Source organism: Embleya sp. NPDC005575, assembly GCF_040605455.1.
Lineage (GTDB): Bacteria > Actinomycetota > Actinomycetes > Streptomycetales > Streptomycetaceae > Embleya.
On the sequence record NZ_JBEXCV010000002.1, the window covers coordinates 1 to 56,807 of the forward strand.

Annotated in this window: 49 protein-coding genes and 3 pseudogenes (1 of these 52 running past the window's edge); 25 read left to right on the forward strand and 27 right to left on the reverse strand. The window is 69.5% G+C overall.

Going from position 1 to position 56,807, the window contains the following annotated elements:
- A partial coding sequence (locus ABZS54_RS00640; RefSeq protein ID WP_355529000.1) for an ATP-binding protein occupies positions 1-372 on the reverse strand: 372 nt, incomplete at its 3' end.
- A 237-nt stretch (positions 373-609) separates the two neighbouring features.
- Here ABZS54_RS00640 and ABZS54_RS00645 point away from each other — a divergent pair.
- A complete protein-coding gene (locus ABZS54_RS00645) occupies positions 610-1,473 on the forward strand; it encodes a helix-turn-helix transcriptional regulator (RefSeq protein ID WP_355529340.1) in 864 nt (287 codons plus the stop codon).
- The gene (locus tag ABZS54_RS00650) at positions 1,470-1,679 is read left to right on the forward strand and encodes a DUF397 domain-containing protein (protein ID WP_355529004.1); all 210 of its coding nucleotides are present in this window, start codon (positions 1,470-1,472) and stop codon (positions 1,677-1,679) included. The genes ABZS54_RS00645 and ABZS54_RS00650 overlap by 4 nt, the downstream gene beginning before the upstream one ends.
- Positions 1,680-1,747: 68 nt before the next feature.
- Here the strand turns inward: ABZS54_RS00650 and ABZS54_RS00655 are convergent, their stop codons facing one another.
- The 5 genes from ABZS54_RS00655 to ABZS54_RS00675 form a co-directional block, all read right to left on the reverse strand.
- Positions 1,748-2,056 carry an antibiotic biosynthesis monooxygenase family protein gene (locus ABZS54_RS00655; RefSeq protein WP_355529007.1) on the reverse strand — a complete coding sequence of 103 codons (309 nt, stop codon included), beginning with the start codon at positions 2,054-2,056 and terminating at the stop codon, positions 1,748-1,750.
- 121 nt (positions 2,057-2,177) lie between these two features.
- Entirely contained in the window at positions 2,178-2,978 is an 801-nt protein-coding gene (locus ABZS54_RS00660) for a peptidase (RefSeq protein ID WP_355529010.1), read from the reverse strand.
- Positions 2,975-4,249 carry a VWA domain-containing protein gene (locus tag ABZS54_RS00665; RefSeq protein ID WP_355529013.1) on the reverse strand — a complete coding sequence of 425 codons (1,275 nt, stop codon included), beginning with the start codon at positions 4,247-4,249 and terminating at the stop codon, positions 2,975-2,977. Before ABZS54_RS00665 ends, ABZS54_RS00660 begins: the two co-directional genes overlap by 4 nt.
- Before the next feature lie 67 nt (positions 4,250-4,316).
- Positions 4,317-6,488, reverse strand: a complete 2,172-nt coding sequence (locus ABZS54_RS00670) for a glycosyltransferase family 39 protein (RefSeq protein ID WP_355529343.1) — start codon at positions 6,486-6,488, stop codon at positions 4,317-4,319.
- 23 nt (positions 6,489-6,511) lie between these two features.
- On the reverse strand, positions 6,512-7,939 hold the full coding sequence (locus ABZS54_RS00675; protein ID WP_355529016.1) for a bifunctional glycosyltransferase family 2/GtrA family protein: 1,428 nt from the start codon (positions 7,937-7,939) through the stop codon (positions 6,512-6,514).
- Positions 7,940-8,153: 214 nt separating this feature from the next.
- Between ABZS54_RS00675 and ABZS54_RS00680 the strand changes: the two genes are divergently transcribed.
- Positions 8,154-9,044, forward strand: coding sequence for an alpha/beta hydrolase (locus tag ABZS54_RS00680; RefSeq protein ID WP_355529019.1), 891 nt, complete (start codon positions 8,154-8,156; stop codon positions 9,042-9,044).
- A gap of 92 nt (positions 9,045-9,136) precedes the next feature.
- On the opposite strand, the gene ABZS54_RS00685 is transcribed toward ABZS54_RS00680, so the two are convergent.
- Positions 9,137-11,296, reverse strand: coding sequence for an MMPL family transporter (locus ABZS54_RS00685; protein ID WP_355529346.1), 2,160 nt, complete (start codon positions 11,294-11,296; stop codon positions 9,137-9,139).
- A 184-nt stretch (positions 11,297-11,480) separates the two neighbouring features.
- Between ABZS54_RS00685 and ABZS54_RS00690 the strand changes: the two genes are divergently transcribed.
- On the forward strand, positions 11,481-11,822 hold the full coding sequence (locus ABZS54_RS00690; RefSeq protein ID WP_355529022.1) for a helix-turn-helix transcriptional regulator: 342 nt from the start codon (positions 11,481-11,483) through the stop codon (positions 11,820-11,822).
- Entirely contained in the window at positions 11,804-12,673 is an 870-nt protein-coding gene (locus tag ABZS54_RS00695; protein ID WP_355529025.1) for a hypothetical protein, read from the forward strand. Before ABZS54_RS00690 ends, ABZS54_RS00695 begins: the two co-directional genes overlap by 19 nt.
- 48 nt (positions 12,674-12,721) lie before the next feature.
- Here ABZS54_RS00695 and ABZS54_RS00700 read toward each other — a convergent pair whose 3' ends face one another.
- Together ABZS54_RS00700 and ABZS54_RS00705 are read right to left on the reverse strand one after the other, a co-directional pair.
- Complete coding sequence (locus ABZS54_RS00700; protein ID WP_355529028.1) at positions 12,722-13,231, reverse strand: hypothetical protein; 510 nt, start codon at positions 13,229-13,231, stop codon at positions 12,722-12,724.
- 67 nt (positions 13,232-13,298) lie between these two features.
- Positions 13,299-14,090, reverse strand: coding sequence for a class III extradiol ring-cleavage dioxygenase (locus ABZS54_RS00705; RefSeq protein ID WP_355529031.1), 792 nt, complete (start codon positions 14,088-14,090; stop codon positions 13,299-13,301).
- 127 nt (positions 14,091-14,217) lie between these two features.
- Between ABZS54_RS00705 and hrpA the strand changes: the two genes are divergently transcribed.
- On the forward strand, positions 14,218-18,171 hold the full coding sequence (gene hrpA / locus ABZS54_RS00710; protein WP_355529034.1) for an ATP-dependent RNA helicase HrpA: 3,954 nt from the start codon (positions 14,218-14,220) through the stop codon (positions 18,169-18,171).
- Positions 18,172-18,243: 72 nt separating this feature from the next.
- Here the strand turns inward: hrpA and ABZS54_RS00715 are convergent, their stop codons facing one another.
- A complete protein-coding gene (locus ABZS54_RS00715) occupies positions 18,244-18,570 on the reverse strand; it encodes a YiaA/YiaB family inner membrane protein (RefSeq protein WP_355529037.1) in 327 nt (108 codons plus the stop codon).
- Between the two features lie 184 nt (positions 18,571-18,754).
- The gene (gene lon, locus ABZS54_RS00720) at positions 18,755-21,172 is read right to left on the reverse strand and encodes an endopeptidase La (protein WP_355529040.1); all 2,418 of its coding nucleotides are present in this window, start codon (positions 21,170-21,172) and stop codon (positions 18,755-18,757) included.
- A gap of 156 nt (positions 21,173-21,328) precedes the next feature.
- Between lon and ABZS54_RS00725 the strand changes: the two are divergent.
- The 4 genes and pseudogenes from ABZS54_RS00725 to ABZS54_RS00740 all read left to right on the forward strand — a co-directional run.
- A pseudogene (locus tag ABZS54_RS00725) lies at positions 21,329-21,721 on the forward strand (TnsA-like heteromeric transposase endonuclease subunit); the annotation flags it as partial.
- Between the two features lie 105 nt (positions 21,722-21,826).
- Positions 21,827-22,330 carry a YfbM family protein gene (locus tag ABZS54_RS00730; RefSeq protein WP_355529349.1) on the forward strand — a complete coding sequence of 168 codons (504 nt, stop codon included), beginning with the start codon at positions 21,827-21,829 and terminating at the stop codon, positions 22,328-22,330.
- Between the two features lie 139 nt (positions 22,331-22,469).
- Positions 22,470-23,021, forward strand: coding sequence for a GNAT family protein (locus ABZS54_RS00735; RefSeq protein WP_355529043.1), 552 nt, complete (start codon positions 22,470-22,472; stop codon positions 23,019-23,021).
- Between the two features lie 684 nt (positions 23,022-23,705).
- The gene (locus ABZS54_RS00740) at positions 23,706-24,362 is read left to right on the forward strand and encodes an MFS transporter (protein WP_355529045.1); all 657 of its coding nucleotides are present in this window, start codon (positions 23,706-23,708) and stop codon (positions 24,360-24,362) included.
- A gap of 104 nt (positions 24,363-24,466) precedes the next feature.
- Here the strand turns inward: ABZS54_RS00740 and ABZS54_RS00745 are convergent, their stop codons facing one another.
- Together ABZS54_RS00745 and ABZS54_RS00750 are read right to left on the reverse strand one after the other, a co-directional pair.
- Positions 24,467-25,729 carry a type II toxin-antitoxin system HipA family toxin gene (locus ABZS54_RS00745; RefSeq protein ID WP_355529048.1) on the reverse strand — a complete coding sequence of 421 codons (1,263 nt, stop codon included), beginning with the start codon at positions 25,727-25,729 and terminating at the stop codon, positions 24,467-24,469.
- Positions 25,726-27,432, reverse strand: coding sequence for a DUF262 domain-containing protein (locus ABZS54_RS00750; protein WP_355529051.1), 1,707 nt, complete (start codon positions 27,430-27,432; stop codon positions 25,726-25,728). Before ABZS54_RS00750 ends, ABZS54_RS00745 begins: the two co-directional genes overlap by 4 nt.
- A gap of 517 nt (positions 27,433-27,949) precedes the next feature.
- Between ABZS54_RS00750 and ABZS54_RS00755 the strand changes: the two genes are divergently transcribed.
- Entirely contained in the window at positions 27,950-28,549 is a 600-nt protein-coding gene (locus ABZS54_RS00755; RefSeq protein WP_355529054.1) for an NAD(P)H-dependent oxidoreductase, read from the forward strand.
- 241 nt (positions 28,550-28,790) lie between these two features.
- On the opposite strand, the gene ABZS54_RS00760 is transcribed toward ABZS54_RS00755, so the two are convergent.
- Together ABZS54_RS00760 and ABZS54_RS00765 are read right to left on the reverse strand one after the other, a co-directional pair.
- The gene (locus ABZS54_RS00760) at positions 28,791-29,537 is read right to left on the reverse strand and encodes an HdeD family acid-resistance protein (RefSeq protein ID WP_355529057.1); all 747 of its coding nucleotides are present in this window, start codon (positions 29,535-29,537) and stop codon (positions 28,791-28,793) included.
- A 159-nt stretch (positions 29,538-29,696) separates the two neighbouring features.
- Positions 29,697-31,538, reverse strand: a complete 1,842-nt coding sequence (locus ABZS54_RS00765; RefSeq protein ID WP_355529060.1) for an AMP-binding protein — start codon at positions 31,536-31,538, stop codon at positions 29,697-29,699.
- A 332-nt stretch (positions 31,539-31,870) separates the two neighbouring features.
- Between ABZS54_RS00765 and ABZS54_RS00770 the strand changes: the two genes are divergently transcribed.
- On the forward strand, positions 31,871-33,061 hold the full coding sequence (locus tag ABZS54_RS00770; RefSeq protein WP_355529352.1) for an acyl-CoA dehydrogenase family protein: 1,191 nt from the start codon (positions 31,871-31,873) through the stop codon (positions 33,059-33,061).
- Positions 33,058-34,203 (forward strand): acyl-CoA dehydrogenase family protein, encoded by a 1,146-nt coding sequence (locus ABZS54_RS00775; RefSeq protein ID WP_355529063.1) that lies wholly within the window; start codon positions 33,058-33,060, stop codon positions 34,201-34,203. Before ABZS54_RS00770 ends, ABZS54_RS00775 begins: the two co-directional genes overlap by 4 nt.
- Positions 34,204-34,285: 82 nt before the next feature.
- Here the strand turns inward: ABZS54_RS00775 and ABZS54_RS00780 are convergent, their stop codons facing one another.
- From ABZS54_RS00780 to ABZS54_RS00805, 6 genes are all read right to left on the reverse strand, one after another.
- Complete coding sequence (locus ABZS54_RS00780; protein ID WP_355529066.1) at positions 34,286-34,432, reverse strand: hypothetical protein; 147 nt, start codon at positions 34,430-34,432, stop codon at positions 34,286-34,288.
- Positions 34,433-34,530: 98 nt separating this feature from the next.
- Positions 34,531-35,049 (reverse strand): hypothetical protein, encoded by a 519-nt coding sequence (locus ABZS54_RS00785; protein WP_355529069.1) that lies wholly within the window; start codon positions 35,047-35,049, stop codon positions 34,531-34,533.
- 62 nt (positions 35,050-35,111) lie between these two features.
- Positions 35,112-35,855, reverse strand: a complete 744-nt coding sequence (locus ABZS54_RS00790) for an ABC transporter ATP-binding protein (RefSeq protein WP_355529072.1) — start codon at positions 35,853-35,855, stop codon at positions 35,112-35,114.
- A complete protein-coding gene (locus ABZS54_RS00795; RefSeq protein WP_355529075.1) occupies positions 35,852-36,613 on the reverse strand; it encodes an ABC transporter ATP-binding protein in 762 nt (253 codons plus the stop codon). The genes ABZS54_RS00790 and ABZS54_RS00795 overlap by 4 nt, the downstream gene beginning before the upstream one ends.
- The gene (locus tag ABZS54_RS00800; protein ID WP_355529078.1) at positions 36,603-38,831 is read right to left on the reverse strand and encodes an ABC transporter permease; all 2,229 of its coding nucleotides are present in this window, start codon (positions 38,829-38,831) and stop codon (positions 36,603-36,605) included. The genes ABZS54_RS00795 and ABZS54_RS00800 overlap by 11 nt, the downstream gene beginning before the upstream one ends.
- Before the next feature lie 278 nt (positions 38,832-39,109).
- On the reverse strand, positions 39,110-40,639 hold the full coding sequence (locus ABZS54_RS00805; RefSeq protein ID WP_355529081.1) for an ABC transporter substrate-binding protein: 1,530 nt from the start codon (positions 40,637-40,639) through the stop codon (positions 39,110-39,112).
- 458 nt (positions 40,640-41,097) lie between these two features.
- Between ABZS54_RS00805 and ABZS54_RS00810 the strand changes: the two genes are divergently transcribed.
- From ABZS54_RS00810 to ABZS54_RS00825, 4 genes are all read left to right on the forward strand, one after another.
- Positions 41,098-41,883, forward strand: coding sequence for a spermidine synthase (locus tag ABZS54_RS00810; RefSeq protein ID WP_355529084.1), 786 nt, complete (start codon positions 41,098-41,100; stop codon positions 41,881-41,883).
- A 204-nt stretch (positions 41,884-42,087) separates the two neighbouring features.
- Positions 42,088-42,573 (forward strand): nuclear transport factor 2 family protein, encoded by a 486-nt coding sequence (locus ABZS54_RS00815; RefSeq protein ID WP_355529087.1) that lies wholly within the window; start codon positions 42,088-42,090, stop codon positions 42,571-42,573.
- Positions 42,570-44,057 carry an MFS transporter gene (locus tag ABZS54_RS00820; protein ID WP_355529090.1) on the forward strand — a complete coding sequence of 496 codons (1,488 nt, stop codon included), beginning with the start codon at positions 42,570-42,572 and terminating at the stop codon, positions 44,055-44,057. Before ABZS54_RS00815 ends, ABZS54_RS00820 begins: the two co-directional genes overlap by 4 nt.
- 14 nt (positions 44,058-44,071) lie before the next feature.
- Positions 44,072-44,572 (forward strand): tetratricopeptide repeat protein, encoded by a 501-nt coding sequence (locus ABZS54_RS00825; protein WP_355529093.1) that lies wholly within the window; start codon positions 44,072-44,074, stop codon positions 44,570-44,572.
- A 282-nt stretch (positions 44,573-44,854) separates the two neighbouring features.
- Here ABZS54_RS00825 and ABZS54_RS00830 read toward each other — a convergent pair whose 3' ends face one another.
- From ABZS54_RS00830 to ABZS54_RS00845, 4 genes and pseudogenes are all read right to left on the reverse strand, one after another.
- Entirely contained in the window at positions 44,855-45,172 is a 318-nt protein-coding gene (locus tag ABZS54_RS00830) for a hypothetical protein (protein ID WP_355529357.1), read from the reverse strand.
- Between the two features lie 92 nt (positions 45,173-45,264).
- Positions 45,265-45,843, reverse strand: a pseudogene (locus ABZS54_RS00835) (carotenoid oxygenase family protein); the annotation flags it as partial.
- A gap of 96 nt (positions 45,844-45,939) precedes the next feature.
- Positions 45,940-47,241: a phosphatase PAP2 family protein gene (locus ABZS54_RS00840; RefSeq protein WP_355529096.1), complete on the reverse strand. Its 1,302-nt coding sequence runs from the start codon at positions 47,239-47,241 to the stop codon at positions 45,940-45,942.
- A gap of 292 nt (positions 47,242-47,533) precedes the next feature.
- A pseudogene (locus ABZS54_RS00845) lies at positions 47,534-47,665 on the reverse strand (IS5/IS1182 family transposase); the annotation flags it as partial.
- A 57-nt stretch (positions 47,666-47,722) separates the two neighbouring features.
- Between ABZS54_RS00845 and ABZS54_RS00850 the strand changes: the two are divergent.
- Both ABZS54_RS00850 and ABZS54_RS00855 read left to right on the forward strand, forming a co-directional pair.
- Positions 47,723-48,028, forward strand: coding sequence for a type II toxin-antitoxin system VapB family antitoxin (locus tag ABZS54_RS00850; protein WP_355529099.1), 306 nt, complete (start codon positions 47,723-47,725; stop codon positions 48,026-48,028).
- A gap of 92 nt (positions 48,029-48,120) precedes the next feature.
- Positions 48,121-48,654 (forward strand): hypothetical protein, encoded by a 534-nt coding sequence (locus ABZS54_RS00855; protein WP_355529102.1) that lies wholly within the window; start codon positions 48,121-48,123, stop codon positions 48,652-48,654.
- A 424-nt stretch (positions 48,655-49,078) separates the two neighbouring features.
- Here the strand turns inward: ABZS54_RS00855 and ABZS54_RS00860 are convergent, their stop codons facing one another.
- Positions 49,079-49,840, reverse strand: coding sequence for a hypothetical protein (locus ABZS54_RS00860; protein ID WP_355529105.1), 762 nt, complete (start codon positions 49,838-49,840; stop codon positions 49,079-49,081).
- 244 nt (positions 49,841-50,084) lie between these two features.
- Here ABZS54_RS00860 and ABZS54_RS00865 point away from each other — a divergent pair, with 244 nt between their 5' ends.
- On the forward strand, positions 50,085-50,693 hold the full coding sequence (locus ABZS54_RS00865; protein ID WP_355529108.1) for a hypothetical protein: 609 nt from the start codon (positions 50,085-50,087) through the stop codon (positions 50,691-50,693).
- A 51-nt stretch (positions 50,694-50,744) separates the two neighbouring features.
- On the opposite strand, the gene ABZS54_RS00870 is transcribed toward ABZS54_RS00865, so the two are convergent.
- Positions 50,745-50,933 (reverse strand): hypothetical protein, encoded by a 189-nt coding sequence (locus ABZS54_RS00870; RefSeq protein WP_355529111.1) that lies wholly within the window; start codon positions 50,931-50,933, stop codon positions 50,745-50,747.
- A gap of 195 nt (positions 50,934-51,128) precedes the next feature.
- On the opposite strand from ABZS54_RS00870, the gene ABZS54_RS00875 reads away from it, so the two are divergent.
- The 5 genes from ABZS54_RS00875 to ABZS54_RS00895 all read left to right on the forward strand — a co-directional run.
- The gene (locus ABZS54_RS00875) at positions 51,129-52,151 is read left to right on the forward strand and encodes an iron ABC transporter permease (RefSeq protein WP_355529114.1); all 1,023 of its coding nucleotides are present in this window, start codon (positions 51,129-51,131) and stop codon (positions 52,149-52,151) included.
- Entirely contained in the window at positions 52,148-53,185 is a 1,038-nt protein-coding gene (locus ABZS54_RS00880) for an iron chelate uptake ABC transporter family permease subunit (RefSeq protein WP_355529117.1), read from the forward strand. Before ABZS54_RS00875 ends, ABZS54_RS00880 begins: the two co-directional genes overlap by 4 nt.
- Positions 53,182-53,979: an ABC transporter ATP-binding protein gene (locus ABZS54_RS00885; protein ID WP_355529120.1), complete on the forward strand. Its 798-nt coding sequence runs from the start codon at positions 53,182-53,184 to the stop codon at positions 53,977-53,979. Before ABZS54_RS00880 ends, ABZS54_RS00885 begins: the two co-directional genes overlap by 4 nt.
- A 65-nt stretch (positions 53,980-54,044) precedes the next feature.
- Positions 54,045-55,001, forward strand: a complete 957-nt coding sequence (locus ABZS54_RS00890; protein ID WP_355529123.1) for an iron-siderophore ABC transporter substrate-binding protein — start codon at positions 54,045-54,047, stop codon at positions 54,999-55,001.
- A 221-nt stretch (positions 55,002-55,222) separates the two neighbouring features.
- A protein-coding gene (locus ABZS54_RS00895; RefSeq protein ID WP_355529126.1) for a tetratricopeptide repeat protein crosses the window boundary here: on the forward strand, positions 55,223-56,807 show its 5' portion. It continues 569 nt past the right edge of the window; the window shows 1,585 of its 2,154 coding nt (coding positions 1-1,585); the start codon lies at positions 55,223-55,225; its stop codon lies off the right edge, out of view.

The window sequence follows — 56,807 nt, forward strand, 5'->3', positions numbered from 1 at the left end:
CCTGAGCCGAACCGGCGACGACCAAACGAACGAAACCGAGTCGAAACCCCGACTCACTCGAACGAGACCCCGTACACCTAAATCCTGATACTCCCCGGCAGCCCAGTCGCAGGGGCGGGGCTGGGGAAAGCGGAGTCCGTCCCGGTCGTGCACCTCGACCGCCACCCACTCCTGTTGCGCGTGTACCGCGAGGCGTAGCGGCGCGCCTTCGCCGATGTGACGGGCGACGTTGGCCATCAGCTCGTGCGTGCAGAGTTGGACGGTGTCCGCGGTCTCGGCGGGGATGCCGGCGGCGGTCAGTATGCCGGGGAGGATGGCGCGGATCGATTGGATCGTACCGACCGAGGCAGTCGTGTCGGTCCGGAACGACATGTGCGAATGGTGCCTAGCAGGGCTCGTGGTCATGGACTCGACCTCCGTGCGACGGCTGTCGTGATCATGCGCCGACGCGACTGATCGTAATGGTCGATCACCTTTGAGTGATGTCTCGTCGACGGTAACGGCTCATCGCCAGGGGGCGCAACATTGTCACTTCATTTGGCGAAACTGCCGCTTTGCCCTATCAAGATCAGGATCTCGAAGCCGGCTGGAAGTGACATGCTTTGGCGCATGACGAGCCGTCCGGTTCCCACCGTGCGCCGCCGTCGACTCGGTACGGAGTTGCGGCGGCTGCGCAACGACGCGGGTATGACGTTGGATCAGGTTGCGGAGCACATGAGTTGGGATGCGACGAAGGTGTCGCGGGTCGAGAACGCGACAAGGAACGTACGGCCCCCGGACGTCGGTCGTTTGCTGCGGATCTTCGGTGTCGACGACCCCGAACTGTGCGCGGCTCTCGAGGCGTTGGCGCGGGATGCCGGCAAACGTGGTTGGTGGCAGACCTACGGGGGCGTGCTGGCATCGACCTATGCCGATTACATCTCGCTGGAGAGCGACGCGGAAAGCCTGCGTACATACGAGCCTTCTTTGATCCCGGGCCTGCTCCAGACCGCGGCATACGCACGCGAGATCGTCGCGGGCACAACGACTCGTCGCACGCCGCAGGAGGTTTCCGCGCTGGTGGACGTCCGGCGTGCTCGGCAGGCCATTCTCACCGCGCCCGATCGCCCACTGGAGTTGTGGGCGATCGTCTCCGAAACGGCCCTGAGGCAACGCTTCGCGGTACGCCCGGAGACGATGCGAGAGCAGTTGCAGAAGCTGCTCGATACGTGGGAGCTCCCGAACGTCACCATCCAAGTGATGCCGATGGAGGCCACCGTGCATCCCGGATGCGCGGGCGGATTCAAGATCGTCAGTTTCCCGGGCCCGGTGCCGGACGTCGTTTCGTTGGAGAACCTGATCGGGGCGACGTACGTGGAAGGCACCGACGACGTCGCTGCTTTTGGCAAGGCGTTCGAGCGCATCCGCTCCACGGCCTTGTCCGAGGAGGACTCGTTGGCACTGATTACCGAACTGGAGGGGAAGCAACTGTGAAGCGGGGAACGCAGGATTTCCACACCCTGGCGCTTACGGGCGTCACTTGGCGCAAGTCTTCGTACAGCGCCGCCGAACACGACTGCGTCGAGGTCGCCGGGCTTGCCGGGAGCCGCGTTGCCCTCCGGGACTCGAAACGACCCACTGGTGGCGCGTTCCGGGTCCCGGGCTGCGCCTGGGGCGCGTTCCTGGCCCGCGCCTCCTAGCCGGACGCGGCGAGGTCCCCCGCCCCCGTCTCGGGGCGAGGGACCTCGGCGTGTGTGCGTACCTCGGCTCAGCCCTCGTCGGCCGGGGTCAGGTCGCTCTCGTAGTGGACGATCGTCGGCGGAACCGCGAAGAACTCGCCGACGATGGCACGCCACTGGGGGAACAGGTCGGACTCGCGGAAGCCCACCGTGTGTGCCTCCAGGGTCTCCCAGCCGATCAGCAGCAGGTACGAGGTGGGCGACTCGATCTGACGGATCAGGCGCGCCCAGCGAAAGCCGTCGGACTTGGCGACGACCTCGCGGCCACGCAGGAACGCGGCTTCGAATTCGGCCTCGCGGCCGGCGGTGACGGTGATGTCCGCGTGTTCGATGATCATGGCAGGCTCCGTGCTGGGTCGGATCGGGGTCGGGGCGACATACGGATCATTCCGAACCGCCCCGGCGCGGATTGCGCCGGGGCGGTTCGCCACGCCGACGACCGGCGTCGGCCGATCGGCGTCAGCTGAACCAGTGCCGCTTCTTGCGGGTGAGCTGGTAGCCCAGGATGCCGAACACCACCGCAACGAAGGTCGCCATCGCGGTCCAGAACCACCGTGCGTTCGGCCCGTCCATCCAGTCCCACTGGTACCAGTGGTCCTCTTCCTGGTCCCAGGCCACCGACCGGGTGTCCGCGGTCTGGCCGCTCTTGAGCACCGAGCCGGCCTTGGTGATCGGCACCAGCGGGTCGGCCAGCTTGCGGTCCGAGGTCGGTACCTGGTCGTCGCCGTCCTTGGTGTCCACCCGTATGGTCACCTTGGTCGCGGCGCCCGCGTCCAGGTCGGGCACGTCCATCGCGGCGATCCGGACGAAGTACATCCCGGGCAGCGGGTCGGTGGACCACGGCTCGGCCCAGTCGCGGACGGTGCGCGGGGTGCAGGTCAGGCCGAGCTTGGTGTCGGTCTTCTGCGCCGTGGCGACCTGCTTGCCCTCCACGCACGGCTGGCGCCGGCGCAGGCCGTCGTAGATCTCGATCCGGTAGGTCACCGGGCCGCTGCGCGCGTTGCCGGAGGCCAGCTCCAGATCCACCTTGGCGTGGATCTCCTTGCCCGCCTTGGCCGGGAACTGCCAGTACAGATACTCGCCCTGGGACGCCGACCAGCGCGCCTGCTCACCCAGCTTGAGCGTGCCCGCGCCCAGGAACGAGGTGCCCGGCGGCACGTCCTGGTCGGCCATCGCCGGCGCCGCGAACAGCGTCACGCCCACGAACGCCGCGGCGACCGCCGCCAACGCCCGCTTGATTCCACCCATCGCGCTCGTCATGACATCGCCTTTCCGAGAGCCTTGAACGCGCGGCGCAGCCAGCCGGCCAACAGCCCGGCGATCAGGCCGAATCCGGCGAGTACGCCCAGGAACACCCAACCTCGGCCCAGGCCGTGCACGTTCGCGGCCTTGCTGTCGGTGGCCTGGACCAGGTCCACCGTCAACTCCAGCGGCAGACCGGGCTTGGTGGCCACGTTCGGCTGCGCGGCGAACGCGTTGGTGACGACCAGGCAGATCGTCCTGGTCTTCGCGTTGTCACTGTCGGTCTTGTACGGGAGGCGCAGCCCGGCGGACTGCACGTCGGTACGGCCGTTGCCGGCGCCCGCGTTGCCGACCAGTTCGCGGCCGTCCTCGCTGAACGCGGTGACCGTCACGTCGTAGTCGCGCGCCACCTTGCGGTCCGCGCCGACCGTCGCGGTGGCCCGCAACTCCTGGTTCGGCTTGAGCGGGACCTTGTACCAGAGGTGCTGGCTGAACTCCTCGCGGTCGCTGTACACGCCGGGCGCCAACAACGGCGCGTCCTGGCAGCCGTTCGGGCTGCCCTTGACCGACGCGGGCGTCTCGTCCGCCTCGCGCACCGCGCGCTTGACGATCTGCTGGACCTTCTGCGACAGCTCGTCCGCGTTCAGCACCGAGGTGTAGGTGCCACCGGTGGCCGCCGCGATGCAGGAGAGCTGACGACGGGTGTTGTCGTCCGGGACCAGGCCCAGCGTGTCCACGATCAGGTTGAGGCCGGACGCGGCCAACTCGCGTGCCACGTCGCACGGGTCGGGCGGCGCACAGGTCTCCTCGCCGTCGGTGATCAGCACGATCCGGCGGCTGCCGGCTCCCGTGCCGAGGTCCTTGGCGGCCTCGCGCAACGACAGGGCGATCGGAGTCCAGCCGGTCGGCGCCAACTTGGCGATCTCGTTCTTGATCACGACCTTGTTGGGCCTGCCGACCGGGGCCAGTTGCTGGGTGTCCACGCAACCCTTGGCCTTGTCGTTGCCCGGGTAGGTGGCGCCCAGCACCCGGACGCCGAAGTCGGCCGGCTCCGGGACGCTGTCCACGACCTCGTTGAAGGCCTTCTTCGCGGCGTCCATGCGGGTCATCCCGCCGGCGTCGTTGGCCTTCATCGAACCGCTCACGTCGAGGACCAGCTCGACTTTCGGCGGTGGCCCGTTCGGATTCGTCTCGTCGGCCATCGCGGACGGTGCGGAACCGCCCACGACAGCAAAGGTCGTCAGCAGGCCGATCAAGCCGGCCCCGACCTTTCGCATCTTGATCGTCACGGGGGAGGATCCTACGGATCAAATCGGCCCGCCGTTTGCCGTGCACCGTAGGTGGATTGACAGCGCGTCAGACGGTTGGTGACGATTCGTCGGAAACGTTCCGCGTCGGTGCGGTCAGGTCATACAGGGTCACCCCGCCCACCGTGCTCGCGGTGAACGTCTGCTCGACCCAGGTCGCGATGGCCTGTGACGCGTTGCTGCCGCCCATGCCGCGCATTCCGCCACCGCCCATGCCGCCGCCGGCCCCGCCGCCGATGAAGTAGTGGATGCGACCATCCCTGACCAACTTTTGGAACTCGACGAGGGTCGGCGAGGGGTCGCTGCCGTTGAAGCCGCCGATCGGCATGACCGGTTTTCCGGTGGCGAGTTGGTATCCCGAAGCGCTATTGGAGCCCACCGAGGCGGCCACCCAGGTATAGGAGTCGCCGTCCTGCTTCAGTGCGGCGACCACCTCCTTGCCGGGCGTACTGCCGTTGAGCAGTCCGCCCATTCCACCCGCCCCGCCGCCACCCTGGCGTGGCGTCGTCCCCGGCGGCACCGCGCCGTTGCCCGGGGCGGTCCACCGCCGTGGGTTGCCGATACCGTCGGGAGTCTGCCCGTTCTGCCCCGGTGTGCCCGGGAACAGCTGGGTCCCCTGGCCCGGTTGGCCGCCCGGGACCTGGCCGGGCGGAACTCCCTGGAACCCGCGCGGCCCGCCCGCGAAGCCCCCGGGGCCGCCCGGTCCGCCCGGCCCACCACGCCCGAAGCCCATGCCCGCCGGCCCCGCGCTCGGGATCGAGCCGCCCTTCGCGGTGGCGACGGTGTCCCACGTGTACGCGACCGGCCCGGCCAGCAGCGCGGCCACCGAAACCGCGGCCGCCACCGGCGCGAGCCCGCGCAGCGCGACGAACGCGGCGCCGAACACGGCCAGAGCGCCCACGATTCCGCCGACGAGTACGACGTGGCGCAGCCACGGATGCCAATCCGGCGTCCGGTCGAGCAGGTGGTACGACCACCACGCGCCGGCCGCGATCGTCAGCGCCGCGACCGCCGCCGCACGTGGCACCCGGCGCCGTTCCCACAGCAGCGCCGCACCCATCGCCACCACCGCGGCGATCGCCGGCGCCAACGCGACGTTGTAGTACGCGTGGAAGATGCCCGCCATGTAACTGAAGACCAGCCCCGTGGTGAGCAGCCAACCGCCCCACAGCACGATCGCCGCCCGGGTGGGATCGGTCCGCGGCGCGCGTCGGGTCAGCCACAGGCCCACCGTGAGCAGGATCAGCGCGGCGGGCAACAACCAGGAGATCTGGCCGCCCATTTCGGCGTTGAAGAGCCGATCCCACCCGGTGGCACCCCAATTGCCGCCACCCCCGCGCGGGCCGCCCCCGCCGCCCACGCTGCCGGTCTCGTTGCCGTTGAGCCGGCCGAGTCCGTTGTAACCCAGCGTCAGTTCGAGGATCGAGTTGTGCTGCGAACCGCCGATGTAGGGGCGGGACGATTCCGGCCACAATTCGACGATTGCGATCCACCAGCCGCCGGCGACCAGCAATGCCAGCCCGGACCACAGCAGTTGCCGCACCCGCCGCCAGAAACCGACCGGCGCGCACACCAAGTACACCAGTGCGAAGGCGGGCACGATCAGGAACGCCTGGAGCATCTTGGCCAGGAAGCCGAAGCCCACGCACGCACCGGCCAGCACCAACCACCGGGTGCTCGCGCTCTCCTGGGCCCGCAACACCGCATACGCGGCGACGGTGAGCAGCAGTACCAGCAGTGCGTCCGGATTGTTGAACCGGAACATCAGCGCCGCGACCGGGGTCAGGGCCAGCATCGCGCCGGCCGACAGCGCGGCCCAGGCCGGGAATCGGCGCCGCACGGCCAGGTAGAGCACACCGACCGTGGCGACGCCCTCCAGTGCCTGCGGGGCCAGGATGCTCCACGCGTTGACGCCGAAAACGCGGGCCGACAGGCCCATCACCCACAATGACGCCGGGGTCTTGTCGACAGTGATCGAGTTGCCCGCGTCCGAGGACCCGAAGAAGAACGCCTTCCAACTCTCCGTCCCGGCCTGAACTGCGGCCGAGTAGAACGAGTTGGCCCACCCCGAGGCACCCAGGCCCCAGATGTACAGCAGAGCGGTCCCGAGCAGCAGCACGAGCAACGCGGGCCGCACCCACGGCGCGTCCGCCTCACGGCCGCGAACCAGCCGGGCGAACCAGGGCTTTTCGGTCCCGGCGCCGCTCTCGGGAATCGGCATGGGCAGTGGAGCCACCACGGCGGTCATACGTCCTCACTTGCCGAACCGGGAGAACCGGCCGAGTCGGTCGAATCGAGCATGTCGATCGAGGCGACCGGCATGGCCGAAGCGGCCGGCCTCCTCGCTGCGTCGGACGTGATCGAAGTCACCGAGGCGATCCGATCACCCGGGCCTGTCGCGGTCGCGGGATCCGGCCGACCACCCGGGTCCGCGGGCTTCGCCGAATCGTTGCGAGCGGCCGGATCACGCCGACCGGTCGAATACCCCGAGTGCGCGACTCCCGCCGCGCGAAAGACCCACACCCGCAGCAGCAGGAACCGCACGATCGTGGCCACGGTCCCCGCGCCGACCAGCGCGCCCAGTTCGACCGCGCGCGAGGGACGCGTAACGACGGCGTGCAGACCGGCGAGCGTCGCGCTGCTCAACGCGAGGCCGACGACGAAGGCCAGGCCGCCCTGGGCCTGATGGCGCCACACCCCGGCACGCCCGCGTACCCCGAAGGTGAACCGTCGGTTGGCCGCGGTGTTCGCGATCGTGGTCATCGTCAGGGCCGGCGCGTTCGCGGCCAACGCGCCCATGTCGTCGCGCAGCAGGACATACAACAGCAGGTGGGCCAGCGTGCTCACCAGCCCGATCACCGCGAAGCGCGGGAGTTGCGCGCGCATCGCCGGCGGCAACCGCGCCTCGCGCACCCGAGGCGGGACCGAGACCCGGAACGTGCCCGCAGCGATCCGCCGGGCCACCCGCGCCATTCCGCGCAGATCATCCAACGCGGTGTGCAGCACATCGACCCGGCTGTCCGGATCGTCGATCCAGTCCACCGGGACCTCGTGGATACGCAGCCCGTTGCGCTCGGCGAGCAGCAGCAGTTCGGTGTCGAAGAACCACTCCTCGTCGTGGACGTGCGGCAGCAGCGCCTGGGCGACCACCGCGCGGGCGGCCTTGAAGCCGCATTGCGCATCCGAGAAGTGCGCCGCGAAGACCCCACGCAGCAGCAGGTTGTAGGACCGCGACACGACCTCGCGGCGCGGCCCGCGGACCACCGCCGACGAACGGGCCAGCCGGGTGCCGATGGCGAGATCGCTGTGGCCGCTGACCAGCGGCGCGACCAGTGGCAGGAAGGCGTCCAGGTCGGTGGACAGGTCGACGTCCATGTATGCGACCACGTCCGCGTCGGACTCGGCCCACACCTTGCGCAGCGCCCGGCCGCGACCCTTGCGGTCCAGGTGCACCGTGCGCACGTGCGGCAGTTCACGCGCGAGCTCGCGGGCCACCTGCCAAGTCGCGTCCGTGCTGGCGTTGTCCGCGATGACGATGCGGAAGGCGTACGGGAATCCGCCGAGCAGATAGGCGTGCAGGCGGCGCACGCTCGCGGCCAGGACGTGCGCCTCGTTGTACACGGGCACCACCACGTCCACGATCCGCGTGCGAATCGGTGTCGTCAGGCTCATGCCGTGACGTTGTCGAGGGGGCCTGGGAGCCGTCTGAGGCGTTTCTTAAGGTGGGATGAGAATCGTCGTGGCGGCCGGAAACCGGGGTGCCGCCGGCATGTGGCCGAGTGGGGGCCGGCGCGAGACGGTCGTGGGATGCGAATCTCGCGTTTCGAGACGCCTATGCTGCCGATCGGAAGGCCGGCACAGCGCGACGCAGCGATCCGGAGGTCGGATGAACATCTCGGCGGGTAGGTCAGTGGGCGCGGACTCCGCGCAACCGTTCGTGGAGGCCCTTGAGATCGCGGCCGGCGGATGGGTCTTCAACGCCCGAGTGGCCGGGCCGACGGACGGCCGCCCGGTGTTGTTCCTGCACGGGTTCCCGCAGATGTCCGCGTCCTGGACGGCGCAACTCCTGGGCCTGGCCAAGGCCGGGTACCGGGCGATCGCGTTCGATCAGCGCGGCTACTCACCGGGCGCCCGGCCGCCCCAGGAATCGGCCTACGGGCGCGACGAGTTGGTGGGCGACGTGATCGCCGTACTGGATGCCCTCGGCCTGACCCGGGTGGACCTGGTCGGACACGACTGGGGTGGCGCGCTCGCATGGCAGCTCGCGGGCCTGCGCCCGGAGCGGTTGCGCACGCTGACCGTGGTGTCCACGCCGCACCCGGTCGCGCTCACCTCGGCGGTCCGTGACGACGCCACCGGCCAGCGCGAACAGTCCTCGTACATACGGCTGTTCCGCACCCGCAGGGTGGCCGAGGAGAAGCTCTTGGCGGACGACGCGGCCTACCTGCGCTCGGCGTTCGCCACGCTGCCGGCCGAGGTCACCGAACGCTACCTCGCGGTGCTGCGCGAACCGGGGGCGCTCACCGGTGCGTTGAACTGGTACCGGGCGATCGACCCGAAGGTGTTGCGCGACATCGGCGACATCGACGTGCCGACCCTGTACGTCTGGAGCGACCGGGACGCGGCCTTCGGTCGCGCCGCCGCCGAGGCAACCGGCGCCTCGGTCACCGGCCCGTACCGCTTCGAGGTACTCGCCGGCGTCGACCACTGGGTTCCCGAGAATGGCGCGGAGGCCCTGACCGGCTTGCTGTTGGAGCACTTGGCGGCGTTCGCGTAGGAGTGACGCACGCTCGTGCTCCGCCGGGCGCGCGGTCGCCGGAGTGACGCGCTTCGCCCGAGCCCGGTGGTGGCGGGCCCGGGCGAGTCGAGTCACGGTCGGGAACGGGCGTCGAGGCGGGCGGTCTCGGCGGGGGCCGGACGCGCCGGCCCGACCCGCAGCAACCGGGCAACAGCGGGCGGGAACCACCAGTTGGCCCGGCGCAGCAGGGTTACCAGGGCGGGCGCGAGCACCCCACGTACGATCGTCGCGTCCACCAGGATGCCGACCGCGAGCGCGGTGGCCAGGATCCGGACGTCGGTGATCGGCACGGTGGACAGCGCCACGAAGGCCAGGAACAGGATCAGCGCCGCCGAGGTGACCAGCCGCCCGGTGCGACCGACACCGATCACGACCGACTCCTCGGTGGTGTTTCGTACGCCCCTGGCGGCCAAGTCCAGATGGGCCTCCCGGATGCGGCTCAGAATGAACACCTCGTAGTCCATGGACAATCCGAACAGGAACGCGAACACGGCCATCGGAACCCATACGGTGATCGCGCCCGTGGCCGGCGTATCGAAGAGCAGTTCGCTGCCGTGGCCCTCCTGCCAGACGAGCACGATCGCGCCGTAGGAGGCCGCCACGGACACGGTGTTCAACACGAGCGCCTTGATCGGCAGCCAGATGGAGCGCAAAGACCGGGCCAGGACCAGGAACGTCAGCAGCGCGATCACCGCGAGCACGACCGGCAGCGAACCGTAGACGGCGTCGACGAAGTCGCGGTCCTGGGCCGGACCGCCGCCGGCTTGGGTGCCGGGAGTTGCCCGCGCCGCAGCCAGGACCGCACCGACCGCGGCGCGACCCGCGTCGGTGGCCGGGTCCCGACTCGTCCACACGTCCACGACCCGCAGGTCGCCGTCCGCCCACGTGGCGGGGGCGAGCGTGCCCGAGACGCCCGGTTCGGCCGCCAACCGCGCCGCGAGCGCGACCGGATCGCCGGTGGTGGCCACCTCGATCGGCTGCGCGATGCCCGCCCCGAAGCCGGCCGCCTCGATTGCGGCGAACACCCGCGCCGGTTCGCCGCCCCGGCCCAACGACGCCACCTGCGGTTGCCCCACGCGCAAGGTCAGCGCGGGCGCGGCGAGCGCGAGCAGCAGCGCGCCGCTGAGCAGAGCGGCCAGGATCGGCCGGCGCGTCGTGGCCCGCGCGATTCGCGACCAGAGCCGGCTGTCCGGGCGAGGGGTGCGCCGCGGGACGTCCAGGCGCGCGCCCCACGCGTACAGGACGACCGGCAGCAGGGTCAGCGCCACCGCGACGCTCACCAGCGGCATCAGCAGACCGGCGTAGCCGACACTGCGCAGGAACGGCACCGGGAGAACCACGAGCGCGGCGAGGGACAGCGCCACCGTGGCCCCGCTGAGCAAGACCGCGTGGCCGGCGGTGGCCGCGGCCCGCACGATCGCCTCGACGCGGTGGGCCGGGTCGTGGACGTCGCCGCGGGCGCGCTCCTCCCGCCATCGGGTCACCACGAGGAGCGCGTAGTCGATCGCGATGCCGAGGCCGATCAGCGCTACCAGGAATTGCACGATGAACGACACGTCGGTGACCCGGGTCAGGCCGCCCACGAGCAGGAACGTGGTGGGGATGGCGATCCCGGCGACCAGCAGCGGGACCAGGGCCAGGCCGCTCGCGAAGGTCAGGCCGAGGACGACGATCGCGCCCACCGCACCCAGCAGCGTCTCGGCGACGGGGCTGCGGGCGGCGCCGCTGTCCCGGCCGGTCAGCAGCGGCCGGCCGGTGAGCCGTACGGGCGCGTCGGCGACCCGGGCGTCGGCCACGGCGGCGCGGATCCGGCCCACCGTCGCACCGTACGCGTTCGGGCCCTCGCCGCCGGGCGGGTAGACCAAGGCCACGGTGGAGCGTGCGTCGGCCGAGATCAGTGCCGGATCGCCGGTACCGGCGTACGAGGCATGCCGGCCGCCGGGCGGTGTGACCCGCCGGACGACCGCGTCGAACTGCGCGCTCACGTCCGGCGCGTCGGCTCGGCGGCCGTCGGGCACGGTCAGTTCGAGCAGCAGCGGGGCGTTGCGGCCGCCGGTGCCGCCGAATCGTTCGACGATCAGGTCGTTGGCCTGTTGCCCCGGCCGGCCGGGCAACTCCGAGCCCTGGCTCAGCCGATCGACGGTACCCCCGACGGTGGCAACGCCCGCTGCGGCGAGCACCAACCACACCAGGGTCACCAGGCGCCGGTGTCCGAGAACCCAGCGCGTCATCACTTCCACGACGTTCCGTCCCACCTTCCGAATAAGTAGCGACGCTATGTATGGAGGCGCAGTCTATGCATAGCGTGGCTACCTATGAACAGGCTCGGGGCCGGCGGGCGGCTTCGGCGCCCGATGGCGACGGCACTGGCGGCGGGCGGCTTCGACCCGCGACCCCGGTGTAGCCTGACTACCTATGAAGGCCGACGTGCTCAAGGGGCATCTCGAAGGCATGCTGCTGGCGGTGCTGGAGACCGGCGAACAGCACGGTTACGCGATCGTCGAGGAGCTCAAATCCCGAAGCGGCGGGCACATCGCCCTGCCCACCGGCACCGTGTACCCGGCACTGCACCGCCTGGAGACGGCCGGTCTGATCGCCGGCCGCTGGTCCGTCCACGGCGGTCGCCGTCGCCGCAGCTACGAACTCACCCGCGCGGGCCGCCGGTCGCTGAGCGAACAACGCGCTTCATGGCGGGAGTTCACGTCGGTGGTGTCCGGGGTGCTGGGGGTGGAGCCGGGATGGGCGGGGACGTCGTGACCGGAGCCGGGACGGCGCGCGCGATCGCGAACGCGGACGCGGACGAGAAGGCGCACGACACCACGAACGGGGCCGGGACGATGCACGGGGCCGCGAAGGCGGGCGGCGCCGCGCGCGACACCGCGTACCGAGCCGAGACGCCGCACGACGCCGTGATCGAGGAGTATCTCGACGCCCTGGTCGCCGCGTTGATCGGCCCGCGTGGCCGACGACGGGCGATCCTCGACGAGGCGCTCGACGGGCTCCTGGAATGCGCCGACGCCCACGCGGCCGACTGCGCGGACCCGACCGAGGCCGCGCGCCGCGCCGTCGCCGAGTGGGGTCCGGCGGCCGTCGTGGCCGGAGCGTACAACGAGGCCGTGCATCGACGTGGCGTGCGACGCCTGGGCGCGACGGCCCTCGGCGCACTGCCCGCACTGGCGGCGGTGTGGTGCCTCGCAATGCTCGCCGGCCCCGCCGGTCCGTGGGAGCGCCGACCGCCGGCGGTGAACGTCGGACTGGTCCTGCTCGGCTTCGGCTGCGTCTTCGCCACCGCCGCCGCCCTGTCCGGCCTGCGCGCGGGCAGTGGCGTACGAGCGGTGGCACCCGGCGCGACGGCGCCCACCCGCGAGACGGCCGCCGCCGTGTCCGGCGTGCTCCTGGTCCTGGCCACCCTGCCCGCAATGGTCGTCAACCGCGGCCTCGTCGCCCCTCACTCGCTCGCCTGGCCACTGATCGCCCCGGCCATCACCGTGAACGTGGGCCTTGCCCTGTACTTGGGCACGGCCTGGCGTCGCCTGCGCGCGACCACGCCGACCACTGCCGCCGCCGGCCGCAAGGACGACCCGGCGTGGGTCGACGAGGCACGGTAGCGGAGCACGCCACACCGCGAAGTTCACGCCTCGTCCCGTTCGCCCCCCTCACTCCTCCCACAGCCCCGCCACCGTCAGCGCCGGGTCGATGTCGGCCAGGGCTCGCGTCGGGTCCAGGGTCGGGAGTACTCGGTGCGTCGCCGCTGCGTGTGCGTAGACCAGCAGGAGGTCCTCGGCGGTCCAGCGGACCGAGGGCCACACGGCGTCTCGGCCCGGGCACAGCCGGGTGAGGCGGGTGTGGAACTCGTCGAGTTCGGCCGGATTCGTGAAGGTCCGGGCCGCCTCGATCGCGTCGTGGTCGGTACGCAGGAGCGCGTGCGTCGGCACCACGGGCACCCGCATGACCGCGTCCGGGTCGGTGTCCGCCATGCCCAGGCTGCGCGCGACCCGGTGCAGGGCGGACGCCATCAGCAGCGCGACGAGCAGTCCGCTGTCCTGCCGCACACCGCCGGACGGGAAGAACCTCGCGTCCCAGAAGCGCTGTTCGGTGTGCAGGTGCTCGCGCACGAGCATGCAGCCGACTCCCACGCAGCTCTGCGGCAGGGTTCTGGCGGCCATGCGGCTACGGTACGGCTCCGGTGGCGCGCCGTGGCGCAGTTCCGTTTATTTACGACATCGACTCACTTCACCCCAGTTGGATGGACCGCTTGGAGAGTCCGAACCAGAAGCCGTCGATGACCTGGTTCAGCCGGCCCAGGTCCTCGTGACCCGCGCCGAGCGAGACGAACAGCGGCGCGAGGTGCTCGGTCCGGGGGTGCGCCAGGCGCGCGGCGGGCGCCTTGTGGGTGAAGTCGAGCAGCGTGTCCACGTCACCACCCCGGAACGCCTCGTCGCCCCAGTGGTCGAACTCGCGCGACCAGCCCGGCACCGGCGCATCCGCCCGGGGGTCGAGGCCGCGCAGGTTGTGGGTGAAGAACCCGCTGCCCACGATCAGCACGCCCTCGTCGCGCAGCGGCGCGAGCCGTTGGCCGACCTGGTAGAGGCGGACCGGGTCGAGCGTGGGCAGCGACATCTGTAGGACCGGCACGTCGGCGTCCGGATACATCTCGACCAGCGGTACGTACGCGCCGTGGTCCAAGCCGCGCTCCGGCGCGTCCCGGACGTCCGGCCCGAGCAGCGCCCGCACCCGCGCCGCGAGCTCGGGCGCGCCGGGTGCCGGATAGGTGACCCGGTAGTAGTGCTCGGGAAAGCCGCCGAAGTCGTACACCAGCGGGATCGTGCGGGTCGCGCCGAGCGCGATCGGGGCGTCCTCCCAGTGCGCGGACACCATCAGGATGGCGGTGGGCCTGGGCAGGTCGGCGGACCACGCGGCCAGCTGGCCGGTCCACAACGCGTCGTCCGCGAGCGGCGGCGCGCCGTGGCCGAGGTAGACAACGGGCATGCGCTGCGCGCTGGGCCGGGGCGAGGTGGTGTCCATGGGCCCAGGATATCAAGTAGTTCTATGTTCAACAATTGACACAACCGGATGATTTGACACGGGGATCGCCGTTGGGGGTAATCCACTGGCCTGCGCCCCCGGGGTGCCACTTATCCTGGACCGCGTAATGGGAACGCCAGTAGCCACATCTCAGCTCGCCGACCTCCAGGCGCGCCTGCCCCACCTGATGCTTCGGGATCAGGACCGTCTGCGCCGTCGCCTCGACCGGACCCGCAAGAACCGCAAGGGCCCGCAGCAGGTCGCCGAGACCGAGAGCCTGATCGCCGCGTTCGACGCCGCCGAGACGCGGGTCGCGAACCGGCGCGCCGCCGTGCCCGTGATCGGCTACCCCCAGGCGCTGCCGGTCAGCCAGAAGAAGGACGACATCCTGGCCGCGATCCGCGACCACCAGGTCGTCATCGTCGCGGGCGAGACCGGCTCCGGGAAGACCACCCAGATCCCGAAGATCTGCCTCGAACTGGGTCGCGGCGTGCAGGGCCTGATCGGACACACCCAGCCGCGCCGGATCGCCGCCCGCACGGTCGGTGACCGGATCGCCGAAGAATTGGGCGGACAACTCGGCGACGTGGTCGGCTACAAGGTCCGCTTCAACGACCAGTCGAGCGACAACACACTGGTCAAACTGATGACCGACGGCATCCTGCTCGCCGAGGTGCAAAACGATCGGCTGTTGCGGCAGTACGACACGCTGATCATCGACGAGGCGCACGAGCGCAGCCTCAACATCGACTTCCTGCTCGGCTACCTCAAACAGTTGTTGCCGCGCCGACCCGACCTCAAGGTGATCATCACCTCGGCCACGATCGACCCGGAGCGCTTCTCGCAACACTTCGACGACGCGCCGATCATCGAGGTGTCCGGCCGTACCTATCCGGTCGAGGTGCGCTATCGCCCGCTCGTCGCGGAGGTCGACGAAGACGAGGACGACGACGAGGCGGGCGCCAAGCGCCGACCCGACGATCGTGACCAGGTACAGGCGATCAGCGACGCGGTGGACGAACTGCTCGGCGAGGCGTCCGGCGACATCCTGGTCTTCCTCAGCGGCGAGCGGGAGATTCGGGACACCGCCGAGGCACTGAACAAACGACAGTTGCGCAACACCGAGGTACTGCCGCTGTACGCCCGTCTGTCCGCCGCCGAGCAACACCGGGTCTTCCAGCAGCACACCGGCCGACGGATCGTGCTCGCGACCAACGTCGCGGAGACCTCGTTGACCGTGCCGGGCATCAAGTACGTGATCGACCCGGGCACCGCGCGCATCTCCCGGTACAGCCTGCGCACCAAGGTGCAGCGGTTGCCGATCGAGGCCGTCTCGCAGGCCTCCGCCAATCAGCGCAAGGGCCGCAGCGGACGTACCTCGGACGGCATCTGCATCCGGCTGTACTCCCAGGAGGACTTCGAGTCGCGGCCCGAGTTCACCGATCCGGAGATCCTGCGCACCAATCTGGCCTCGGTCATCCTGCAGATGACCGCGCTGGGCCTGGGCGACATCGCCGCGTTCCCGTTCGTGGAGCCGCCGGATCGGCGCAACATCAAGGACGGCGTACAGCTCCTGGAGGAACTGGGCGCGCTGGACCCGGACGAGTCGGACGTGCGCAAGCGACTGACCCCGATCGGCCGCAAACTGTCCCAGCTCCCGGTGGATCCGCGGCTGGCCCGGATGATCCTGGAGGCGGACCGCAACGGCGTGGTCCGCGAGGTGCTGATCATCGCGTCCGCGCTGTCCATCCAGGACCCGCGCGAGCGACCCGTCGAACACCAGCAGCACGCCGACCAGTTGCACGCGCGGTTCGCGGACAAGGAATCCGACTTCCTCGCGTATCTCAACCTGTGGAACTACATCAAGGAGCAGCGCGACGAGCTGTCCTCCAGCCGGTTCCGCAAGCTGTGCAAGAGCGAGTTCCTGCACTACCTGCGGATACGCGAATGGCAGGACCTGCACAGCCAGTTGCGCTCGGCCGCCAAGTCGCTCGGGATCGAGGCGACCGGCGAGCCGCAGGAGCCGAACACCCAGCACATCCACACCGCGATCCTGTCCGGTCTGCTCTCGCACATCGGTCTGATGGACCCGGCCAAGCGCGAGTACGGCGGCGCGCGCGGCACCCGGTTCTCGGTCTTCCCCGGCTCGGCGCTGTTCAAGAAACCACCGCGATGGGTGATGGCGGCCGAACTCGTCGAGACGTCCCGCCTGTGGGCGCGAATCGCCGGGCGGATCGAGCCCGAGTGGATCGAGCCGCTGGCCGGGCACCTGATCAAGCACACCTACAGCGAGCCGCACTGGGAACAGAAGATGGCCGCGGTGATGGCCTACGAGAAGGTCACGCTGTACGGAGTGCCGATCGTGGCCGCGCGCAAGGTCGGCTACGGCAAGGTCGATCCGGAGCTGTCCCGCGAACTGTTCATCCGGCACGCCCTGGTGGAGGGCGACTGGCGTACGCACCACAAGTTCTTCTCGGCCAACCGGCGACTGCTCGCGGACGTCGAGGAGCTCGAACACCGGGCCCGGCGCCGGGACATCATGGTCGACGACGAAACCCTGTTCGACTTCTACGACGAGCGCATCCCCGCCGACGTGGTCTCCGGACGGCACTTCGACGCATGGTGGAAGAAGGCCCATCGGAGCGAGCCGGACCTGCTGAGCTTCGAGAAGTCCATGCTGATCAACGCCAAGGCGGGCGGGATCACCGAGGAGGACTACCCGAACACGTGGGTCGAGGAAGGCCTGGAGCTCAAGCTGACCTACCAGTTCGAGCCGGGCTCGAATGCGGACGGGGTCACCGCGCACATCCCGGTCGCGGTGCTCAATCAGCTCACCGGCGACGGCTTCGACTGGCAGATCCCGGGCCTGCGCGAGGAGTTGGTGACCTCGTACATCCGCGCGCTGCCCAAGGGCATCCGCCGCGGCTTCGTGCCGGCGCCGGACTACGCACGGTCGATCCTGGCCCGGATCCCGGCCCGCCGGGGGTCGTTGGTGGACGTGCTGGAGCGCGAGCTGAGCCGGATGGCCGGTATGCCGGTCAAGCGCGAGACGTGGGACCTGACGAAAGTGCCCGAGCATCTGCGGATGACGTTCCGCGTGCTCGACGACGACCGGCGCACGCTGGCCGAGGGCAAGGACCTGGCGGCGCTCAAGCTCACGTTGCGCGACCGGATGCGGGCCGCGGTGTCCGAGGCGGCGAGCACGCTGGACATCGAACGCACCGGCGTGACCTCCTGGACCATCGGCGAGTTGCCGCGCGTGGTCGAGCAGCGCCGCGGGTCGCTGGTGGTCAAGGCGTATCCGGCGCTGGTCGACGAGGGCGCGTCGGTGGCGGTCCGGTTGTTCGACAGCGAGCCGGAACAGTTGCGCGCGATGCGGCTCGGGACGCGGCGCCTGGTGCTGCTGAACGTGCAGTCGCCGGTCAAGCAGATCCAGGGTCGGCTGCCCAACATGGCCAAGCTGACGCTGAGTCACAACCCGCACGGGGGCATCGATCCGCTCTTCGAGGACATCCTCGCGTGCGCGGCGGACATGCTGATCCAGGACGCGGGCGGCCCGGTGTGGGACGAGGCCGGCTTCGTCCGGCTGCGCGATCGGGTCAAGGCGGGGCTGCCTCGGCTGACCGAGGACACGGTGGTCAAGGTCGAGCGCATCCTGGGCGCGTCGCACAACGTGGCCGGGCGGCTGAAGACGACCCGGAGTCCGGCTCTGGCGCCGGCGCTGGCCGACCTGAAGGCGCAGTACACGGCGCTGGTGCACAAGGGCTTCGTGGCCGAGGCGGGTTGGCGGCGGCTGCCGGACGTGCACCGCTATCTCCAGGCGATGGAGCGCCGCTTGCAGCGCCTGGAAGCGGACCCGGTGCGAGACCGCGAGCGCATGCTGAAGGTCCACCAGATCCAGGCTGCCTACCGGGATTTGATGGACCGTCAGGCCAAGGGCGCGCCGATTCCGGCCGAGGTGGCGGCGGTGCGATGGCAGATCGAGGAACTGCGGGTGAGCTACTTCGCCCAGTCCCTGGGCACGCCGCAGCCGGTGTCGGACAAGCGGATCCTGAAGACGATCGAGGAATTGGGGTCGTAGCGGGGTCGGGTCGGGGTCGGGGTCGGGTCCCACGTCGGGTCGGGTCCGGGTCCCGAACTCCGATGTGCCGCGTCAGACCAGGTCGTTCTTGAACAGGTCGTGGTCGGTCAGCAGCTTCTCCAGGCGCGCCTGGTCCACCCGGCTGACCACGGCCTCACTCTCCTGCCGGTCCCGGACGACCTTGGCGATGGTGATGCTGGACGTCACGACGTACAGCACGCCGAGACCGAGGAAGGCCCGGATCCAGCGGTCCACCGGCAGGTAGACGATGCCGACCAGAACCGCGCTCACGGACACGCCGAAGGACAGCGCGGCCTGGACGAAGAAGCCATGGGTGTTGTTGGTGCGCAGCGGCGATGTCATGGCAACAGTGTTGGGCCGGACGGGTGTCGCGCACATGAGTACGTGTACTCAAGAAGACGGCCTTCGGGCGGACGCGCAAAGGCCGTAGGCCGCACATCGTTCTCGATCAGGCCGTGCGATCGAAATTCGCCGCCGACCGAATGTGCCGCTCCGGGTCGAAAAATGCCGCGCGAGCCGCCTGGTGGGCGGCTCGCGCGGCAGCGGGTGGGCCGACGTGGGGTCAGGCGGCCACGGCGTGCTTGGCGTTGGCCGGTTCCAGGGCCAGTTCCAGCACCTCGCGTACGTCGGCAACCGCGTGCACGGTGAGCCGGCTCAGGATCTCCTCGGGCACGTCGTCCAGGTCGGCCTCGTTGCGCTTGGGGATCAGCACCGTGGTGACGCCGGCCCGCTCCGCGGCGAGCAGCTTCTGCTTGACGCCGCCGATCGGCAGTACCCGGCCGGTGAGCGAGACCTCACCGGTCATCGCCACGTCCGAGCGGACCGGCCGCCCGGTCAGCAGCGACACCAGCGCGGTGGTCATCGTGACACCGGCGCTCGGGCCGTCCTTGGGAACCGCTCCGGCCGGGACGTGGATGTGCACGCCGCGGTCCTTGAGGTCGCCCACCGGCACCTCCAGCTCCGCCCCTCGCGAGCGCAGGTAGGACAGCGCGATCTGCGCCGACTCCTTCATCACGTCGCCGAGTTGGCCGGTCAGGGTCAGTCCCGTACCGCCCGTCTCCGCGTCCGCGAGCGACGCCTCGATGTAGAGCACGTCGCCGCCCGCACCGGTGACCGCGAGTCCGGTGGCCACACCCGGCACCGCCGTGCGCTGTTCGGCCTTGCTCAGCAGCGACTCCGGGGTGTGCCGGGGCCGGCCGAGGTAGTCGCGCAGGTCGCCGGCGTCCACCGCTATCGGCAGCGGGTGCGCCTCGGCGTCCAACGCCTGCCGGGCCGCGACCTTGCGCAATACGCGGGCGATCGAACGCTCCAGGGTGCGCACGCCCGCCTCGCGGGTGTACTCGCCCGCCAGCAGCCGCAGCGCCTCCTCGGTGAAGGACACCTCGGTGTCGTCCAGGCCCGCCTTGTCCAGCTGACGCTTGATCAGGTGGTCCCGGGCGATGACGACCTTCTCGTCCTCGGTGTAGCCGTCGAGCCGAACCAGCTCCATCCGGTCCAGCAGCGGCTCGGGAATCGTTTCGAGCACGTTGGCCGTGGCCAGGAACACCACGTCGGACAGGTCGAGTTCGACCTCTAGGTAGTGGTCGCGGAAGGTGTGGTTCTGCGCCGGGTCGAGCACCTCGAGCAGGGCCGCGGTCGGGTCGCCCCGGTAGTCCGAGCCGACCTTGTCGATCTCGTCGAGCAGGACGACGGGGTTCATGCTGCCCGCCTCCTTGATCGCCCGGACGATCCGACCGGGCAGCGCGCCGACGTAGGTGCGCCGGTGGCCGCGGATCTCGGCCTCGTCACGCACACCACCGAGCGCGACCCGGACGAACGAGCGTCCCATCGCACGGGCCACCGATTCGCCGAGCGAGGTCTTGCCGACGCCGGGCGGACCGACCAGGGCCAGTACCGCGCCGGAGCGACGACCACCGACGACACCCAGTCCGCGCTCCTCGCGACGCTTGCGAACCGCCAGGTATTCGACGATGCGCTCCTTGACGTCCACCAGGCCGGAGTGGTCCGCGTCCAGGATCGCGCGCGCCTCGGCGATGTCGTACGCGTCCTCGCTGCGGTCGTTCCACGGCATTTCCAGGACGGTGTCCAGCCAGGTGCGGATCCAGCCGCCCTCGGGCGACGCGTCGGAGGCGTGCTCCAGCTTGTCGACCTCCTTGAGCGCGGCGGCCAGCACCTTCTCCGGCAGATTCGCCGCCTCCACCCGGGCCCGGTAGTCCTCCTCCTCGCTGTCCGGGGTGCCGTTGAGCTCGTTGAGCTCCTTGCGCACCGCGGCCAGCTGCTGCTTGAGCAGGAACTCGCGCTGTTGCTTGTCCATCCCCTCCTGGACGTCCTTGCGGATCGTCTCGGCGACGTCCAGCTCGGCGAGGTGGTCCCGGGTCCAGCCGACGACCTTGGTCAGCCGCTCCCGGACATCGACGGTCTGGAGCACGTCGATCTTCTGCTGGAGCGTCAGGTATGGGGCGTAGCCGGAGTTGTCCGCCAGGTCGCTGGGGTCCTCGAGGGCCTGTACGTGGTCGACCACCTGCCACGCACCGCGCTTGCCCAGCACGGTGGTGACCAGGGCCTTGTACTCGCGGGCCAGCTCGTGGGTGTGCTCGTCCGCCTCGACGTCCGCCACCCGGGTCGCCTCGACCCACAGCGCCGCGCCGGGCCCGGTGGTACCGCTGCCGATCCGCACCCGGCCCTCGCCGCGCACCACCACGACCGACTCACCCCCGGGCAACCGCCCGACCTGCTCGATCACGCCGAGCGTGCCCACCGCCGGGTACTGCCCGTCGTCGCGCGGAACAAGCAGCACCCGCGCCTTGCTCTCACTACGGATGCCGGGTCCACCGGACCGCCCCGCGGCGGCCCGCGCGGCATCCACGGCGGCACGGGTCTCCGCGTCATCGAGTTCGAGCGGGACCACCATGCCGGGGAGGACGACCACGTCGTCCAGCGGAAGAACCGGCAGGGTCAGAGTCCCGATGGTCTCGCTCATGTCATGCCCCTCAGGTAGCCACAGTCGAAAAAGTTGCGCTGCACTGACTCAAGAAACAAGAGCCCCTCTTTGTTCCCCCGCCCTCCCAAGACCCTGTTCGCCGTGAGCGAAGCTGTCCTTTGACGCGGATCTCTTCGCTTTGCGGACTACTTCGCCCGCTGTGAGGACGGCACGGCGGTGGTGGTGGACTGCCGTCCGGCGGATCGGCGCAAGCCGCGGGACGTGGCGAAGTTCGAGGCGACGCGGGCGACCTGTGCTCAGGTGGGGTGGGACTTCCGGCTGGTGGGGGCGCCGGACGCGATCGTGGTACGCAATCTGCGCTGGCCGGCGGGTTACCGTCACCCTCGGCACCGGCTGGAATCCGTGGCCGCCGAGCTGCCGGCGGCGTTCGTCGAGCCACAGCCGCTGATGGCGGTGGCCTCGGCGGTGGGGGATCCGATCAGGGTGCTGCCGGTGCTGTTCCACCGGCTGGGGTCACACGAGTTGACGGCGGAGGTGTCGGTGTCGCTGCATGCCTTCTCGCCGGTGTCGGCAGGGGTGCGGCTGTGACGGCCGGGCGGGGCTCGCGCAGTCGACCCGGAGTGGCCTTTCGCGGTGGCGGGCCGAACCGGCGCCTCCGCTGTCGGTGTCCGCCGCTAGCCTCCGGCCGTGGGCATGATCGGGGAGTACCGGCTGACACCCGCCGAGCTGGAGCGGGCGATCCTCGACCGGGAATGGGCCCGGGATTTCGTCGACGACCTGATCGACGCCGAGTTGCACGAGCGGCCCGACCCGGCGGAAGCCCGATCGCACAACACCGACAAGGCGTGGGACGCGCTCGGCTTCCTCACCCGCCGCATCGGCTTCGCCGTCGACATCGTCCACGGTGAGGAGACAATGCCCTGGGATGGGGACGAGGACGACTGGAGCCACGGCCCGCCGCGCTATCTCACCCCGGAACACGTTCGGGCGGCCGCCGAGGAATTGTCCGCGACCCCCGGTGACCGGCTCGTCGCGGGCGTCGGCCCGGCCGATCTGGTGCGCGCGGAGGTCTATCCGGCCTTCGTCTGGGAGCGGGCCGAATCCCTCGACTACGCCACCGGGCACTACGCGGCGCTCACCGTCTTCGTCCGGTCCGCGGCCAGGGCCGGCGACGCCGTACTCGTCTGGCTGTCCTGACTTCGTGCGATCCGGCCGTGTGCGCCCGGCGAGGTCCGCGGATTGGGCGCAGTGGGTGAATTCGGCGGGTGGCTCTTACGTCGTGGCCGGGTGGGGCGGAAGAATCGTTCGACTCGATACGAGGGGGCGAATCCTGTCAGTGAGCGACGTCTTTCCTGAACGTGTTCTGCATACGGGCTCGATCACACTGCGGCCGTTCACCGCCGATGATGTCGAGGACAACCGAACCGCCTGCGCGGACGAGGTGGTCCAACGATGGTTACCGCTGCCCCGGCCGTACACCGTCGAGGCATCCGTCGACTGGTGTACGAAAAGGGCGCACACCCTGCGCGAGTCGGGCGACGGTATCCATTTCGCAATCACCGACCCGGCCGACGGCCGGCTCCTCGGAGCCGTCGGGCTCAAGCGGGCCGACTGGCACGAACTGGTCAGCGAGGTGGGCTATTGGGTCGCGCCCTGGGCTCGCGGACGCGGGATCGCCGCCCAGGCCACCCGTGCGCTCGGGCACTGGCTGCTGACCGAGCAAGGCTTCGAACGCCTCGAACTCAAAGCCGCCGTCGGGAACATCCCCTCGCGCAAGACGGCCATCAAGGCGGGCCTGCACCGGGAGGGCATCCTGCGCAACGCCGGCCGCCTCCACACCGGGAGGGTCGACGTCGTGTTGTACTCGCTGACCCCATCCGACCTGTAGGCCGGGACGACGGGCGTGATCGCCGACGCGTTGCCTCCGATGCGGGCGGCGGATCTCGGCCGCGGGTGGTGTCGTACGGGCAATGCGGTTGGTTGATGGGGTAGTTCAGGTACCGGCTTCGGTGTGTCGGGGAGTCGCTTGCGAACCCGACACACCGGTCGAGCTGATCGGCGCGTGTGGGTGACCCGAACTCGGATGTCGGATGTCGGGCGAGCTTCGGCAGCGGCTGCTGTGCCGCCCGGTCTGGTCACGAGGTCATGGCCGAGACCACCCTCCGGGTCGGTCGGTGGGCGCCGAACGATCTCGGCCCACCTCGTCTGCGGACCAAGCATCTCGCGCCCCATCGAGCGCCCCACCGGGTCGCCCCGTGCGGCGAATTCCCTTGGCGGGCCCCGACGCAGCACGGTGACGCACCCGCGCGGACGCCACGGCGTGCACCTGCACGCACGGCGCCCGCGCGACGCCCGGCCGGTCGGCATGTCTGCGGCCTGCGCAAAGGACTCCCCGCAAGACCTAGAACGCGTGGAAGGTGACGCACCCGCGACGGAGCACGAAGCGCACCGGCGGCGGATGCGTGGCGGAAGGACGTTGACGGCGGGATACCGCCAGACCCGGTGTGGTGCCGGCGGTTGTACTGGGACGCCCCGCTGTCGGGGTCTCACCCACATCGCCGAAAGGAACGTCATGCCCGTCACCACCGGATCCGAGGAGCCCACGACCGGCCGGGCCGGCGCGCCTTGGCAGGAGCAGGAACGACGACAGCGACAGCGACGGCGGGGACGAGCCGGGCAGGAACAGGAGCAAGAACCCCGGCAGTACTGGCCGGCCGTCGTGTGTCTGTCGCTCGGGATCTTCGCGATCGTGACGCCGTTCCTGGAGCAGGTCACCCACGTGGAGCGGGGGCTGATCGGTGCCTACCTGCTGACCTTCGGCGTGGCCGGCATCGTCGGCAACTTTGTCGCGGGCGCGACCATGGTGCGCAGGCTGCGCGCGACGTTCGTCACGTGTGCGGTGCTGATCGCCGTCGCCACACTGCTGTTCCCGCTCCTGGGTCGGTGGGATGCGGGCGCGATCGGCCTGCTCGTGGTGTGGGGTCTGGCCTACGGCGCCGTCCCCGCCTGCTCCCAAACCTGGTTCGCCCGCTCCGCCCCCCAGTCCCAAGAGGCCGCCATGGTCGTCTTCACGTCGTCCTTCCAACTCACCCTCGCCACCGGCGCACTCCTCGGCGGAGCCGTGGCGGACGCCACGTCCTCGCAGACGGTCATGCTGTGCGCCGGCGCGATCGCCCTCACGATGGTCGCCACGGTCGGCGGCTTGGGTCGACCCGCGCCTCGATCCTGACCCACACGCGGCACCATCTTCGCGAGGAGACCTATGAACGCCATCAGTTTCGAGGCCGTACCTTCCCATGTCCGGCGATAATCAAGCACCAGCGGCCGGCCTCGCTATAGAACTCCCAACGCCTCTGTCTGCCGATCGATCCATTCGCAAATTCCTGTGCGGAGTTCTGGATTCACAGCGAGCAGATGTTCAAAATCAGACCACTGCTCCCGCACGCGCCGCGCAGTGTCCATGGCAACGGTTACGAGATCGACATCGACACGACCCAAACGACGTTCAAGCCGCTCCTGAAGTCGGGAAAAGGAACCGAGTCGAACGTCGGCGAATCGCTTGCTCCCATCAAAGCTGAGCCCGAAGTCCTCAGGATCTCCGCTGGGCGCATAGGGCGCCGTGGACACCAGATCGTATGCCGGAGAGAGCGTCGGCGTTCTCCGATCCCGGTAGATGAGGGACCAGTTCTTCAGATGCGCATCCCCATTGCCGATCACAGCATGGAAGGTGATTCTGCGGACTGCCTCAGAAAGGGCTTCCGTGTCGTGACCGCGATAAGCCAAGGCAGCAACCGTCTCAAAGGTTCCCTCGTATTTTGAGTGTGAATACTTTTCACGAACTTGCGCAAAGTCTTCAATATGGATGGCGGCACGGTCTTCACGGGAAAGCCGATCAAACCGACGAACTGCATACGCCCATTCTTCGGCATTCGGCCACATCCTCGGGGGAAGACCGTCAAGCTCCTCTCGATGAACAAGTCGCACATCCGGAACCTCGATACCAACCTCGCGAGCCAGCGACATCATGGCGTATTCATTGCGTGGTACATCCGGGTGGCGGTGGTCTGGAAATTTCACCAACCAATCACCGTGTACCCCAGCCGCAGGAACGGTAAGACGATCACCTTGTGCAAGCATGGAGAACTTGAGCGCGATCCCTGCCAGGGAAAATCGCCAAGGTGAGTCCGTGCTGATCGGACGCAGAGCTCCAGAAGCCTCGCTACCGTCGCCATCCGGCCATTCCCAGTACTCATCCGGCCCGTCGGCAAGCATTACCTGCACCGCGCCTGGAAGATCGTGCCCAACCTGAGCAAGCAATTCCATTTCTCGATCGATTGACACGCCTCGATCTTGGGCAACCCACTCCCGCAAGGGACCTTCGGGCAAGAGGTTGGAAAACCAGATGGGGAGGCGCAGTGCCGATGCGTATGGAGATCTCAAATTCTCTTCGAACCGAAGACCGAGGACGGGGCGCTTCGGATCATTCAAATATGATTCATTGAATGTGAAGCGAGTATAGTCACCTTTTTGACACAGAGTACCAATCCTGAATCCATACAGCAGGACCGCATAGTATTTCTCCTCAAGCTTACTCATTCGCCTACGCCATCCAACTCATCGAGATCGTCGAGATCCAGCAGGCCCAATGCCGGCGTGTCCTCATATCCCCACTCAGCCATGCGATCGAGAAAAGCGTGCAACTGGCGCTTGATCGCTTCCTGTCGTCGGGACAGGAAGCGGTTTCGTTCACCTCGGGCGAGCAAGTCGGCCCCGGTGCGATCGAGACAATGCGACGCCAACACCGCTTCCCAAGTCTCATCGTCAAGGTTCATGGGCTGGTGACCGAGCAGCCAGGGAATCTCACCCACCGGGTCGGTCTCACTGGGTAGGAAGAGGCGGTTCGCAGCAAGAAACTGTTGCTGCGGTGTGAGTCCACGCGGAAAGATTCGGTAGGCAACGGTGGCAGCCGTCGTCTGATCGCCAAGCAGGTTGGTGAGATCCTGAGTATCGAACGGTTCGCCTGTGACCAATGAGCGGGGCCCGAGTGACCACCACGCACTAAGTACGATTTTCGCAGTGGCTTCGTTGGTCTTGAACCTTTCCGAATTGGGCACGGTCGGCCGAGCCTCGACCATAGCCTCCATCAAACCTCTGATAGATCCATGCTCATCACCTTTCTTGATACGAGCCGATAGCGCCCGGCCGAACTGAGTGAAACTTCCCTTGAACACAGCAGGACCGGATACTGCAACTCGCCAGTAGAGGCGCCGCAGCAGACGCAGTGTATTTGGATCGGGATCCGGGAAGTGCGCAAAGAACCGGGTGAGAACGACGAGAAGAGCACGATAAACAAGCAGTGCCAAATGCGGAACACCCGCATGCTTCTGGAGAAACTCGACCGCCCGCACGAGGGCTTCCTCACCCTGGATATATGCAGTATCGCGATCTTCCCCCAGAAATTCTGCAGCCGTGCGACGGCCCGCCGGGTCAAACTCACTTCTGATGTCTCTGGCGGGATCAGGGCCACGGCGCGCAAGAATCGACGACAGAATGGTATCCGTGTCGATGGTCCCAAATCCGGTGCGATCCGCCACACGGTCCGCTATCCGTGACAGGGAAAGTCGATCCTCGGCTCCGGATTCGGGCCCCGCAAAGAGGGCCGAGAAGATCTCGGCCCGACTAAGCCGCTTTCCATAATTGTTCATCCGGTCGAAAATATCAGTGAGAATCTTCTCATCGTCCTGGCGGACCAAGTAGGCAGGGACTTTGAACTGGCGCAGAATCTTTGCAACTCGCTGCGCTTCCTTGAAGTATTCGGAAGCCCCTCGCCCTTCAGTGGCAAACCACTCGATAAGCTTCTCCAGGTCGAAAAGAACGGGAAGCGGGATGTATTGCGACCCCAAGATCTTCGGCTGCGGAATGAACTGACGCTCCGCCAAATCATAGTAAATGCTGAATGGTGCATTCTGATGACCTTCCGAATGCAAGGCATTCGCAAGGCTGGTAATACGCTGCTGGCCATCGACAACCCAGAGAGTTTCCTCATATGCAGGAGCATCAATAGAAAGTCGACCCAGGATAAGGGCCTGAGCGGGAGATCTCCGCACCCACAGCAAAAGACTCCCAATAGGGTAGCCTTTGACAATGCTATCGAAGAGTCGAATTACATCCTGAGTCGTCCAACGAAAGTCTCGCTGGAAATGTGGTACGCGGACTCTTCCCATCCAGGCATCCGCCACGAGATCTTCCAGATCGAACGTCGTCGCACTCGGTTGAGTCTCCAGTCCTGCAGTTCCCATGCTTCTTGCCTCTCGGAGAGATCTACGTCACCAGAGTGGAGGGGCGCGCACCGAACGGCAAACACGTTGCCGTTCGGAACACGGCCCATGAGCAACGCCGCACACGTACAACGAGCCGGCGCCGGCTCGCACCAGCCCAGTCTGTCGCACTCACCTGACCAAGACCGAACGACAGCTTTTGAAACAGTCGCGCATGTCGGACGCCGTCAACGGTGAGTACGCACCACGCATCGTCGTTCGCACGTCCAGCCTCGCCGTATGGATACATCCCGACAAGCCAACCCACGGCGCGCTCATGCCCCACCACACCAACAGCGTCCATGTGCCAGAACAGGTGTGCTCTCACCTGATTCGGTTCTTCGGGGGCGCCGTCAATGATGACGGAAGGCCGGAAGTTCCGGAAGGACTGGGCTTGACCTCAAGTTGACTTCAACTTCTAACGTCTTCGTCAGGCGTTCGGAGGGAGCACTTTCGGGGCCACGCAGCACAGTTCGCGCTTCTCTTCTTGGGGGATTCCATGAGCATCACCACGCACACGAGCACCGACGCCTTCCGGCTGGCCGTGATCGTCGGCAGCACCCGCGAAGGCCGCTTCGCCCCCGTCGTGTCCAACTGGTTCGCCGCCACGGCCGAGCGGCACGGGGACTTCGAGGTGGACATCATCGACCTGGCGCACGACCGGCTGCCCGATGTGTGGGCTCCGATGGGCAGCGAACCCGCCGCCGTGGTCGCCGCGGTGGGCGCTCGGCTGGCCGCCGCGGACGCGTTCGTGGTGGTCACGCCCGAGTACAACCACAGCTTCCCGGCCGGGCTGAAGAACATGATCGATCTGTTCCGCAGCGAATGGCAGGGCAAGCCGGTCGGCTTCGTGTCCTACGGCGGCATCTCCGGTGGCCTGCGCGCGGTCGAGCAACTGCGCCTGGTCTTCGCCGAGCAGCACATGGTCACCACCCGGGACGGGCTCGCCTTCCCGATGGCCTGGGAGAAGTTCGACGCGGAGGGGCGGCCGGTCGACGTCGCGGGCACCGAGGCCGCCGCCAAGGTGATGCTCGATCAGCTCGCCTGGTGGAGCGAGGCCACCCGGTCCACGCGCGTGCGCCGCCCGTACGGCGTCTGAACGCCGGCTCCCGACGCGGTCGCAGCGCGGCTCGCGGGGCGAGGTAGGCCCGCGCTCCGGTGGCCATCGGCGCGAAGTCGGCCACTGCCGGGGCGGGGTGTCCTCAAGCGCCGGACGGGCTGGGTGTCCTCAAGCGCCGGACAGGCTGGGTGTCCTCAAGCGCCGGACAGGCTGGGTGTCCTCAAGCGCCCGACAGGCTGTTCATCGCCCGCCCGGCGTTTGCGTTGGGGCCGATTGCGCTCTACGGCTCGTCGTCGCCGCGCTTGGTCATTGCGTCCGGACCCTTGAAGGTGCCTTCCCTGGTGGTTCCTTGTTGGGCCTTCCACTCGGCCGTGGTGGTCGTGTCGTGGGAGAGCTCGTCCCGCGCGGGGGCTTCTTCCGGGACCTCCGCCTCGCGGACCATGCCGACGATCCGACGGCCCGTCAGGCCCAGGCTGACCAGGCTGAGTCCGTCGAAGAGCAGGGCCAGCGAGATGAACGTGCCGATCGCGTAGCGGCTGCTGCTCGGCCATTCGGCCAGCACCAACAGGCCCAGGACCAGGTCGATCACGCCGACCACGATCGTCCAGATCATCTTGGCGGACATGCTCGCGACGCCGCCCACGATGCGGAACATGCCCGCGCCGAGCAGCAGCAGGGCCACGAACAGGGTGAGTGCCGCGGCCGCCACCTCGGGCCGGCGCAGCAGCACCACACCCGCCGCGATGTTGAGCGCGGAGACCGCGACCACGAGCCAGAACGCATTCTCCTTGCGCGCCTGGATGGCCTGTACGAGGCCGACCACACCGCCGATCAGCAGCAGCCAGCCGAACAGCACCATCGTGGTCAGCGTGGCGACGCCCGCGTAGACCAAGCCGACGATCCCGCCGAGCATCAGCACCGCGCCGAGCACGACCAGCAAACCGAAGCCGAAACCCTTGCCGCTGCGCCGATGCCGCCCCGCGCCGGATTCGGCGGTCGGTCCCGTGACGCCGTTCGTGCTGTCCATGGGTGCCGCTCCTCGGATCTGCCCGCGCCCGCAGAATCGCGTGCGTGGTACGCCTTCCCCCTGGAAAGCGACATATCCGTATGACCTGCTATCCGCACGACCGGCCGGGCGCACGACCGGCCGGGCGGCAGGACGGAGCGCACCGGCCACCCGCACCGATCAGCGCCGCGCCCCCGGCGGCAACGACGGCGGCAGCGCGGACCGCACCGGGGACAGGGCCGGAGCCAGCGCCGGCCGCGTCGACGGCATCGGGGTCGGCACCGGCGTCGCCACCGGCACACCCCGCACCGCCGGGCCCGGACGATCCGTCAAGCCCAGGAAGTGCCGACGCAGCCGGTACTTCTCCACCCGCCCGTTCGGCGTCCGAGGCATCCGCGCGACGATCCGCACGTGCGCCGGTCGCATGTACGCGGGCAACGACTGGGCGCACCACGCGCGTAGTTCGTCGGGATCGAGCGGATGGCCCGGCTCGGGCTCGGCGTACAGGACCACCTCGTCCTCGTCCTCCCGGTCGGCGGGCACCCCGAACACCGCGCCGACCGCGATGTCGGGATGCTGGTTGATCAGGTCCTCGATGTGGTAGGCCGACACGTTCTCGCCGCGGATCCGGATCCGGTCCACGACCCGGTCGACGAAGTGCAGCAGCCCGTCCTCCTCGTCGAACACCGCCGCGTCGCCGGTGTGGAACCACAGGTTGCGGGTGGCCTCCGCGGTGCTCAGCGGGTCGTCCACATACTCCTGCACCAACAGCCCCGGCAGATGTGGTCGGATCGCCAGGTGCCCGACCACGCCGTGCGACACCGGCCGGTCGTGCTCGTCCAGGATCGCCACCCGGGCGAACGGCAGCGGCGCGCCCAGACAGCCCTTGCGCACGATCCGGGCCCCGTCGAGCACCGGCACGCCCAGTCGGGCACATGCCTTCGCGATCGCCGCCGGCGCCAGTCCGCGGCGCAGCGACGGCGGTGTGGCCTCGCTCGGGTCCAGGCCGACCAGGACGGCCGCGATCGGCAGGCCGGTCTCGACCTGCCCATAGCCGGCGACCACCGTGTCGATCCCGTACCGGCGCGCGAACGCGCGATGGATCGGCGGCAGCGGTTGCATGAGCACCGTGCTCAGCGGATTGTTGCGCTCGCCGCGCAGCTCGGGCGCGCCGGAGAGCCAGCCCACCATCGTCTCGGTGAGCACCGCGCTGGTGGCTCCCGCCGACACCACGCGCCGCCAGAAGTCGACCGGGTGGAAGCGGTCCCACAACGACACCCCGGCGCCCGCCCAGGCGGCCCGGGCCAAGCCCGCGAACGCGCCCTGGACCGAATGCAGCGGCAGGTCCACGTGCACCACGTCGTCGGGCGTGGTGAGCCGGCGCAGCAGCAGGGTGTACGAGGCCAGCCAGCGGTGCGGCAACACGGCGGCCTTGGGCCGACCGGTCACCCCGGCGGTGTGCACGATCATCCCGACGTCGCCCGGATCGATCGCCACGGCCGGCGGCACCGCGCGGGCAAGGAAGTTGGCGTAGGCGATCTCCGGGTAGCCGTGGGGCGGCCGTGGCCCGACCGCGTCGTGCACGGTCAGCCGCGGCAGCCGGTTCAGGTGCGGGCGGACCGCCTCCAACGCGTGCACCAGCACGCGTTCGGTGACCACGAGCACCGGTTGGCAGGACTCCAGTTGCTCGACCAGCAGGTCGCCGATCGCGTCCGGGTCCACCGGGCAGTACACCGCGCCGGCCTTCCAGATGCCGAACATCCACAGCGCCGCGGCGTACGCGCTGCGGCAGTGCACCGCGACCCGGTCGCCGCGCCGGATGCCCGCCCGGGCCAGGTTGCCGGCGATCGTGTCGGTGGCCCGCTTGGCCTCGGCGTAGCTCAGGTCCAGACCGTGCTCGCCGTAGTGGATGAAGACCCGCATCGGGGTTCGCACCGACCACTTGTCCAGTGCTTCGGTGACCGACTCCCCGTCCGCGGCGAGTTCGGCGGCGAGACCCGCCTCGAGTTCTTCGGCGGTCATGGCTGTACAGCACCCCCTGCGACGCGCGGAAACCCGGAAGGTCCCGGCTTGGAGTCCGTGCGTGTACTCGCTCACACGGGGAGATGAACATATCGCCTGGGGACACCGATTGGGGGCCCGGGCACAGGCTTCCTACCGGTGAGTTCAGCACTTAGCATCCAGGTGGCCCGGTTGTCGACAGTTGGTCCAGGTCGATGAACAGGGCGTCACGACGGAGGACGGAGGCACCTCTTGTGCGAGAGCGGGGCGACGTGAGCGATACCGACAGCGAGCCCACCGGCCGGCCCACCCGTGAGCCGGTCCTCGACCCTGCCGACGGGTCGGGTCCGGAGGTGATCGACGCGGCGGAGATCCGGCGTCGGGTGGCGGAACTGGTCGCTGCGCACGATCCGACCACGATGTCCTCGGTCGAGTTCCTGGGGCACCGATTCGACGCGGGCCTGGCCTGGGTGCACTTCCCCGTCGGGTGCGGCGGCCTGGGCGCCTCGCGGGCGTGGCAGCAGGTGGTCGAGAGCGCGTTGATCGCGGCGGGCGCGAAGGCGGCCGGTGGATACCGCAATCCGATCGGTCTGGGGATGGGCGCGCCCACCGTCGCCGCGCACGGCAGCGCACAGCTGCGGGCCGAGTTGTTGCGGCCGCTGTGGACCGGCGAGGAGATCTGGTGCCAGCTCTTCAGCGAGCCCGGCGCCGGGTCGGACCTGGCGGGTCTGGCCACCCGCGCGGTACGCGAGGGTGACGGCGACTGGATCGTCAACGGCCAGAAGGTGTGGACCTCGCTCGCGCACAAGGCACGCTGGGCGATGCTGCTCGCCCGTACCGATCCGGACCTGCCCAAGCACCAGGGGCTGACCTACTTCTTCCTGGACATGACCTCGCCCGGAGTCGAGGTGCGGCCGCTGCGTCAGGCCACCGGGCAGGCGGAGTTCAACGAGGTGTTCCTGACCGACGTGCGGATCCCGGACACGCATCGCGCGGGCGAGGTGGGCCAGGGCTGGGCGGTGTCGAACACGACGCTGATGAACGAGCGGGTCGCCATCGGCGGCGCGGCGGCCGCGCGTGAGGCGGACGCGATCGGCGCGGTCGCGCGGATGTGGCGCGACCGGCCGGAGCTGCGCACGCCCGGGCTGCACGACCGGCTGCTGCGGGCCTGGGTGGAGTGCGAGGTGGCCCGGTTGGGCAACGAGCGGATCCGCCAGCAGCTTGCGGCCGGTAGGCCGGGTCCGGAGGGTTCGGCGGCCAAGATCGCCTATGCCCGGCTGAACCAGGACGTCACCCGGCTGTGGCTGGAGCTGGCCGGCGAGGAGGGGCTCGGCTACGACGACTGGGCGATGCGCCGCAGCGAGTTGGGGCAGGCCACGCTCGGGGCGCGGGTGCCGGGTTACTACTACCTGCGGGCCAAGGGCAATTCGATCGAGGGCGGCACGTCCGAGGTACTGCGCAACGTGATCGCGGACCGGGTGCTGGACCTGCCGCGCGAGCCGCGTACCGACACCAAGGTGCCGTGGAAGGAGATGCCCCGGTGAGCGAGCCCGGTATTCCCTCGCTGCTGTACGGCGAGGTCGAGGAGGACCTGCGTGCGACGCTGCGCGAGCTGTTGCGGGATCGGTGCGCGTGGCACGAGGTGTTGGCCCGCATCGACGCCGAGGAGGCGTACGACGAGGGCTTGTGGAAGGCGGTCGCGGCCGAGCTGGGCCTGGCCGGACTGTTGATCCCGGAGGAGTTCGGCGGGGCCGGGGCCGGGCCGCGGGAAGTCGCGGTGGCGCTGGAGGAGTTGGGCCGCGCGGTGGCGCCGGTGCCGTTCCTGGCCAGTGCGGTGCTGGCCACGTCGGCGCTGCTGGCCTGCCCGGCCGGCGAGGCGCGCGACGGGGCGCTGCGCGCGCTCGCGGATGGCACTCGGACGGCGACCCTCGCGGTGACCGCGAATACGTGGCCGGGGGCCGGCTTCCCGCTGTCGGTGACGGGTGCTCAGGACGCGGACGGCTTGTCGCTGACCGGCGCGGTGACCGGGGTGTTGGCCGCGGATCGGGCCGAGTTGCTGGTGATTCCGGTGGTCGTGGCAGGCGAGTCGCAGCTCGCCCTGGTGGCGGGCGACGCGGCGAATCTGTCCCGGCGCGCGGTGACTTCGCTGGACGCGACCCGCCCGGTGGGCGAGTTGACACTGGATCAGGTCCGCGGCCGGGTGCTGGCCGGGCCGGAGCACGCCGAGGCGGCGTTCGGGCACGCGCTGCGCCAGGGTGCGGCGCTGTTGGCCTCGGAGCAACTGGGCGTGGCGGAGCAGGCGTTGGCCGAGGCGGTGGCGTACCTGAAGGTCCGGCACCAATTCGGCCGGCCGATCGGGTCCTTCCAGGCGCTGCGGCATCGGGCGGCCGACCTGTGGTCGGACATCGCCGCGGCCCGGGCGGCGGCGCGCTACGCGGCGGCGTGCCTGGCCGAGGACGCGGTGGACGCGCCGGTGGCGACCGCGTTGGCGAAGGCGTACTGCGGCGATGTGGCGGTGCGCGCGGCGGAGGAGTGTGTGCAGATGCACGGCGGGATCGGCTTCACGTGGGAGCACCCGGCGCACCTGTACCTCAAGCGGGCGATGGCGTCGGCGCTGCTGCTGGGCACCGCGGATCGGCATCGGGCCACGCTGGGCACGCTGGTGGACCTGCCGCCGGCGATCTGAACGGCCCCGACACGGGTGTGGCCGGCCTCCGCGCGGAGGCCGGCCACACTCACGTCACCCATGCGCGCAACCGGAAACGGCTCTAGCTGCGCAACATCAAAATGATCATCACGACCGCGACCGCCATGAGCGCGGCCCACACCGCCGTGACGAGACGAAGGCGCTTTCCGTCCCGGACTGCGGGGGTGTCGGTCGGACCGGGGTCCGCCGGTTGCGGGTTGTCGCTCATGTCCTCGCTGCCCTCCACCGGTGCTGCGCGCGGCGTCCGTCCCGTTCAGGATGACACCGCGCGCGGCCCGTTGAGGAGTCCTCGCCCCGGAATGTCTCTCAGTGCCCCGCCGGGGTGGTGGGCAGCACCGCCGTGGCATCCGTGCCCGGCCCCGCGACCGTGGCCTGCGGTGTCTGCTGGGCGGCGATCAACCGGGCCAGCCAGAACCGCATGAACGTGGACAGCGAGTAGCGGATGAAGAGAGCGAACCCGAGCAAGGAGACCGGGATCGCCGATAGACCCAACGTGATCGCGTCGTTCTGGGTCAGGATCAGCGTCGTGCCGTGTGACATGAAGTAGGCGCCGATGCCCATGACGATCCCGACCAGCATCAGCCCCACGCCCAGCCACATCAGCTGAGTGTCGAGCATGCTCTTGGGCGCGCGCAGTTTCAGGGCGCCGACGTCGGCGGTGAACTGTCGGGTCCGATCCTGAGTGGCCGCCGGGATCGCCGCATGGCGCGGGGCGAACGGCGGCGGTGGTCCGGCCGTCGGCACCCCCTGCGGAACCGTCGGCGGCACGCCGGCCGGGCCCGCGGGTGCGGGGTGCCCGTCGGCGTTCACCCTTGGTGTTGTCATATAAGTGTCACCTCGTGGGTCGCCGTGAGGTTGGTACGTACCCGCCGGACGGCCATGTGCGATCAGCCGCCCAGGTACGCGCTGTGCAGGTCGCCGGCGATCTCGTCCGGGGTGCCGACCTGAAGGATCCGGCCACCGCTCATGACCGCGGCGAAGTCGGCGACGGCCAGGGCCGTGCGCGCGAACTGCTCGACCAGGAGCACGGTGACACCGGTCTCGGCAATCTTGCCGACCACGTCGTACAACTGGTCGACGACGAGGGGCGCGAGGCCCATCGACAGCTCGTCGAGCAGGATGATGGCCGGGTTGGTGGCGATCGCCCGGGCGACGGCCAGCATCTGCTGTTCGCCGCCCGACATCGTGCCCGCGGCCTGGGTCCGGCGTTCCTTGAGGCGGGGGAAGATCGGGAAGACCTTCTCCTCGATCTCCTTGCGGGAGACGCCTCGATAGGTGGCCATCCACAGGTTTTCGGACACGGTGAGATTGGGGAAGACCCCTCGGCCTTCCGGGATGCTGCACAAGCCGATCCGGGCCAGGTCCACGGGCGCGGCCCCGGTGACGCACCGCCCGGCGAGGAAGATGTCCCCGCCGGTGGGCTCGTGCAGCCCGGTGATCACCTTGAGCATCGTGGTCTTGCCGGCGCCGTTGGGACCCAGGACCGCCATGACCTTGCCGGTGGGCACCGCGAGGTCCACCTTGTGCAGCACCTCGACCTGCTCGTACGCGGCACTGATGCCGCGCAGTTCGAGCAGCGGCGGGGCGCCGGCCGGCCCGGCCGGTCGCGCGTCGGCCACATTCAGCGTCATACGGTCTCCTGCAGGACTTCGTCGGCCTCCGCGGCGTCGGCGGTACCGAGGTATGCCGCCTGTACGGCGGCGTTGGTGCGGATCTCGTCGCACGTACCGTTGGCGATTTTTTTGCCGAAGTCAAGCACGTGCAGTTCGTCGCAGGTGTTCATCACCAGATCCATGTCGTGCTCGACCAACAGCACCGCGACCCCGTCGGCGGCGATCTCGCGCAACAACTGGCCGAAGCCGCGCGTCTCCTCGTCGTCCTGGCCGGAGGCGGGCTCGTCCAGGAGCAGGATCTTGGGTCGGGATGCCAGCGAGCGCGCCAGTTCGACCACGCGGCCCTGCCCGGTGGGCAGTTGGTCGGCGCGCACGTGCGCGATCTCGGTCAGGTTCAGCCGGTGCAACAGGCGCGCGGAGGTGTCCTGCGGGGTCTCCTTGGTGCCGCGGTGCAGCCGCCGGTACTGCGCGGCGGCGATCTGGATGTTCTCCCGGACCGTCAACGAGCCGAACAGCTCCAGGCGTTGGAAGGTACGGGCCATGCCCAGGCGGGCCCGGCGGTAGGGCGCGAGTTTGCTGACGTCGCGCCCGTCCATCCTGACCCGACCCGAGGACGGCGGCTGGAGGCCGGTGATCACGTTGAAGATCGTGGTCTTGCCCGCGCCGTTGGGTCCGATCAGGCCGGTGACCTTGCCCTCGTGGGCCCAGATGTTGACGTTGTTCAGGGCGGTGTGGCCGCCGAAGCGGACCGTGACGCCCTCGACCTCAAGCCCCATGGCGCGCTCCAGGCAGGGTGGATGACGGTATTTCGGCCATCGCGACCGTCGGCAGCGAGGGCATCGCGATCAGCTTGTCCAGGGCCTCGATGTCGGCGGGCTTGAACCGGTTGCCGTTCAGGCCCAGCCCCTCGGGCTGCTCGGACAGACCCGGCGGCAGTTCCTGTTCGGTTCGCGGCGCCTTGAGCATCAGCTCGCCCTTGACCGCGGCCGGGATGCCGATCACCGCGAGCAGGATGCCGATGACGAAGGCCCAGTTGCCGATCACGTCGGTGAACCGCAGGACCACCAACACCAGTTGGGCCGCCGCGCTGCCGGCCAGGATGAACGGCCGCCGCAGGGCGGGCTCCCATTCCGGGCGGATCTTGGCGGCGATGAACCCGTTCGGGTTCTTGCCGAGCGCGATGCCGTTGAGGCCGATCAGGATCGTGGTGAGCTGGGCGTAGTCGGGGAAGAGGTTGGTGATCAGCGGCGTGCCCAGGAAGATGCCCGCGAACAGTGCGGCGCCCGGCGAGGTCAGGCCGGCGATCACCATCAGCATCAGCACCGAAAGCCCGGCGGTGAAGTCGAAGTTGACCGGCGACAGGGTGCCCAGCGCGCCGCCCAGGATGCCGCCGCCGACGCCCGCCATCGCGGCGGAGAGGCCGAAGACGGTGAGCGTGGTCAGTTTGTGGTTCATCCCGATCGTCGCGCACGCCGCCGGGCTGTCCTTCATCGCCAGCAGCCTGCGGCCGAACTCGCCGCGCCGGATCCACACCACCACGAGCGAGGAGAGCGCGAAGAAGACCGCGCCGAAGATGAAGTAGGCCCGGTCGGAGGAGATGTCCACACCCGGCCAGTCGAACCGCTCGAAGTTGAGCGTGCCGCTGTTGAACAGGTCGATCCTGGTGTCGCCCCAGGTGAACGCGGGCAGTTGGAAGATCCAGCGGTCCAGCATGACCGCGAACGCGGCAGTGGCCAGGGCCAGGTAGATCCCGGACAGGCGCAGCGCCGGCAGCGCGACCAGCACGCCGATGCCGGCGCAGATCAGCGCGGCCCACAGCAGACCCAGCGGGTTGCCGCCGGAGCCCAGGTGCGACACGCAGATCGCGCCGATGCCCGCGAAGCCCAACTGGGCCAGCGACATCTTCCCGGCGTAGCCCACCAGCGGGATCACCGACAGGGCGATGATCGCGAAGCCCCACATCTTGGTGCTGGCGAACAGGTCGGCAGCGCCCAGGGTGTTGGCCGCGACCACCGCGCCCGCGATCACCAGGCCGGCGAAGACCAGCGAGCCGGTCCAGGTCGGGCGGTGGGCGATCTCCCGGGTGCGGGAGGAGGCGTGGCCGCGCAGCCGGGACGTGGGCAACAGCATGATCGCCAGGAACAGCACCAGCACCGGCATCGAGTCGGTGAGGCCGGAGAGGTAGGGGCCCGCGGTGGGGAACCTGGTCTCGGTGAGGTAGCCCTTGCCGTACTCGGTGACCAAACCGATGATCATCGCGCCGACGAAGGTCCACGGCAGGCTCTTGAGCCGGCCGATCACCGCCGCGGCGTAGGCGTTGACGATCAGCAGGGTCAGCGGCAGCGCGGCCAAGGAGAGCTTGGGCGCGATCAGAATGCCCGCGACGGCGGCCAGCATGGTGCCGGTCGCCCAGGCCAACATGCCGGGCACCTCGGGACGCGAGCCGTTGAGCACCGCGAGGTTGCGGTCGTCGACGGTGGCGCGCATGGCCACACCGGCACGAGTGGAGCGCAGCAGCACCCACAGGCCGACTGCGACGATCAGTGCCACGGCCAGGGTGATCAGGTCGTGGTAGGACACGCTCGTACCGGCCATGTCCACGGACTCGCCGGGGAAGAAGTTGACCACGTTGCGCGGGGTCTGCGGATCCCAGACCCACATCACCGTGGCGAGCAGGCTCAGCAGCACCGCGACGGTGACCATCAGGCGCGTCGTCTCCGACGTGCCCTCAAGGCGTCGCATGATGGCGAAGTGCAGGAACACCCCGAACGCCGGGGCCAGGATGCCGAGCACCACGACGATGGACAGCCAGACCGGCCAGCCCCAGTCGAAGTGCAGTTGCCAGTAGGTGAACGCGGCGAGCGCGCCGGTGACGCCGTGGGCGAAGTTGAAGATGCCCGTGGTGGTGTAGGTCAGGGTCAGGCCGCCGGCGGTGATGGCATAGATGCCGCCGGTGACCAGGCCGCTGATGGTGAGGATGATGAACTCGTGCACGCGCCCTCCGTTCGGGCCGGGCCGTGTCGCGGGGCGATCGGTCTCGGAGACTGGTGCGGCACGGCTCCTGACAGGTCGTCAGGGCCGCTGGGGCCGTCCTCCCGCCCGGTGCGGGGCGGGAGGACGACGGGTGTCGCCTGGTCGGACCGAGCAGAATCGGCGGCCGACGGGAACGACGGTGTTGCGGGTGGTGCGGTGTTGCGAGGTGGCGCGGTTCGGTACTTCGGTGTCACGGGGTGATGCCGTGGTCCGGCGCCGCTCGGGATGTGCCGAGTGGCTCAGGTGCTCTCCTCCGGCGGCGCGGCCGGCGGCGGCTCGCCTCCGTCGGCGGGCGGCGGGGTGGTCGAACCGGGCGAATCGGCGGGCGGCGTGGTCGGCGGTGCCGGGGTCTGCGCGCTGGGCGCACCGGGCGCGACGGCGACCACGTTGGCCGGGTCGCAGTTGAAGTACTCGGCCTTGTTCGGCTTGGTCAGCGCCGCGTCGTACTCGAAGCCCTTGGCGGTCGCCTTGACCATGGTGAAGCAGTCCGAGGCGCGTACGTCCTTGGTCTCCACGATCGGTCCGGGGGCGAACAGGCCGCCCGCGTCCCAGTTGGCGCGCTTGCCCTTGGCCAGCACGCACTCCGTGGTGATCTCCGTACCGCACTCCTTGACCGCGCTCGCCCACAGCAGCCAGGAGTTGATCCCGGACATGTGGAAGAATTCGAGGTCCTTGTTCGGTTCGGCGATGTGCAGGATCTCCAGCGCCTTCTGCACGGCGGGGTTCTTGTCGCCGAGCGACTGCGGCACGTACGTCGGGTAGATGTAGGTGTCGGGGATCTTCGAGTTCTTGGCGGCGGCGAGCGTGTAGCGGTTGTACGCCGACGCGTCGCTGACGATGACCTTGGGGTGCCAGTTCATCGCGTCCATCTCGCGGAACATCGACGCCGAGTCCACCGCGAGCCACGTGGTGATCAGCATCTCGACGCCGGCGGTCTTCATCTTCTCCAGCGTCGTGCGCCCGGGCGGCGGCAGGACCGGGACGTCTTCCTTGTAGACGACCGTGCCGCCGGCCGCCTCGACGCCGGCCTTGTAGCGGATCATCGAGGGCCGCAGCGAGGCCATGTTCTGGCCCAGCAGGCCGACCTTGGCCTTGACCTCGGGGTGCGCGGCGAAGACCGCCTTGTACGCGCCCACGACCGTGGTGGAGACCGGCAGACCCACCGCGAGGTCCTGGAGGTCGGCCTTGGCCGATTCCTCGCCGACCACGTAGGCCGGGAAGGCGCCGAGCTTGCACCCGGTGCGGGCCTTGACCCCGTCGTTGTCGAACGGGTTGCCGCCGCCGACCACCATGAAGTCGCTCTGGCAGGCCGCCGTCATGACCGTGCCGACGTTGCTGAGCGCGGCGTCGCGCTGGGTCAGCTTGATCGTGCGGCCGTTGATCCCGCCGAGGCCGTTGCACCACTTGGTGAAGCCGTCGGCCATCTCGAAGAACTCTTTGCCCAGACCCGGTTGTGCGGGAGCGCCGGGGTCGCCGGTCACGCTGACCGTGATCTGCTTCTCCGTGACGCCGCGATCGGCCTTCTTGGTGAGCGGCTTGCCGTCACCCTTGCCGCAGACATCCTTGAGTGTGCCGAAGTCACCGGCCGCGCCGGTGCCGACCCTGTCGTTCTTGGCCGGGGCGGTTCCGGCCGGGTTCCCCTGCGGACCCTTGGCCACCGCGTCGTCACCCGAGCGACTACAGCCGACCGCCAACAGGAGCGGCACGACCAGCAAGCCGGCCGCCGCTCGGCGGCGCGTCCCACGCCGCCCGGCGGAAGTTGATGCCATCAGCCCTCCCGACACTTCGTTTCCGCGGGCCGGGCCGATGTGCCCGGTGCGCTCTCACGTACTTCTCCTGCGCTGTGCTCGCGTCGTTCTCGTCTTGTGCTTGCCCTGCCCCGGGCTCCGCCTGCGAGGCGTCCCTGCGACTGGATCTGACATGCCATCAGTCAATGGGCCATGAAGCAATGGCCGGGACCTTAACGGGGTGTTCTACAGGGTGCAAGAGTCACCGAACTGGCGAAAACCGCTGGCCGGCAGGCCGAGAACAGTCCCTTGCGAGGCGAGGCGCGTCACTACACACGTGTCACCGTTTGGCCCTTCAGGATCGGAATTCATCGGCTTCGTGATGGCACTGTTATGAGGTGCCGGCGATCCGTTTCGCAGGGCCTGCGCAGCGCCCACGAAGCGAGAAGACGACACGGCGACAACCGTTCTCCATAAAGCGACAAGGAGTCAGTGAACCGATGCGTACGTTCGATTCGACCACCGACGCACACGAGATCGAACGCGTCCCGGCGGCGGACGGCGAACTCGTCCTGCGACGTGCGGGCGAGCACTACGAAATCATCAGCAACGGCTGCTTTTTGATGGACACGCGCGCGGGCGCCTCGGAACGGCTCCTGGTGCGCGCCGCGCTCGACGCGCTCGGCGACAGCGCGAATCTGCGGATCCTGGTCGGCGGCCTGGGCGTCGGCTTCACCCTGCGTGAGGCGCTGACCGACGCCCGGGTCGCACAGGTGACCGTGATCGAACGCGAACCCGCCGTCGTGCGCTGGGGAGCGGGCCCGCTCGCGCCGTTCTCCGGACACGCCCTGGCCGACCCGCGCGTGAGGGTGATCACATCCGACCTGGTGGCCTGGGTGCGCTCCCCGGCCATCGAGCAGGCTGCCGAGTCGGTCGCCGAGCGGGCTGTTGCTCAGGTCGCCGAGTCGGCTGCGGGGTCGGTGACCGAGTCGGTCACCGAGCCCGTCGACGAGGAGTCGCGCGAGCGCTTCCACGCGCTGTGCCTGGACATCGACAACGGGCCGGACTGGACGGTGACCGACGGCAACGCCTCGCTCTACGACGACGCGGGACTTGCCGCGCTGCGGGCCCGGTTGTTGCCGGGCGGCGTACTGACCGTGTGGAGCGCGACCGCGAGTCCGGGCTTCGCCGACCGGCTGCGGCAGCGGTTCGCACAGGTGAGCGTGCATCGGGTGCCGGTCCCGCGGGGGGAACCGGACGTGGTGTTCGTCGCCCGCGAGCGGTAGGGGATCGGCGGCGGCGAGGCGATCCGGGTCGACGGGAGAGTCGGCCGGCCGGCGGTGTGGGGGCGGCGCGCGTCGTGCGCGAGCGTCGGCCGGCCGGCGGCGTGCGGGGCGTGCGGGGAATGTAACTGACGCGACGTCAGAGAAACTTGCGTGTGTCATCCAACTGCTGCCAGCATGCGATCGACAGCTGGCGAAAGGGTGGACATGCACGACGACGAGGCGGATTCGCCCGTTCTGCACAATTCGGGCGAACTGCGTGATCGCAGTGAACTCCGGGATGTGGTGCAGATCTACGCACACGGCGCGGACCGCCGCAAGCCCGACCTCGTCGCCTCGATGTTCACGCCCGAGGGCCGCCTGGTGGTCCACCGCGACCCCGGATCCACCGAACCGCCGGCGGTGCGCGCCGGCCGCGCCGAGATCGCCAAGGCGCTGACGAGCCTGGACCGCTACCTGGCCACCACGCATCTGATCGGCAATCAGCTCGTCGCCTTCGAGCCGGGTGGCGATCGTGCGAACGCCGAGACGTACTGCATGGCGCACCACATCTACGAATCGTGCGGAGTGCGCCGCGACCGGGTGATGTCGATCCGCTACCTCGACACGTTCGCGCGCACCGACGAGGGTTGGCGCATCGAGACCCGCACCCTGCACTGTGACTGGGTCGAGGACCGGCCGCTGACGGCATGAGCACCGGCACGAAGGGGGCCGGACGCACACCGACCAAGCGCCACGGCCCGACGATGATCCTGGTCGCCCTGTCCTTCGCCGCGACCACGATGGCGGTCATGCAGACCGTGGTCTCGCCGATCCTGCCGCAACTGCAGAACCGTCTCGGCGTTTCCAGTTCGGCCATCGCGTGGGTGCTCACCGGCAACCTGCTCGCCTCGGCGGTGGCCACCCCGCTGCTCGGCCGACTCGGCGACCTGCGCGGACGCAAAAGATTCCTGCTGTACGCGCTGGCGGCGGTCGCGCTGGGCTCGGTACTGGCCGCGTGCACCACCTCCTACGTGATGCTGATCGCCGGACGGGTGCTCCAGGGCATGGGCGGCGGCGTGGTCCCGCTCGCGCTCAGCGTGGTCCGCGACGAATTCCCCAAGGAGCGCTCGGCGGGCAGCATCGCCACCATCGGTGCCACGATCAGCGTCGGTGCCACCTTCGGCTCGGTGATGACCGGGCTGATCGCCGACCGCTGGGACTACCACCTGCTGTTCTGGCTCGCCGCACTGGTCGCGCTGCTGTCCATGCTGATGGTCTGGCGCGTGGTGCCGGACACCGCCGAGCGGCGCTCGGGCCACGTGGACCTGGTCGGCGCGCTCACCCTGTCCGGCTGGCTGGCCGCGCTGCTCGCCGCGGTGAGCATGGGCAGCCGCTCCGGGTGGGGCACGCCGCTGGTGCTCGGCGGGCTGATCACCGCCGCGGTGATGTTCGCCGCCTGGATCGGCTGGGCGCTGCACCATCCCGAACCCCTGGTCGACCTACGCGTGATGGCCCGCCGGCCGGTACTGCTCGCCAACCTGTCCGGGGTGTTCACCGGCATGGCGATGTACGGCTCCTCGCTGCTGTTCCCGCCGTTCATCCAAGCGCCGTCGGCGCTCGGGTACGGATTCGGCAAATCGGTGCTGCTCGCCGGCCTGATCATGCTGCCCGGCACGATCGGCAACCTGGCGGCGGCACCGGTCGCGGCCAGGATGACCAACCGGTACGGCCCCAAGCCCGCCCTGGTGCTCGGACCGCTGCTCAGCGGCACGGCCTTCGCGCTGCTGCTGCCGCTGCACGGGCACTGGTGGGCGTTCTCGATGGTCGGCATGTTGTTCGGCTTCGGCCTCGGGCTCGCGTTCTCCGCGATGCCCGCGCTGATCAACGACCACGTGCCGGCGGACATGACCGGCGTGGCCAACGGAATGAACGCGGTGTTGCGCACGGTGGGCGGGGCGACCGGTACGGCCGTGCTCGGCGCGATCCTGAGCGCGTCCCTGGTCGACGCGGGCGCCGCCCGGGCCGCGGGCGTCACCCAGGCGCCGGAACTGACCGGCTACCTGGTCTGCTTCGGCATGCTGGGCATCGGCTGCCTGCTCGCGGCGCTACTCGCGTGGTCGATCCCGAGCGCACGCCGAACGGCGCAGCCGGTGCGGGTGGCGACCGAACCCGACCGTATGCAGGCGGCCCGATAGGGAAGACTGCCCGGATGATCGGGAACGAACGAGACACCGCTTTGGCCGAGGCGATCGCGCTGCGCGAGGCGGGCCGAGCCGAGGAGGCACGGGCGCGGCTGGTGCCGCTGGTCGAGCGGCACCCGGGCGACGCGCAGATCGCCTATCAGGCGGCATGGGCGCACGACGTGCTCGGCTTGGAGCGCGAGGCCGTGCCGTTCTACGAATGGGCCCTGATCGGGGACGGCCTGGCGGCCGAGGACCGACTGGGCGCGTTCCTGGGCCTGGGCAGCACGTACCGTGCGTTCGGCGCACACGACAAGGCGGTGGCGATCCTGCGCCGTGGCCTCACCGAATTCCCGGACGACGCGGGCCTGACCACGTTCCTGGCGATGGCCCTGTACAACGCCGGCGACGCCAAGACCGCGGTCGAATCCCTCCTCCACGTCATCGCCCGAACCAGCACCGACCCCCAGGTAACCCCCTACCGCAAAGCCATCGAACTCTACGCAACCGACCTGGACACGCACGCATAGTCTCCTGAGTCGGGGTCGGCCCTCCGGCCCCCGCCCAGCCCGCCCGAACAACCCCCTCAAGCAAGCACCCCCAAGCCCAACCGAGCACCCACAGCCCGTCCGGCGCTTGAGGACAAACGAACCAGGCCACCCTCAGCCCGTCCGGCGCTTGAGGACAAACGAACCAGGCCACCCTCAGCTCGTCCGGCGCTTGAGGACAAACGAACCAGGCCACCCTCAGCCCGTCCGGCGCTTGAGGACAAACGAACCAGGCCACCCCCAGCCAGTCCGCAGGACCCTGCGTCACCCACCGGCAAGCGCCCGCAACGTCGCCGACCCAGCCGGATCCCCCGCCGTAGCCGCAGGCACAAGCACCACCTCGTCCACCCCCACCCCCCGATACGCCGCGATTCGCTCCCGACCGTGCGCCACCGACCCCACGACCCCCACCACGGAAACCGCCGAAGGCGGAATCGCGGCCGGCAACTCACGCGGATGCGGCCGCGTGCGCGCATAGGCGACCAGCTCGGCAAAACCCGCGCGGGCGAACATCTCCGCGTACCCGGGCGCGGCCAGATACCCCACCAACCCGCGCCGCAGCTGCTCCGTCCCCTCCCCCACGAGGGCCTCCGTGTCCGCCTTCGCCCCCACCGCCGCGCACACCCACACGGCGACCCGAGGCCGAGGCCGCTCGGCCTCCTTCGCGGCCCGCGCTTTACGAACGACACCAGGTAGCCGTCGTCCTCGCCGGAGCTGCCGTCGCGCGCGGCGAACGGTGCCTCGGAGCCCCACCGTCCGGCGCCGAAGCGATGGTCCTGCCGCTCGCCGGTATGCAGGTCGTAGCGCACGATGCCGTCGAAGAGCAGGGTGTCCTCGCGCGCGATGTGCACGTTGTAGGCGTAGCGGTTGCGCCGGCCCACCACACGCGAGTCGATCGTGGGGAACTCGGTGTTGTCGTCGTCACGCGGCCCCTCGGTGGTGCGGCCGGTGGTCAAGTCGAAGCGATAGCGCCAAAGTTGGGCGTCCAGCCGCAGGTAGGCGAGCATCCTGGCAAGCGGGTGGTCGATCCTCGGCTGGTGCTGCGGGTCCTTGACCCGGCACACGTCCAGCACGATCTCGCCGGGCTCCTCCCAGGAATTGACGACGTGATAGATGTACCCGGGCGCCGCCTCGAACCAGCGCACCCGCGAACCGTCCCCGTACCACCAATCGTCGATCCGCACCCGCACGTGGAGTGCGGCAGCGAGGGTGTCCAGTCTCTGTGTTCGCACACCGAGACTGGACACCCTCACCTCATGTCCGCGGGGATCCCTTGAATCAATCGTCCAGGGGCCGTGAAACAACCGCTGAGCACACGGTCGGTGGTGACGTGCCCGGGCGCACGGCGATCACGCCGGTTGGAGTTGCGGTTCCAGTGGCTCCGCCGGCGCGGCCTTCGGGTCCCACGCATTGGTGGTCCGCACATAGGCGTAGATGACCGAAGCCATCGCCAGAATAAGCAGTGGTCCAAACACCCACGGATATCTGGCCATCTCCATCGGCAGATAGCGGTACGACACCAGGAGCACTGCGAAAACCGTCGCACCGTAGATGATCAGACGAATTCCTTGCCAGTCCCAGCCACGGTCGAGCGAGCGCATTGCAGTCTCGATCGTGAGCGCAAAGACCACACCGGCCACGAGGTCCACGCCGTAGTGGTAGCCGAATCCCAGCGTGGCCGTGAGCGTGGCAATCAGCCAGAATGTTCCTGCGAATCGGATAAACCGCGAGCCCTTGCGAGAGTGAACGAAAATTATGGTAGCCCACGCTGTGTGCAGGCTGGGCATGCAGTTGCGAGGGGTGATCTCGTCGAACTGCACCGAGAGGGGGGTACTGATCGGCGGCAGCGTGTTCGGCCACAGGTCGGCCACTGCCCAGGGCCCGCCGTCGGGGCCGTAGGCGAAGACCGGTCCGACCACCGGAAAGATCATGTAGATGCTCGGCCCGAGCAGGCCGATGGCCAGGAAGGTGCGCACCAGGTGATGGCCCGGGAAGCGGCGCTCGACCACTACGTTTCGCAGTTGGTACAGCGCAACGATGGCCGCTGCCAGGGGAAGCTGACCATAGACGGTGCCGAGGACGTGGGAGCTGATCGGGTCGGTGGCCGCGACCATCCGGCCGGCCAGCCAGGACGGGTCACCCAGCGCGTGATCGGCGGTTGCCACGTACTGGTCGAGCACAGCCGGGCGGGTCTCCGACGTGATGAGCAGCCAGGTAGCGCCGGTCTTGTGGCCTGCCACCAGCAGCAGTCCCAGTCCGGCGCCCTTCAGCATCAGGACGCGTTCCCGGCCGGTGCGGCGCGTGAGAGCAAAGACCGCACAGCCAAAAATCACCCACAACGCGCCGTTGCCGTAGTTCATTCTGGCGTCGACCACCCACCGCACCAGCCAGAAGGCGATGTCGATGCCGATTGCCGCACTCACCGCAATAAACCGTTGCCGCCAGGTGAGCACCACCATCATCAACGTCAAACCGGCATACAGCAGCTGCCCCGAACGGGGAGCGAATATCACCTCGCGCGCCTGGCTGGTGATCGGCCCCGGTAGACCGTAGCGACGTGCGAACATCTCCATGGTGATGAGAAATCCGAGGACCGCCACTCCACCTGCAACCCACGGCATCGCCTGCGGCCGGCGCCGCACGGCGACCATGATTCTGCGACTTATTCGCGAAAATATTCGCGGTATTATGAATGTCAATTACTTGGCCAATTTGTTAGAGTTTAGTAACAGATCAAAGTCCACCAGCGCGCTGAAGCCGTGCTCCAGTATCGCGGCCACGGCCCGCCCCGGGTTCTTGGGGGCGTTCGGCGCACATCAGTTGCAGGCCCCTGGCCGTTCATCACGTTGTTGCGATGCGCCGATCACGCGCTGACGGGTGGTGCCGCTCAGTCCCCGAACCACCGGCGGCGCGGGTGGATGCCGACGCTGGACATGCCGCTTTGCGCAGGTGGGCACGGTTGGCGCGGGAAGAGTACGCCCTGTCGCCGGCCACCGCGTCGGGCCGGGTGCGCGGTCGACCCACCCGGCCGCGCACCCTGATCTTCCGCAGGAGGGGGACGAACTGCGGGCTGTCGGCGGCCTCCTCCAGGGCCGCGAGGACCTCCTCGCCCACCCGCATGCCCGCCGCATCGTGGAGCAGCGAACGTCGGCCACCCGGACGGATCTTGATGACGAAGCCCTGGCCGAGGCAAAGCGGCTGATGGGCACGACGACCGAAAAGGAAACGGTGAACACCGCGCTTCGCGACCATGTGGCCCGCGGCAAGCGCCTAGAAGCACTGGACAATCCGGTCGAGCGGGGCATGCGCGGTGAGTTCGATCGGGCTGCGGAGGCGCACGCCGCGGCGAAGAAGACCCGGCAGGCGGCCTTCGAGTGGTCCGACTCCTCCACACTTCCGCGCTTCGGTCGGATGTGGTGGTTGAGGGAGTCCCCTTGATTGGTGGTATTTCGATTGCCGGGGCGAATCGGGGGCGGTCATGGTTCAGCGGTGCCGTCGAGTGGATGACGCGGCACGGAAGGGGCATCGTCATGACCTATCGCATGGGGTCGATCGGCGGGCGCGCACCGTTCGGGGTGATCGTGGCCGTGTCGGCCGTCCTCCTCCTGGTCGGAGGCTGCAACGGGGACGGCAAGAACACCGCGCGCGTCTCCACCACGCCCACGAGTACTGCTTCCGCGTCCGATTCGGTGTTCGCGCCGCGCACCGCGACACCGACGACACCGGTCCCGACCAGGACCCGGGCAACGGAATCGCCGTCGGCCACGAGCCGGGCGACCCGGACCGCCGAGTCCTCCGCGACTCCCGAGAGCACCAAGACCGCGTACGACAAGGGCGAATGCCTCAGCGGCAGAATCAACACGGGCGGGAGCCAGGAGCAGTTGCTCTCGGTCGGGTGCTCCGACCCCAAGGCCAACTTCAAGGTCCTGCGCGTGTTCCCGTACACGACGGCCGGCCGCCCGTGCGACAACGTGAGCGGCGCGGACTACACGTACTCCAGCTACTGGACGCGCAACGGAATCCCGACCTACGGAAGCACATACTGCCTCTCCGAGATCGGCTGAGCGACGGGCGTGGATCGCACACGGGGGCGGGGCCGTCGCCCGGGCGGGGCCGATCGGCTCCGCCCGGGCGAAGTCGGTTCGCCCCGATCCGCCCGCACGGCCGGTGCCCTCGAACGGCGGCCCGCATCGGCCCGCCGCACGCACGAGAGCACGCGCCGACCGGCTCGCGAACGCCGACCAAAGTCGATGGTGGCGTCGACTCCCGGTCACTGTGCGCCCACCCGCCTGCTGGACGTGGATCGGGCCCGCGTCGACCGACACGATCGGAGATGCCGGAGTCGGCATGCCTGCGTGGGGTGGGTGAAGGTCACTTCGTGGGGCCCGTTATCAAGACCTTTCATTCCGACGCCGACCGGGCGGTCGACTCCCCGACGACTCCCCGACGACGCCCCGCCATCGCCGCGACACCGCGGCCGCCGGCCCGCTAACCGGCTCCGGGGAACAGCGACACGAACGCGTCCGAAGCCGCCGTCATGCCCTGGCCGAACGGCGCGTCCAGGTCCCAGATCAGGAACAGCAGGAACGCGATCAGCGCGCTGAACAGCCCGGCCACGATCAACTCCGGTACGGATCTGCGGATCTGCAGCGTGAAGATCATGCCGACGGTGACCACGGCGCCGACGATCAGGCCGAACCACACCAGTCCCGGCATCGATGAACCGGCTTGCCCACCACGCGCCTGACGTGCGTCGTCCGCGATCGCGATCTGGTCCAGGATCGGCTGGTACATCTGCGTTTCCTGATCACCCTGCGGCACGTAGTCGGTGGCACCGTGCCGCACCGTGTCGAACAACTGCGTCCCGCGGTCGGACAGTTCGCCGTGGTCGGCCATATAGCCCCACTCCTTCTTGACCACGTACTTCACGTAGGCGTCGATGTCCGCCCGGATCTGGTCGCGCACCGGCGGCGGATAGACCCGGACCCGCTCGCTGACCTCGTGCAGCGCTTGCGCTTCGTGCCGCACCTCGTCCTCGGCCGCGCCCCGCCCCTCCCACACGCCCGCAATCGCCAAACCGAGCACGATCGCGTAGACCACGCCGATCATCATCGTCATGTATTCGAGTACGTCCGGGGTTGCCGACGGATCGTCGTCGTCCGGCAATCGGCGCTGCTTGAGCACGACGACCGACAGGACGACCGCGCACACCGCGGCCATCGCGAGCGCCAGTACAACCCAATGGGTCATGGGTGACCTCCGGATCGAGGATTCCGATGGAGTCGAGCGCGTGGACGGATTCGAAGGACCGGAGTCCACAGCGCCCGGATTGAAACCGGGCAGCGGCCCCGCAGGCGACGATTCGGGCGGGCGGAACCGCTGGGGGACCGCAGGATTTCGGTATGCCGGGCCTCAGCGCGAGCCGCCGCCCGAACCACGTGCGCCTGCTCGCCCACGCGGCTTGAGCGCGGCCCCGGCCAGGATCGCCGGCGCGGTGACCAGCAACGTCGTCGTGACGATCGACGTCCCACGCACTGGCGGTGCCACCGCGGGCGGTCGGGCCACCGGACGTCGGACCGCGATCGGTTGCAGCGGCGGCGGAGTCACCACCGGCGGGCTGGTCGGCGGCGGTGTACTCGGCGGCTTCGGAACCGGCGGGGTCGGCCGCACCGGCGGCGTCGACTTGGCCACCACGACCGCGACCGGCGTGGACCGGGCCACGGGCGGCGGCGTACGCACCGGCGTGGGCTTCGGCGGCGGCGAGGGTGGTGGCGTCGGCTTGGGTTTGGTCGGTGTCGGCGACGGCTTGGGCGTGGGCCGGCACGAGCCGTCCCGCACCAGCCGGAAATCGACCTTCAACCCGATCCCACCGGTCGGCGGCCCGGTGGCCGGAATCACGTCGACCCGGACGCTCGCCCCGGGCGAGCTTCCGATCGAAACGCACACATCCACATTCGTGCCCGGCGTGTGCTTGCCACCGGCACCCGACCCCGCCCACGCCACGCCGGCCGGAGCAGCCAACAAGGCGCCCGCCCCGACCACGCACCCCCAGCGGCGCGCCCGACCCCATGCGCTCATGAGAACGATCATCCGGCAGAATTGATGGCTTTAGCCTAAATGTCTGCCGGATTCACTCGAAAGGGTAGAGTCGCCGTCAAATACGCACATCCGCAACGGAATTACCCGACAACTGGTAGCCATGCCCGGCGGGCGACGGGCCTCCTGCAAGCGTCGGTGTGCGTCGGATGACCGCGACCTGGATGCCCTCCAACGGCCGATGCGAACTCACCTGCCAGTCGCTCCCGAACGACACCTGCGCACCCGAGCCGACCAGCGTGCGCATCGGAGCGAGCCGGTGCGCGGCGCAGCCCTGCCGAGTCGACGCCGAACGACGCCGCACTCGACCCGGCCGCGCCGGCTCCGATGATCGACCCGGGCGGGAGGGTCTGCCAGTGCCGCCCGCGCAGTTGTCCCGCGACCCTGGGTGAACTCGGACCCCCGACTGGGGCCGAAAATTAGGCCAGCCTAGCCTTCTCCAGTGAATGTCCTCCCGACGCGGGGTCGCCCGAGCAAGCGCCGAGTCCTCTACCTGGTCTCGGCCCTGTTCGTGCTCGCCGCCGCGTGTCTGCTCAGCCTCGCCGTGGGCAGCCGAGCCATCGCACCGAGCGTCGTCCTGGACGCACTCGTGCACGGCGGCGACTCCACCGACGCGATCGTGGTCGACTCGATGCGCCTGCCGCGCACCGCCGTCGCGCTCCTGGTCGGCGCGTCGCTCGGCATCGCCGGCACCTGCATGCAGGGGCTGACCCGCAATCCGATCGCCGAGCCCGGCATCCTGGGCATCAGCAACGGCGCCGCCACCGGTGTGGTGACCGCGATCGCGGTGTTCGGCGTGACCAGCCTGACCGGATACGTGTGGTTCGGTTTCGCCGGCGCGCTGTGCACGGGGGTGCTGGTGTACGCGGTCGCGGCGCGTGGGCGCGGTGGCGCCACCCCGGTCAAGCTCGCGCTGTCCGGGCAGGCCCTTGCCGCCACGCTCGGCGCGGTGATCACCCTGGTGCTCACCACCGATCAGGGCACGCTGGACCAGTACCGGTTCTGGCTGGTCGGCTCGCTGTCCGGGCGCACCGACGAAGTGGCCTGGCAAATGGTGCCGTTCGTCGGCGTGGGCATGGTGCTGGTGGCCTCCACCGCTCGCGGCCTGGACGCGCTCGCGCTGGGCGACGACGTGGCCAAGGGGCTGGGCCACAAGGTGAACCGGATCCGGGTGATCGGCGGCCTGGGTGCGACCGTGCTGACCGGCGTCGCGGTCGCCGCGACCGGTCCGATCTCATTCGTCGGCCTGGCCGTCCCGCACGCCGCGCGTGCCCTGGTGGGCAGCGATCACCGCTGGGTGTTGGCCATGTCGGCGCTGCTCGCGCCGATCCTGCTATTGGTCGCCGACGTCCTGGGCCGGATCATCTTCCCGCCCGCCGAGGTCGAGGTGGGCGCGATGACCGCGCTGATCGGGGTACCGATCCTGGTCGTGCTGGTGCGCCGCAAGCCGGTGGTGTCCGGATGAGTCACCGCCCGTACGGCCATGTCCTGGTCCGCCGCCCGCGCTTCTCGTTCCTCGTGCACCGCCGCTCCGCGGTGGTCGCGAGCGTGCTGGCCGTCCTGCTCGCGGCCGTCTTCCTGCTCAGCCTGTGCGTGGGTGTGCGGTTCATCCTGCCCGGCGACGTGCTCAAGGTTCTGTTCGGGGACGACGAGAGCATCGTGGTCGAGACGCTGCGGCTGCCGCGCACGACGGTCGGGCTGCTGGTCGGCTTGGCCTTCGGTATCGCCGGCGCGCTGATCCAGACCGTCGCCCGCAACCCGCTGGCCAGCCCGGACGTGATCGGCGTCTCGCACGGCGCCGCGGCGGCCGTGGTGTTCGGCCTGGTCTTCGGCTTCGGCGGACCCACCGCGACGCCGCTCACCGCGGTCGCGGGCGGCAGCGTCGCGGCCTTCCTGGTCTACGTGCTGGCCTGGCGCCGCGGCCTGAACGCGCAGCGGTTCGTGCTGATCGGCGTCGGCATCTCGGTGGCCCTGGCCGCGGTCACCAACCTGCTCCTGACCAAGGCCGACATCACCCTCGCCCAGCAGGCCAAGGTGTGGATGTCGGGCAGTCTGAACGGACGCGGCTGGTCCCAGGGCGAGCCGCTGTTCCGGGTGCTGCTCGCGCTCGTCCCGGCGATCGTGTGGGCGGCGCGGGCGGCGCGCTCGGCCGGTTTCGACGACGACACCGCGATCGCCCTCGGGGTGCGGCTCGGCCGGATCCGGCTCGGCCTGGTCGTGGTCGGCGTGCTACTCGCGTCGGTGGCGACGGGCGCAGCCGGGCCGGTGGACTTCGTCGCCCTGGTGGCCCCGCAGGTGGCCCGCCGGCTGGCCCGAACCCCGCAGGTGCCGCTGGTGTGTTCGGCCCTGCTCGGCGCGCTGATCGTGGTGTCTGCGGACATCGGCGCACGCATGCTGATCTCGAACGCCGAGTTGCCGGTGGGCGTGCTCACCGCGGCCGTCGGCGGCCCGTACCTGCTGTGGATGTTGACCCGTTCCCGTGCCGGAGGCGCCTCGTGACCACCCATCGGCTCGCCGCTCGCGACCTGACGCTCGGCTACGAGGATCGGATCGTGGTGCGCGACCTGGACCTGGAGGTGCCCGCCGGTCGGGTCACCGTCGTGGTCGGCCCGAACGCGTGTGGCAAGTCCACGCTGTTGCGCTCGCTGGGCCGGTTGCTCAAGCCGATTTCCGGCAGCGTGCTGCTCGACGGCGCGGCGCTGCGCGATCTGCCCACCCGCGAAATCGCCCGACGCATCGGCGTGTTGCCGCAAAGTCCGGTACCGCCCGAGGGGATCACCGTCGCCGACCTGGTGGCGCGCGGCCGGCAGCCGTACCAGCGCTGGTGGCAGCAGTGGTCCGACGAGGACGAGGACGTGGTCGCCGACGCGATGCGGCGCACCGATGTGCTCGAACTCGCCGACCGCTACGTGGACGAGCTTTCCGGCGGTCAGCGGCAGCGGGTGTGGATCGCGATGGCGCTCGCGCAGGGCACCGGCATCCTGCTCCTGGACGAGCCGACCACCTTCCTGGACATCGCGCACCAGGTCGAGGTGCTCGACCTGGTGCGCGAACTGAACGTCACCCGCGAACGCACCGTGGTCGCCGTGCTGCACGACCTCAACCAGGCGTGCCGATACGCGGATCACCTGATCGCGATGCGCGACGGTTCGATCGTCGCGCAGGGCGCTCCCGCCGAGATCGTCACGGCCGAGCTGGTACGGGACGTCTTCGGACTCGCGTGTGTGGTCATCCCGTGTCCGGTCACCGGTGCGCCGATGGTCGTCCCGGGGCAACTCCACAAGGCCGGGTAGGCATCGGCCTCGTCGTGTCTGCTCTCCTTTTGTCCCGTTCACACCGTCCTTCCCAAGGAGTTCGCATGCCCTCCGTGTCCCTGCTCCGTGTCACGGCCGCCCTCGGAGTGGCCGGGGCACTCGTCCTGACCGGGTGTTCCTCCGAGGGCGCCGACGGCGACAAGGGCGCCGAGTCCGGGCCGGTCGACACCCGCGAGGTGCGCACCGCCAAGGGCGTGGTCAAGGTTCCGGTCGCGCCCAAGCGGGTGGTCACCCTGGACATGGGCGAGTTGGACACCGCACTGACCCTGGGGGTCAAGCCGGTGGGGTCCGTGGTGGGCAGCCCCGGTGCCGGTTTCCCGAAGTACCACGGTGACAAGACCGCGGGCATCAAGGAGGTCGGCGCGATCGGTGCGCCCAATTTGGAGGCGATCGCGGCGCTGAAGCCGGACCTGATCCTGGGCAGCCTGGTCCGCGACGCCGATCGCTACGACGCGCTGAGCAGGATCGCCCCGGTGGTCTTCTCCGAGCAGGCCGGTACCCAGTGGCGGCAGAACTTCCTGCTGGACGCGGACGCGCTGAACAAGAAGGCCGAAGGCGACCAGGTGGTGGCCAAGTTCACCGCGCGGGCCAAGGCGCTGGGCGCCGGTCAGGGCAACCCGGCCTCGGTCAAGGTCGGCGTGCTGCGCTTCGTCGCGGGTCAGAACCGCCTGTACGGCAAGGCATCCTTCGTCGGCGGCATCCTGTCCGAGGCCGGTCTGGGTCGTCCCGACGCGCAGAACGTGGACACGTTCATGGTCGAGGTCAGTGCCGAGCAGATCGAAAAGGCCGACGGTGACGTGATCTTCGTGGCCACCTACGGACCCAAGGACAAGACGGACCACGACAAGGTGTTCGGCGGCCCGCTGTGGAAGACCCTCAAGGCGGTCCAGGCGAACCGGGCGCACGAGGTGGACGACGAATACTGGATGGTCGGTACCGGCTACACCGCGGCCGGCCACGTGCTCGCCGACCTGGAACGCGATCTGCCGAAGCGGGTCTGACCGGCGCATTCGGTGGCGGACCGAAGCTTCGCGGCCGGCGGCGCGACCCGGTTCGGGGGAGCGGACACGCGCAGCGCCTCCCGGCGGCCGGCGCCGGCCGATACCCCCGGGGAGGTTTCGCGGGCCTGCCGGGCGACAAACATCCAGGATGCCCTTGCGCCCACCGGGTCGGGTTCGGCCACGCGTGAGGGCGGTTCCGACCGCGACGAACGGGGGCGCACGTGTCGGAGGTCGACGACGGGCGCGCCGGCGGGCCGGTTCGTCCCCCGGACGCAAGCCACAACGAACTCGGCGGCACCGTATACGGCCCGAGCGTGCAGGCCCGAACCGTGCACGGCGGCATCCACTTCTCGGTACAGCGCCCGGACACCGCGGTCGTGCCCTGGCAACTGCCACCCGGGCCGCCGATGATCGATCGACGCCGCGAACTGGCCGAGCTGCATCGGCTGCTGCGCGCCGACGGCGGCCCGATCGTGCTGCTCAGCGGCATGCCCGGAGTGGGCAAGACGACGCTCGCCCTCGCGTGGCTGCGCGGCTTGGGCGAGGAGTTCCCCGACGGCCGGTTGTACGCGGATCTGCGCGGGCACGGCGACGGCCCACCCGCCCGGTGGACCGAGATCGTCGGCGGCTTCCTGCGCGGACTCGGCGTGCCGGCGGGCGAGGTGCCGCCGGTACCGGCCGAACAGTTGGGTCTGTACCGGTCGTTGACCGCGCAACGCCGGTTGGGCGTACTGCTGGACGACGCGGCCACCGCGGCCCAGGTCAGACCGCTGTTGCCGGCCGGGCCCAATGTGACGGTGGTGACCAGCCGCAGCAGGCTGTCCGGCCTGTTGGTCAACGGCGGCGTGCCGGTCCACCTCGAACCGCTCGAACGGCAGGCCGCGGTGGAGCTGCTCGCGGCCACGATGAACGACCATCGGGTCCGCCAGGAGCCGGTCCAGGCAGGTGAGTTGGTCGACCTGTGCGCCCGGCTTCCGCTTGCCGTCCAGGTGGCCGCCGCGCGGCTGGCGGCACGGCCCAACCGGCCGATCACCACGATGGTGCGGGCGCTGGCCGACGAGCGGGGCCGGTTGGACGCGCTCGCGTTGGACGGCGACCACACCGTCCGGGCCGCGCTGGATGTCTCCTATCGCGATCTGCCCGAGGCCGCGTCCCTGCTCTACCGCGGCCTCGGGGTGCATCCGGGGCCCGACTTCGGGCCGGTCGTCGCCGCCGCGCTGCTCGGCACCGGCGAGGGCGGCGACCCCGATGCCGCGCAACTCGTCCTGGATGTTCTCGTCGATCGGAACCTGCTCACCGAGGCCGCCGACGGACGCTATCGGTTCCACGATCTGATCCGGCTGCACGCGGTGGCCAAGATGTGCGATCGCCCGGCCCCCGAGCGCGCCGACGCGCTGCGCGCGACACTCGACCACTACCTCGCCACGGCCACCTGCGCCGAGGTGCTGCTCGAACCCCAGCACGCCACGTTGTCCCGCGACTACGCCCGCGCCGACGTGCCGCGGGTGGAATTCGCCGACCGGGGCGCGGCATTGGCCTGGCTGGAGCAGCATCGAGTCACCCTGTCGGCCGCGATCCGAGCTGCGGCGAGTGCGCGACTACCGGTGTTGGCCTGGCAGTTGACCGACGCCTTGTGGCCGCTGTTCCTGCGTGGCAAGTACTTCGACGAGGCCCGAACGGCGCATGAGATCGGTCTGCGCGCGGCGCGGGAGTGTGCCGATCCGGCGGCCGAGTCGCGGATGTCGACGTCGGGCGGACTGAGCGAGCTGAGCGCCGGCAACCATGACACCGCGCTGCGGATGTTCA

Bases quoted from the DNA above. Each gene is read 5' to 3' on its own strand.
- ABZS54_RS00645 (WP_355529340.1), top strand. From the start codon at position 610: ATGACGAGCCGTCCGGTTCCCACCGTGCGCCGCCGTCGACTCGGTACG.
- ABZS54_RS00655 (WP_355529007.1), bottom strand. From the start codon at position 2,056: ATGATCATCGAACACGCGGACATCACCGTCACCGCCGGCCGCGAGGCC.
- ABZS54_RS00660 (WP_355529010.1), bottom strand. From the start codon at position 2,978: ATGACGAGCGCGATGGGTGGAATCAAGCGGGCGTTGGCGGCGGTCGCC.
- ABZS54_RS00670 (WP_355529343.1), bottom strand. From the start codon at position 6,488: ATGCCGATTCCCGAGAGCGGCGCCGGGACCGAAAAGCCCTGGTTCGCC.
- ABZS54_RS00675 (WP_355529016.1), bottom strand. From the start codon at position 7,939: ATGAGCCTGACGACACCGATTCGCACGCGGATCGTGGACGTGGTGGTG.
- ABZS54_RS00680 (WP_355529019.1), top strand. From the start codon at position 8,154: ATGAACATCTCGGCGGGTAGGTCAGTGGGCGCGGACTCCGCGCAACCG.
- ABZS54_RS00685 (WP_355529346.1), bottom strand. From the start codon at position 11,296: ATGACGCGCTGGGTTCTCGGACACCGGCGCCTGGTGACCCTGGTGTGG.
- ABZS54_RS00690 (WP_355529022.1), top strand. From the start codon at position 11,481: ATGAAGGCCGACGTGCTCAAGGGGCATCTCGAAGGCATGCTGCTGGCG.
- ABZS54_RS00695 (WP_355529025.1), top strand. From the start codon at position 11,804: ATGGGCGGGGACGTCGTGACCGGAGCCGGGACGGCGCGCGCGATCGCG.
- ABZS54_RS00700 (WP_355529028.1), bottom strand. From the start codon at position 13,231: ATGGCCGCCAGAACCCTGCCGCAGAGCTGCGTGGGAGTCGGCTGCATG.
- ABZS54_RS00705 (WP_355529031.1), bottom strand. From the start codon at position 14,090: ATGGACACCACCTCGCCCCGGCCCAGCGCGCAGCGCATGCCCGTTGTC.
- hrpA (WP_355529034.1), top strand. From the start codon at position 14,218: ATGGGAACGCCAGTAGCCACATCTCAGCTCGCCGACCTCCAGGCGCGC.
- ABZS54_RS00715 (WP_355529037.1), bottom strand. From the start codon at position 18,570: ATGTGCGCGACACCCGTCCGGCCCAACACTGTTGCCATGACATCGCCG.
- lon (WP_355529040.1), bottom strand. From the start codon at position 21,172: ATGAGCGAGACCATCGGGACTCTGACCCTGCCGGTTCTTCCGCTGGAC.
- ABZS54_RS00730 (WP_355529349.1), top strand. From the start codon at position 21,827: ATGATCGGGGAGTACCGGCTGACACCCGCCGAGCTGGAGCGGGCGATC.
- ABZS54_RS00740 (WP_355529045.1), top strand. From the start codon at position 23,706: ATGCCCGTCACCACCGGATCCGAGGAGCCCACGACCGGCCGGGCCGGC.
- ABZS54_RS00745 (WP_355529048.1), bottom strand. From the start codon at position 25,729: ATGAGTAAGCTTGAGGAGAAATACTATGCGGTCCTGCTGTATGGATTC.
- ABZS54_RS00750 (WP_355529051.1), bottom strand. From the start codon at position 27,432: ATGGGAACTGCAGGACTGGAGACTCAACCGAGTGCGACGACGTTCGAT.
- ABZS54_RS00755 (WP_355529054.1), top strand. From the start codon at position 27,950: ATGAGCATCACCACGCACACGAGCACCGACGCCTTCCGGCTGGCCGTG.
- ABZS54_RS00760 (WP_355529057.1), bottom strand. From the start codon at position 29,537: ATGGACAGCACGAACGGCGTCACGGGACCGACCGCCGAATCCGGCGCG.
- ABZS54_RS00765 (WP_355529060.1), bottom strand. From the start codon at position 31,538: ATGACCGCCGAAGAACTCGAGGCGGGTCTCGCCGCCGAACTCGCCGCG.
- ABZS54_RS00780 (WP_355529066.1), bottom strand. From the start codon at position 34,432: ATGAGCGACAACCCGCAACCGGCGGACCCCGGTCCGACCGACACCCCC.
- ABZS54_RS00785 (WP_355529069.1), bottom strand. From the start codon at position 35,049: ATGACAACACCAAGGGTGAACGCCGACGGGCACCCCGCACCCGCGGGC.
- ABZS54_RS00790 (WP_355529072.1), bottom strand. From the start codon at position 35,855: ATGACGCTGAATGTGGCCGACGCGCGACCGGCCGGGCCGGCCGGCGCC.
- ABZS54_RS00795 (WP_355529075.1), bottom strand. From the start codon at position 36,613: ATGGGGCTTGAGGTCGAGGGCGTCACGGTCCGCTTCGGCGGCCACACC.
- ABZS54_RS00805 (WP_355529081.1), bottom strand. From the start codon at position 40,639: ATGGCATCAACTTCCGCCGGGCGGCGTGGGACGCGCCGCCGAGCGGCG.
- ABZS54_RS00810 (WP_355529084.1), top strand. From the start codon at position 41,098: ATGCGTACGTTCGATTCGACCACCGACGCACACGAGATCGAACGCGTC.
- ABZS54_RS00815 (WP_355529087.1), top strand. From the start codon at position 42,088: ATGCACGACGACGAGGCGGATTCGCCCGTTCTGCACAATTCGGGCGAA.
- ABZS54_RS00820 (WP_355529090.1), top strand. From the start codon at position 42,570: ATGAGCACCGGCACGAAGGGGGCCGGACGCACACCGACCAAGCGCCAC.
- ABZS54_RS00825 (WP_355529093.1), top strand. From the start codon at position 44,072: ATGATCGGGAACGAACGAGACACCGCTTTGGCCGAGGCGATCGCGCTG.
- ABZS54_RS00840 (WP_355529096.1), bottom strand. From the start codon at position 47,241: ATGGTCGCCGTGCGGCGCCGGCCGCAGGCGATGCCGTGGGTTGCAGGT.
- ABZS54_RS00855 (WP_355529102.1), top strand. From the start codon at position 48,121: ATGACCTATCGCATGGGGTCGATCGGCGGGCGCGCACCGTTCGGGGTG.
- ABZS54_RS00860 (WP_355529105.1), bottom strand. From the start codon at position 49,840: ATGACCCATTGGGTTGTACTGGCGCTCGCGATGGCCGCGGTGTGCGCG.
- ABZS54_RS00870 (WP_355529111.1), bottom strand. From the start codon at position 50,933: ATGCGCACGCTGGTCGGCTCGGGTGCGCAGGTGTCGTTCGGGAGCGAC.
- ABZS54_RS00880 (WP_355529117.1), top strand. From the start codon at position 52,148: ATGAGTCACCGCCCGTACGGCCATGTCCTGGTCCGCCGCCCGCGCTTC.
- ABZS54_RS00890 (WP_355529123.1), top strand. From the start codon at position 54,045: ATGCCCTCCGTGTCCCTGCTCCGTGTCACGGCCGCCCTCGGAGTGGCC.